General features: G+C 63.5%; 52 protein-coding genes, 1 tRNA gene and 2 pseudogenes (2 of these 55 running past the window's edge). 24 read left to right on the top strand and 31 right to left on the bottom strand.

The window, feature by feature from the left end; genetic code table 11:
* From miaA to PH586_RS23615, 10 genes and pseudogenes are all read left to right on the top strand, one after another.
* Window positions 1-98, top strand: the end of a protein-coding gene (miaA, locus tag PH586_RS01005) for a tRNA (adenosine(37)-N6)-dimethylallyltransferase MiaA (protein WP_271345912.1). 877 nt of this gene lie to the left of the window's left edge; 98 of the gene's 975 nt are visible here — the last part of the coding sequence; its start codon lies beyond the left edge, outside the window; it ends in the stop codon at window positions 96-98.
* 102 nt (window positions 99-200) lie between these two features.
* Window positions 201-470: an RNA chaperone Hfq gene (gene hfq / locus PH586_RS01010; protein WP_238040229.1), complete on the top strand. Its 270-nt coding sequence runs from the start codon at window positions 201-203 to the stop codon at window positions 468-470.
* Between the two features lie 14 nt (window positions 471-484).
* Window positions 485-1,786 carry a ribosome rescue GTPase HflX gene (gene hflX / locus PH586_RS01015; protein ID WP_271345913.1) on the top strand — a complete coding sequence of 434 codons (1,302 nt, stop codon included), beginning with the start codon at window positions 485-487 and terminating at the stop codon, window positions 1,784-1,786.
* A 96-nt stretch (window positions 1,787-1,882) separates the two neighbouring features.
* On the top strand, window positions 1,883-3,037 hold the full coding sequence (gene hflK / locus PH586_RS01020) for an FtsH protease activity modulator HflK (protein ID WP_271345914.1): 1,155 nt from the start codon (window positions 1,883-1,885) through the stop codon (window positions 3,035-3,037).
* A complete protein-coding gene (gene hflC, locus PH586_RS01025; protein ID WP_238040223.1) occupies window positions 3,037-3,906 on the top strand; it encodes a protease modulator HflC in 870 nt (289 codons plus the stop codon). Before hflK ends, hflC begins: the two co-directional genes overlap by 1 nt.
* Before the next feature lie 106 nt (window positions 3,907-4,012).
* The gene (locus tag PH586_RS01030; protein ID WP_271346437.1) at window positions 4,013-4,198 is read left to right on the top strand and encodes a DUF2065 domain-containing protein; all 186 of its coding nucleotides are present in this window, start codon (window positions 4,013-4,015) and stop codon (window positions 4,196-4,198) included.
* Window positions 4,199-4,235: 37 nt separating this feature from the next.
* Complete coding sequence (locus tag PH586_RS01035; protein WP_271345915.1) at window positions 4,236-5,423, top strand: ATP phosphoribosyltransferase regulatory subunit; 1,188 nt, start codon at window positions 4,236-4,238, stop codon at window positions 5,421-5,423.
* Window positions 5,424-5,533: 110 nt separating this feature from the next.
* Window positions 5,534-6,829 (top strand): adenylosuccinate synthase, encoded by a 1,296-nt coding sequence (locus tag PH586_RS01040; RefSeq protein ID WP_271345916.1) that lies wholly within the window; start codon window positions 5,534-5,536, stop codon window positions 6,827-6,829.
* 944 nt (window positions 6,830-7,773) lie between these two features.
* Window positions 7,774-8,034, top strand: a pseudogene (locus PH586_RS23610) (HAMP domain-containing protein); the annotation flags it as partial.
* Window positions 8,008-8,892, top strand: coding sequence for a methyl-accepting chemotaxis protein (locus PH586_RS23615; protein ID WP_408636748.1), 885 nt, complete (start codon window positions 8,008-8,010; stop codon window positions 8,890-8,892). The pseudogene PH586_RS23610 and the gene PH586_RS23615, both read left to right, overlap by 27 nt.
* Window positions 8,893-9,088: 196 nt before the next feature.
* Here PH586_RS23615 and PH586_RS01050 read toward each other — a convergent pair.
* A tRNA-Leu gene (locus PH586_RS01050) sits at window positions 9,089-9,175 on the bottom strand.
* Window positions 9,176-9,389: 214 nt separating this feature from the next.
* Here PH586_RS01050 and rnr point away from each other — a divergent pair.
* From rnr to alr, 8 genes are all read left to right on the top strand, one after another.
* The gene (rnr, locus tag PH586_RS01055; protein WP_271345919.1) at window positions 9,390-11,936 is read left to right on the top strand and encodes a ribonuclease R; all 2,547 of its coding nucleotides are present in this window, start codon (window positions 9,390-9,392) and stop codon (window positions 11,934-11,936) included.
* Entirely contained in the window at window positions 11,933-12,697 is a 765-nt protein-coding gene (gene rlmB, locus PH586_RS01060) for a 23S rRNA (guanosine(2251)-2'-O)-methyltransferase RlmB (protein WP_271345920.1), read from the top strand. Before rnr ends, rlmB begins: the two co-directional genes overlap by 4 nt.
* A 322-nt stretch (window positions 12,698-13,019) precedes the next feature.
* Complete coding sequence (gene rpsF / locus PH586_RS01065; RefSeq protein ID WP_271345921.1) at window positions 13,020-13,451, top strand: 30S ribosomal protein S6; 432 nt, start codon at window positions 13,020-13,022, stop codon at window positions 13,449-13,451.
* A gap of 28 nt (window positions 13,452-13,479) precedes the next feature.
* On the top strand, window positions 13,480-13,710 hold the full coding sequence (rpsR, locus tag PH586_RS01070) for a 30S ribosomal protein S18 (RefSeq protein ID WP_069519637.1): 231 nt from the start codon (window positions 13,480-13,482) through the stop codon (window positions 13,708-13,710).
* Between the two features lie 36 nt (window positions 13,711-13,746).
* Window positions 13,747-14,640 carry a hypothetical protein gene (locus tag PH586_RS01075; RefSeq protein ID WP_271345922.1) on the top strand — a complete coding sequence of 298 codons (894 nt, stop codon included), beginning with the start codon at window positions 13,747-13,749 and terminating at the stop codon, window positions 14,638-14,640.
* Between the two features lie 21 nt (window positions 14,641-14,661).
* Window positions 14,662-15,111, top strand: a complete 450-nt coding sequence (gene rplI / locus PH586_RS01080) for a 50S ribosomal protein L9 (protein ID WP_079204719.1) — start codon at window positions 14,662-14,664, stop codon at window positions 15,109-15,111.
* A gap of 146 nt (window positions 15,112-15,257) precedes the next feature.
* Window positions 15,258-16,652 carry a replicative DNA helicase gene (gene dnaB / locus PH586_RS01085; protein ID WP_271345923.1) on the top strand — a complete coding sequence of 465 codons (1,395 nt, stop codon included), beginning with the start codon at window positions 15,258-15,260 and terminating at the stop codon, window positions 16,650-16,652.
* 103 nt (window positions 16,653-16,755) lie between these two features.
* Window positions 16,756-17,835 (top strand): alanine racemase, encoded by a 1,080-nt coding sequence (gene alr, locus PH586_RS01090; protein WP_271345924.1) that lies wholly within the window; start codon window positions 16,756-16,758, stop codon window positions 17,833-17,835.
* Window positions 17,836-17,858: 23 nt separating this feature from the next.
* Here alr and PH586_RS01095 read toward each other — a convergent pair whose 3' ends face one another.
* Window positions 17,859-19,766, bottom strand: coding sequence for a diguanylate cyclase domain-containing protein (locus PH586_RS01095; RefSeq protein ID WP_333908315.1), 1,908 nt, complete (start codon window positions 19,764-19,766; stop codon window positions 17,859-17,861).
* Between the two features lie 195 nt (window positions 19,767-19,961).
* Here PH586_RS01095 and PH586_RS01100 point away from each other — a divergent pair, with 195 nt between their 5' ends.
* Window positions 19,962-22,295, top strand: a complete 2,334-nt coding sequence (locus tag PH586_RS01100) for a YgiQ family radical SAM protein (protein ID WP_271345925.1) — start codon at window positions 19,962-19,964, stop codon at window positions 22,293-22,295.
* A gap of 243 nt (window positions 22,296-22,538) precedes the next feature.
* Here PH586_RS01100 and PH586_RS01105 read toward each other — a convergent pair whose 3' ends face one another.
* The 4 genes from PH586_RS01105 to PH586_RS01120 form a co-directional block, all read right to left on the bottom strand.
* Window positions 22,539-23,804, bottom strand: coding sequence for an Hsp70 family protein (locus PH586_RS01105; protein ID WP_271345926.1), 1,266 nt, complete (start codon window positions 23,802-23,804; stop codon window positions 22,539-22,541).
* 72 nt (window positions 23,805-23,876) lie between these two features.
* Entirely contained in the window at window positions 23,877-24,329 is a 453-nt protein-coding gene (locus PH586_RS01110) for a YqaA family protein (RefSeq protein ID WP_271345927.1), read from the bottom strand.
* 46 nt (window positions 24,330-24,375) lie between these two features.
* Window positions 24,376-25,098 (bottom strand): VC0807 family protein, encoded by a 723-nt coding sequence (locus tag PH586_RS01115; RefSeq protein WP_271345928.1) that lies wholly within the window; start codon window positions 25,096-25,098, stop codon window positions 24,376-24,378.
* Window positions 25,099-25,259: 161 nt separating this feature from the next.
* Entirely contained in the window at window positions 25,260-25,748 is a 489-nt protein-coding gene (locus tag PH586_RS01120) for a GFA family protein (RefSeq protein ID WP_271345929.1), read from the bottom strand.
* A 127-nt stretch (window positions 25,749-25,875) separates the two neighbouring features.
* Here PH586_RS01120 and PH586_RS01125 point away from each other — a divergent pair, with 127 nt between their 5' ends.
* Together PH586_RS01125 and PH586_RS01130 are read left to right on the top strand one after the other, a co-directional pair.
* Window positions 25,876-26,142 (top strand): DksA/TraR family C4-type zinc finger protein, encoded by a 267-nt coding sequence (locus PH586_RS01125; RefSeq protein WP_271345930.1) that lies wholly within the window; start codon window positions 25,876-25,878, stop codon window positions 26,140-26,142.
* A gap of 155 nt (window positions 26,143-26,297) precedes the next feature.
* The gene (locus PH586_RS01130) at window positions 26,298-27,038 is read left to right on the top strand and encodes a hypothetical protein (RefSeq protein ID WP_271345931.1); all 741 of its coding nucleotides are present in this window, start codon (window positions 26,298-26,300) and stop codon (window positions 27,036-27,038) included.
* Between the two features lie 76 nt (window positions 27,039-27,114).
* Here the strand turns inward: PH586_RS01130 and PH586_RS01135 are convergent, their stop codons facing one another.
* Window positions 27,115-27,846 carry a substrate-binding periplasmic protein gene (locus PH586_RS01135; RefSeq protein WP_271345932.1) on the bottom strand — a complete coding sequence of 244 codons (732 nt, stop codon included), beginning with the start codon at window positions 27,844-27,846 and terminating at the stop codon, window positions 27,115-27,117.
* A gap of 285 nt (window positions 27,847-28,131) precedes the next feature.
* Between PH586_RS01135 and PH586_RS01140 the strand changes: the two genes are divergently transcribed.
* Window positions 28,132-28,971 (top strand): substrate-binding periplasmic protein, encoded by an 840-nt coding sequence (locus tag PH586_RS01140; RefSeq protein WP_271345933.1) that lies wholly within the window; start codon window positions 28,132-28,134, stop codon window positions 28,969-28,971.
* Window position 28,972: 1 nt separating this feature from the next.
* Here PH586_RS01140 and ureC read toward each other — a convergent pair whose 3' ends face one another.
* The 12 genes and pseudogenes from ureC to PH586_RS01200 all read right to left on the bottom strand — a co-directional run bounded on the left by ureC (window position 28,973) and on the right by PH586_RS01200 (window position 40,067).
* Window positions 28,973-30,673, bottom strand: a complete 1,701-nt coding sequence (gene ureC, locus PH586_RS01145) for an urease subunit alpha (protein ID WP_271345934.1) — start codon at window positions 30,671-30,673, stop codon at window positions 28,973-28,975.
* Between the two features lie 126 nt (window positions 30,674-30,799).
* A complete protein-coding gene (locus PH586_RS01150) occupies window positions 30,800-31,108 on the bottom strand; it encodes an urease subunit beta (RefSeq protein ID WP_271345935.1) in 309 nt (102 codons plus the stop codon).
* Between the two features lie 92 nt (window positions 31,109-31,200).
* Window positions 31,201-31,641: pseudogene (locus PH586_RS01155) on the bottom strand (N-acetyltransferase family protein); the annotation flags it as partial.
* Between the two features lie 6 nt (window positions 31,642-31,647).
* Entirely contained in the window at window positions 31,648-32,175 is a 528-nt protein-coding gene (locus tag PH586_RS01160; RefSeq protein ID WP_271345937.1) for a GNAT family N-acetyltransferase, read from the bottom strand.
* A gap of 4 nt (window positions 32,176-32,179) precedes the next feature.
* Window positions 32,180-32,482, bottom strand: coding sequence for an urease subunit gamma (ureA, locus tag PH586_RS01165; RefSeq protein ID WP_271345938.1), 303 nt, complete (start codon window positions 32,480-32,482; stop codon window positions 32,180-32,182).
* Window positions 32,482-33,315, bottom strand: a complete 834-nt coding sequence (locus PH586_RS01170; RefSeq protein WP_271345939.1) for an urease accessory protein UreD — start codon at window positions 33,313-33,315, stop codon at window positions 32,482-32,484. Before PH586_RS01170 ends, ureA begins: the two co-directional genes overlap by 1 nt.
* Window positions 33,316-33,513: 198 nt before the next feature.
* Window positions 33,514-34,212, bottom strand: coding sequence for an urea ABC transporter ATP-binding subunit UrtE (urtE, locus tag PH586_RS01175; RefSeq protein ID WP_271345940.1), 699 nt, complete (start codon window positions 34,210-34,212; stop codon window positions 33,514-33,516).
* Between the two features lie 79 nt (window positions 34,213-34,291).
* Window positions 34,292-35,143 carry an urea ABC transporter ATP-binding protein UrtD gene (gene urtD, locus PH586_RS01180; RefSeq protein ID WP_271345941.1) on the bottom strand — a complete coding sequence of 284 codons (852 nt, stop codon included), beginning with the start codon at window positions 35,141-35,143 and terminating at the stop codon, window positions 34,292-34,294.
* Entirely contained in the window at window positions 35,140-36,219 is a 1,080-nt protein-coding gene (urtC, locus tag PH586_RS01185; RefSeq protein ID WP_271345942.1) for an urea ABC transporter permease subunit UrtC, read from the bottom strand. The genes urtD and urtC overlap by 4 nt, the downstream gene beginning before the upstream one ends.
* Window positions 36,220-36,310: 91 nt before the next feature.
* A complete protein-coding gene (gene urtB / locus PH586_RS01190) occupies window positions 36,311-37,882 on the bottom strand; it encodes an urea ABC transporter permease subunit UrtB (protein WP_271345943.1) in 1,572 nt (523 codons plus the stop codon).
* A 123-nt stretch (window positions 37,883-38,005) separates the two neighbouring features.
* A complete protein-coding gene (urtA, locus tag PH586_RS01195; protein ID WP_271345944.1) occupies window positions 38,006-39,274 on the bottom strand; it encodes an urea ABC transporter substrate-binding protein in 1,269 nt (422 codons plus the stop codon).
* Between the two features lie 196 nt (window positions 39,275-39,470).
* Window positions 39,471-40,067 (bottom strand): MarC family protein, encoded by a 597-nt coding sequence (locus PH586_RS01200; protein WP_271345945.1) that lies wholly within the window; start codon window positions 40,065-40,067, stop codon window positions 39,471-39,473.
* A 218-nt stretch (window positions 40,068-40,285) separates the two neighbouring features.
* Here PH586_RS01200 and PH586_RS01205 point away from each other — a divergent pair, with 218 nt between their 5' ends.
* Entirely contained in the window at window positions 40,286-40,555 is a 270-nt protein-coding gene (locus tag PH586_RS01205; protein ID WP_271345946.1) for a ubiquitin family protein, read from the top strand.
* 69 nt (window positions 40,556-40,624) lie between these two features.
* Window positions 40,625-41,701, top strand: a complete 1,077-nt coding sequence (locus PH586_RS01210; protein WP_271345947.1) for a WD40/YVTN/BNR-like repeat-containing protein — start codon at window positions 40,625-40,627, stop codon at window positions 41,699-41,701.
* Window positions 41,702-41,742: 41 nt separating this feature from the next.
* Here PH586_RS01210 and PH586_RS01215 read toward each other — a convergent pair whose 3' ends face one another.
* The 12 genes from PH586_RS01215 to PH586_RS01270 form a co-directional block, all read right to left on the bottom strand.
* Window positions 41,743-44,493, bottom strand: coding sequence for a hybrid sensor histidine kinase/response regulator (locus PH586_RS01215; protein WP_271345948.1), 2,751 nt, complete (start codon window positions 44,491-44,493; stop codon window positions 41,743-41,745).
* 287 nt (window positions 44,494-44,780) lie between these two features.
* The gene (purD, locus tag PH586_RS01220; RefSeq protein WP_271345949.1) at window positions 44,781-46,070 is read right to left on the bottom strand and encodes a phosphoribosylamine--glycine ligase; all 1,290 of its coding nucleotides are present in this window, start codon (window positions 46,068-46,070) and stop codon (window positions 44,781-44,783) included.
* A 251-nt stretch (window positions 46,071-46,321) separates the two neighbouring features.
* Entirely contained in the window at window positions 46,322-47,929 is a 1,608-nt protein-coding gene (gene purH / locus PH586_RS01225; RefSeq protein ID WP_271345950.1) for a bifunctional phosphoribosylaminoimidazolecarboxamide formyltransferase/IMP cyclohydrolase, read from the bottom strand.
* 92 nt (window positions 47,930-48,021) lie between these two features.
* A complete protein-coding gene (gene fis, locus PH586_RS01230) occupies window positions 48,022-48,342 on the bottom strand; it encodes a DNA-binding transcriptional regulator Fis (protein ID WP_271345951.1) in 321 nt (106 codons plus the stop codon).
* Window positions 48,339-49,337 carry a tRNA dihydrouridine synthase DusB gene (gene dusB / locus PH586_RS01235; RefSeq protein WP_271345952.1) on the bottom strand — a complete coding sequence of 333 codons (999 nt, stop codon included), beginning with the start codon at window positions 49,335-49,337 and terminating at the stop codon, window positions 48,339-48,341. Before dusB ends, fis begins: the two co-directional genes overlap by 4 nt.
* Window positions 49,338-49,582: 245 nt before the next feature.
* Window positions 49,583-50,911 (bottom strand): DUF3426 domain-containing protein, encoded by a 1,329-nt coding sequence (locus tag PH586_RS01240; protein WP_271345953.1) that lies wholly within the window; start codon window positions 50,909-50,911, stop codon window positions 49,583-49,585.
* A gap of 81 nt (window positions 50,912-50,992) precedes the next feature.
* Window positions 50,993-51,871 (bottom strand): 50S ribosomal protein L11 methyltransferase, encoded by an 879-nt coding sequence (gene prmA / locus PH586_RS01245; RefSeq protein ID WP_271345954.1) that lies wholly within the window; start codon window positions 51,869-51,871, stop codon window positions 50,993-50,995.
* Between the two features lie 205 nt (window positions 51,872-52,076).
* Window positions 52,077-53,426, bottom strand: coding sequence for an acetyl-CoA carboxylase biotin carboxylase subunit (gene accC / locus PH586_RS01250; protein ID WP_271345955.1), 1,350 nt, complete (start codon window positions 53,424-53,426; stop codon window positions 52,077-52,079).
* Window positions 53,427-53,443: 17 nt separating this feature from the next.
* Window positions 53,444-53,899 carry an acetyl-CoA carboxylase biotin carboxyl carrier protein gene (gene accB / locus PH586_RS01255; RefSeq protein ID WP_271345956.1) on the bottom strand — a complete coding sequence of 152 codons (456 nt, stop codon included), beginning with the start codon at window positions 53,897-53,899 and terminating at the stop codon, window positions 53,444-53,446.
* A 22-nt stretch (window positions 53,900-53,921) separates the two neighbouring features.
* Window positions 53,922-54,365, bottom strand: coding sequence for a type II 3-dehydroquinate dehydratase (gene aroQ / locus PH586_RS01260; RefSeq protein ID WP_271345957.1), 444 nt, complete (start codon window positions 54,363-54,365; stop codon window positions 53,922-53,924).
* A 121-nt stretch (window positions 54,366-54,486) separates the two neighbouring features.
* Window positions 54,487-56,268: a protein-disulfide reductase DsbD gene (locus PH586_RS01265; protein ID WP_271345958.1), complete on the bottom strand. Its 1,782-nt coding sequence runs from the start codon at window positions 56,266-56,268 to the stop codon at window positions 54,487-54,489.
* A 170-nt stretch (window positions 56,269-56,438) separates the two neighbouring features.
* Window positions 56,439-56,522, bottom strand: partial view of a methyl-accepting chemotaxis protein gene (locus PH586_RS01270; RefSeq protein WP_271345959.1) — the 3' portion only. Its footprint extends 1,881 nt past the window's final position; only the last 84 of its 1,965 coding nucleotides appear in the window; the start codon falls outside the window, past its right edge; its stop codon occupies window positions 56,439-56,441.

Below are 56,522 nucleotides of genomic sequence, written 5' to 3' on the forward strand. Positions count from 1 at the left end.
TGCGCAGTTGGGCCGATTTGCACTGGCTGGACAGTCTGGCTTGTGACAATTTACCGCGCGCCTTGAAATACCTAGCAGCGGCCTCCATATTGACCTGAGATCTTGTCATTGGCCGTCTATCCTTGGGGGTACCACGGCCTGACGTCATTTATTGTCTTACTAAAACTATTAATTATTGATTTTTCAAAGGAGTGCGACACATGTCAAAAGGGCATTCGCTACAAGACCCTTACCTGAATACCCTGCGTAAGGAACGCGTCCCGGTTTCCATCTACCTGGTCAATGGCATCAAGCTGCAAGGTCAGATCGAGTCTTTCGACCAGTTCGTGATTCTGCTGAAAAATACTGTCAGCCAGATGGTCTACAAGCACGCTATCTCCACTGTGGTGCCAAGCCGACCAGTGCGTTTGCCGAGCGTTTCCGAGACTGAGCTGGCTGAAGCTGCTGAAAACGAGCCGGGCAACGCCTGATTTAGGAGGTCGTATTGTTCTTCGAGCGCCATGAAGGGGGTGAGCGGGCTGTCCTGGTTCATCTGGACGGTCAAGACTCCGCGGCGCGCGAAGATCCGCAGGAGTTTCAGGAGCTCGCCATTTCGGCTGGCGCTGACACTGTTGCCTTCCTTAGCGTGCCGAGTAACCGGCTGACGGCGAAATACCTGATCGGCAGTGGCAAGGTCGAGGAGTTACGCAACCAGGTCAAGACCCTCGAGGCGGACCTGGTTATCTTCAATCACGTCCTCACGCCCAGCCAGGAACGCAACCTCGAGCGGATTTTCGAGTGCCGGGTACTCGATCGGACTGGCCTGATTCTCGATATTTTCGCCCAGCGCGCACGTACTCACGAAGGCAAGCTGCAGGTCGAGCTGGCCCAGCTGGATCATCTGAGCACGCGCCTGGTCCGCGGCTGGACTCACCTGGAGCGGCAGAAGGGGGGGATCGGTCTGCGTGGTCCAGGTGAGACTCAGCTGGAAACCGACCGCCGTTTGCTGCGGGTACGCATTCGCCAGATCAAGCAAAAACTGGAGAAGGTGCGCAGTCAGCGCGAGCAGGCGCGGCGCGGGCGCAAGCGCGCGGATATCCCCTCGGTGTCTCTGGTTGGCTACACCAACGCCGGCAAGTCGACCCTGTTCAATGCGCTGACCGAGTCTGATGTGTACGCTGCCGATCAGCTGTTTGCCACCCTGGATCCGACCTTGCGTCGACTGGAGTTGGATGACCTGGGGCCGGTGGTGTTAGCCGATACCGTGGGTTTTATTCGTCATCTTCCGCATAAACTGGTCGAAGCTTTCCGTGCCACCCTCGAGGAGTCGAGCAATTCCGATTTGCTCCTGCATGTGATCGATGCGCATGAGCCTGAGCGTGATCAGCAGATCGAACAGGTGATGGCGGTGCTGGGCGAGATTGGCGCGCACGAGTTGCCGATGCTCGAGGTGTACAACAAGCTGGATCTGCTCGAGGGTGTTGAACCGCAGATTCAGCGTGATGCCGATGGCAAACCGCTACGAGTTTGGTTGTCTGCCCGCGACGGGCGTGGCCTGCCTCTGCTGAAGCAAGCCGTTGCCGAGTTGTTGGGCGATGAACTGTTTATCGCTACCTTGCAGTTGCCGCAGGGCCTGGCGCGCCTGCGTGCACAGTTTTTTGACTTGGGTGCGGTGCTGAGTGAGGCGCATGCCGAAGATGGCAGCAGTTTGCTGGCAGTACGTCTGCCGCGAATTGAGTTGAATCGACTGGTCACCCGGGCAGGTTTGAAACCGCTGGAATTTATCGAGCAACACACTTTGCAATAAAGCCTGCGTCAGTGGTTTTGCCGCTGATGGCCGGCATTCGGTAGCATTGGTCGGCGCGCCGTGGGCGCGTCTTTGCTTTATTAGATGGAGAGCGCTATGGCTTGGAATGAGCCGGGTGGCAACTCGAACAATCAGGATCCTTGGGGCGGCCGCAAAGGCGGTGATCGCAAGGGGCCGCCGGATCTCGACGAAGCCTTCCGCAAGCTGCAGGAAAGCCTCAACGGGCTGTTCGGTGGTGGTAAGAAACGTGGCAGTGATGACGGCGCTGGTAAAGGCGGTGGTTTCGGTCTGCTATTCATTGGTCTGGGTTTGCTCGCGGCCGTTTGGCTGTACAGCGCGATCTACGTGATCGATGAGCAGGAGCAGGCCGTAGTGCTGCGTTTCGGCAAGTACTACGAAACCGTAGGGCCGGGCCTGAATATTTACTTCCCGCCAATTGATCGCAAGTTCCAGGAGAACGTCACCCGCGAGCGTGCTTACAGCAAGCAGGGACAGATGCTCACCGAGGACGAGAACATCATCGAAGTGCCGCTGACCGTGCAGTACAAGATCAGCAATTTGCAGGACTTCGTGCTCAACGTCGATCAGCCGGAAATCAGCTTGCAGCACGCCACAGACAGCGCCGTGCGCCACGTGGTCGGTTCGACCGAGATGGATCAGGTGCTGACCGAAGGCCGTGAGCTGATGGCCAGTGAGGTCAAGGATCGCTTGCAGCGCTTCCTCGATACCTATCGCACCGGCATCAATGTGACCCAGGTCAACTTGCAGAGTGCAGCGGCGCCGCGTGAAGTGCAGGAGGCCTTCGACGATGTGATTCGTGCCCGTGAAGATGAGCAGCGTGAGAAGAATCAGGCGGAAACCTATGCCAATGGCGTGGTGCCGGAAGCGCGCGGTCAGTCCCAGCGTCTGATCGAAGACGCCAATGGTTACCGCGAGGAAGTGGTTTCCCGTGCAACGGGTGAGGCCGATCGCTTTACCGCTCTGGTTGCCGAGTACCGCAAGGCGCCGGAAGTCACGCGTGAGCGTTTGTATCTCGACACCATGCAGGAATTGATGAGCAACACCAGCAAGGTGCTGGTGACTGGCGACAAGGGCCAGAACAATCTGCTTTATCTGCCGCTGGACAAGATGATCGATGGTCGCAGTTCGTCTGCGTCCGGCTCGATCTCGGCTGCGGGTGTCAGTGATGCAAGTTCGCGAGTGAAAATGGACCCGCGTCAGGTTGAGCTGCGCACAAGGGAGAGCCGCTGATGAGCAATAAATCGCTGATCGCCCTGATTGTTGGCGTAGTGCTGGCGTTGGTGGCCTGGAACAGCTTCTATATCGTGGCGCAGACCGAGCGGGCCGTGCTGTTGCAGTTCGGCCGTATCGTTCAGCCGGATGTGCAGCCGGGTTTGCATGTGAAGGTTCCTTACGTCAATCAGGTGCGCAAGTTCGATGCCCGCCTGCTGACCCTGGATTCCTCCAGCTCGCGTTTCCTCACTCTGGAAAAGAAAGCGCTGATGGTCGATGCCTTCGCCAAGTGGCGAGTGCTCGATGCCGAGCGTTACTACACCGCGACTTCGGGTATCAAGCAGATTGCCGACGAGCGCCTGGCGCGTCGTCTGGAGGCTTCGCTGCGTGACCAGTTCGGCAAGCGCACCTTGCACGAGTCGGTTTCCGGCGAGCGTGATGCGCTGATGGCGGACGTTACGGCTTCGCTCAATCGTGCGGCACAGAGCGAGTTGGGCATTGAGGTGGTGGATGTACGGGTCAAGGGAATTGATCTGCCGAAAGAGGTGAATCGCAGCGTATTCGACCGCATGAGCTCCGAGCGTGAGCGTGAGGCTCGCGAGCATCGTGCCAAGGGTAAGGAGTTGGCCGAAGGTATTCGTGCCGATGCCGATCGTCAGCGCCGTGTGCTGCTGGCCGACGCGTACCGCCAGGCTGAAGAGCTGCGCGGTGATGGTGATGCCCAGGCGGCGGCTATCTACGCCAAGGCCTATGGTCAGGATCAGGAGTTCTACTCCTTCTATCGCAGCCTGAGGGCTTATCGCGAGAGCTTCGCGGACAAGCGTGATGTGTTGGTGCTTGATCCGAGCAGCGATTTCTTCCGCTACCTGGAAAAGTCCAAACCTTGACCTCTGCTCCGGCGGGCGCAAGGCGTCCGTCGGGGTGACCGCTGAAGAAAACGTGGTATCATGCGGCAGCCGGGAAAATCCCGGCTTTTTTGCGTCTGTGGGTAACATGTGGCAGGAATTTGGCATTGCGTTTTGTCTGCTGCTGGTGCTGGAAGGCATCCTGCCTTTCCTCTGCCCGCGCCTTTGGCGTGGGGCAGTCGCACAGCTTGCAAGGCTGTCGGATCGACGACTGCGACTGATGGGGCTGGCCAGCATGTTGCTGGGTACGGCTCTCCTTTTTCTGCTTCACTGAAGGCTTGTGCCGCCCGGTTCAAGAGGGGAATGGCGAAATGGCAACGGTAGACCGCTGGTTACTGCCAGATGGCATCGAAGAAGTACTGCCGCCGGAAGCGGCGCGCATTGAAGTCGCGCGCCGTCAGGTGCTGGACCTGTTCCAGCGCTGGGGCTATGAATTCGTGGTGACGCCGCATATCGAATACCTGGAGTCGCTGCTTACCGGCGCCGGCCGGGATCTGGATCTGCGCACCTTCAAGGTGACTGACCCGTTGTCGGGTCGGCAGATGGGCTTTCGTGCCGATATCACGCCGCAAGTGGCGCGCATCGACGCGCATACCCTGCGCCGCGAAGGGCCGAGTCGGCTGTGCTATGCCGGCAGCGTGGTGCATGCTCAGCCGCGCGCGCTGACCACCTCGCGCAGCCCGATCCAGTTGGGGGCCGAGTTGTATGGCGATGCCAGTCCAGCCAGTGACGTGGAAGTTATCAGCCTGCTGGTGGATACCCTGGAGTTGGCGCAGGTGCCCGACATTCACATGGATCTCGGTCACGTCGGTATCTACCGTGGCCTGGCCCGTGCCGCCGGCTTGTCTGGCGAAGTTGAGCAGCAATTGTTCGATGCGCTGCAGCGCAAGGCCATGGATGAGATTGTGCTGCTGACCGAGGCCTTGCCGGCTGCGTTGTGCAAGATGTTACGCGCCCTGGCCGAGCTCTGTGGTGGTCGTGAAGTGCTGGACCTGGCGCAGGCGTGTCTGGTCGAGGCGCCGGACGATGTACATGCCGCGCTGGATGACTTGTTGGCGATTGCCGATGCGCTGAGCCTGCGTTACCCGGAGTTGCCGCTGTACTTCGATCTGAGTGAGTTGCGCGGCTACCGTTATCACACCGGCGTGGTGTTTGCGGCCTTCGTGCCGGGTGTCGGCCAGTCGATTGCCCAGGGCGGTCGCTATGACGATATCGGCGCGGATTTCGGCCGGGCGCGTCCGGCAACCGGGTTCTCCACCGACCTGAAAACCCTGGTCAGTCTTGGGCAGATGCCGCTCGGTGAAGTGCCTGCGGGCATCTGGGCGCCGGATCATCATGATGTGTACCTGTGGCAGGCGGTGCAGCGACTGCGGGGTGATGGCGAACGTGTGGTGCAGGCTCTGCCTGAGCAGGCCTTGGCCGCGGCTCGCGAGGCGGGCTGTGATCGTCAATTATTGCTGTGTGATGGTCGTTGGCAGGTGGCGCCGTTGGCTGTCTAAGCCGGCAGGCACTCTGGCTCCATCCCCCAGCGGGTCGCCCATACGGGTCGGCCTGAATTGTTTCCGTCGGCCGTGGTCGACATCAAGCTTGCGCGAAGAGGACAAGTGTTATGGGTAAGAATGTCGTAGTCCTGGGCACCCAGTGGGGCGATGAGGGCAAGGGCAAGATCGTCGACCTGCTCACCGAACAGGCTGCAGCCGTCGTGCGTTATCAAGGTGGCCACAATGCCGGTCATACCCTGGTGATCGACGGCGAAAAAACCGTCCTGCACCTGATCCCTTCGGGCATCCTGCGCGAGAATGTCCAGTGCCTGATCGGCAATGGCGTAGTGGTTGCCCCTGACGCACTGATGCGGGAAATCATCAAGCTGGAAGGAAAGGGCGTGCCGGTACGCGAGCGCCTGCGTATCAGTCCGTCTTGCCCGCTGATCCTGCCCTATCACGTGGCCCTGGATCAGGCGCGCGAGAAAGCCCGTGGCGATCTCAAGATCGGTACCACCGGTCGCGGCATCGGCCCGGCTTACGAAGACAAGGTGGCGCGTCGCGGATTGCGTATTGGCGATCTGTTCCATCGCGAGCGTTTCGCCGCCAAGCTGGGCGAGTTGCTCGATTACCACAACTTCGTGCTGCAGAACTATTACAAAGAGCCGGCCATCGATTTCCAGAAAACCCTGGATGAGTGCATGGAATACGCCGAGCTGCTCAAGCCGATGATGGCCGATGTGACCGCGGTGCTGCACGAGATGCGCCGCGAGTCCAAGGACATCATGTTCGAGGGTGCCCAGGGTTCGCTGCTGGACATCGACCACGGTACCTACCCCTACGTAACCAGTTCCAATACCACGGCTGGTGGCATTGCAACCGGTTCGGGTTTCGGGCCGATGTACCTGGATTACATCCTCGGCATTACCAAGGCCTACACCACGCGCGTCGGCTCTGGGCCGTTCCCGACCGAATTGTTCGATGAAACCGGTGCTTTTCTCGCCAAGCGCGGTCATGAGTTCGGCTCCACCACCGGTCGTGCCCGTCGATGCGGCTGGTTCGATGCGGTGATCCTGCGTCGCGCCATCGAAATCAACAGCATTTCCGGTTTGTGCCTGACCAAGCTCGATGTGCTCGATGGTCTCGAGACCATTCGCATCTGTGTCGGCTACAAGGATCAGTACGGTGAGGTGCTGGTTGATGCGCCGACCGATGCCGACAGCTATCTGGGTCTGCAGCCGGTGTATGAGGAGCTGCCAGGCTGGAGCGAATCGACCCTGGGCGCCAGAACCCTGGACGAGTTACCGGCCAGTGCGCGTGCTTATATCAAGCGGGTGGAAGAGTTGGTCGGTGCGCCTGTCGACATCATCTCCACGGGGCCGGATCGCAACGAGACCATCGTGCTGCGTCACCCGTTCGCCTGATTGCCGTGAGCGGTACAGCAAGGGGTCGCCATGGGCGGCCCTTTGTCGTTTTATGGCGATGGCTTCAGCTTTGTATTTTGTGGCCGATCACTGGTAATAAGCTGTCCTGATTTGAAAGGAGTGGGATCTTGTCCGCCATGTTCGCATTGCTGCACAGCCGTTTGTTGCGTCCGGTATTCATTGCCCTGGGTGTGGCCATGCTGGTGCAGGTATTCCTGGCCGTATGGCTGACCCGCACCACTGTGGATGACCTGGTTGCCGACCTGGCAACGCGCCTGCAGGCCGATAGCCAGCGCCTGGGTGGCGAGCTGGACGCTGCCGAGCGTGAGGTGGTGCAGAGTTTGGCGGCGCTGTCGGCAAATACTCGTGAGAGTCTTGGTGCGGCGTTGTCCGGGCGGCTTCAGGCTGAGCAGGAGCAGTTGCGCGCAGTGCTCGAGCAGAATCTCAAGCAGTCCGGCAGCGCCATGGCGCAGTTGCTGGCCGGCGTCGCCCCCAAGGCTATCTGGGATGACGATAGGCCGGCGCTGACGGCGTTCACGCGTATCGCTCAGCGCGACCCGGCGGTGCTGTTCGCCGTTTATTACGATGCGCAGGGCCAGCGTCTGACCCGCAATTTCAATCGCAGCGATGCGCGGGTGCGCGCCTTGGTGGCTGCGGGGAAGGGCGATACCAAGCTGGACAAGCTGGTCGACGCGGCCTCGCGTGATCCGCAGGTGTACCTGGTCGAGGCGTCTATCAATCCCATGGGGGCGCAACTCGGCAAGGTCCAGTTGGGGTTGTCCAGGGCTGCTGTGGAGCAGGAGTTGCAGGCGCTGGATCAGCGTTTCTCTGCGCTGGTGGACAGTGCGGGCGAGTTGGTCGATAGCAGTCTGGCCAGCGCCGCCGGCGAAAGCACTCAGGCGCTGCAGCGGCGCCTGGCTGAGGCGCAGCAGGCGGCTGAGGGCATGGCGCAGGGCAGTCTGAGCTCGGTCAGGGCGGCTGCCGAGAGCTTGCGCTGGCGCATCGCGGTCGGGCTCTTGGTGGTCGGTGTGCTGGCGCTGCTGGCGGTGGCGCTGGTCCTTGGTTGGCGGGTGTTGAGTCGCCTGCAATTGCTGATCGCGGCCTTGCAGGACTTGGCGGAGGGTGAAGGGGACCTGACCCGGCGGGTCGAGCTGGACAGTCGTGATGAGGTGGGTGAGATGGCCGCCGCGGTCAATCGGTTTGTCGCCAGGTTGCAACCCATTGTGCGCGAGGCGGGCGAGGTGGCGGTGCTCACCGGGCGGGAAATCGACGGCCTGGCATTGCGCAGTGCCGCGGCTGAGGCTGCCGCCGGGCGCCAGCGCGACGAGGTGGCGGGCAGCCTCAAGGCCTTGGCGCAGATGGCGGGCGAGGCGCAGGCGGAAAGCCAGGCGATGCAGGAGGCGTTGCGCCGGGTGGCGGCGATTCGTCAGTCTACCCAGGATAATGCGGCGATTGCGGCGCGGGTCGGTGGCGCGATGGAGGCCCTGGTGCTGCGAGTTGGTGAGGGGGCGGCGGTGATCGAGCGACTGGCCAGGCAGAGCGAGCAGATCGAAGTGGTGCTGACGGTGATCCATGGTATCGCCGAGCAGACCAATTTGCTGGCCTTGAATGCGGCCATCGAGGCGGCCCGCGCGGGGGAGAGTGGTCGTGGTTTCGCCGTGGTCGCCGATGAGGTGCGTGCGCTGGCGAGCAAGACCCAGCAGTCGACCGGCGATATTCAGGCGCATATCGGCGCCTTGCAAAAAGGTGCGCGTGAGGCGGTTGGCGCCATCGGGCAGGCGGGTCAGCAGGCAGATCAGGGGCTGGCTGCGCTGCTGGAAAGCGCCAAGGTGCAGCAGTCGGTCCAGGCCGCGGTGGAGGAGGTGCATGGCGCCATCAATGCGGCGACTCAGGCGGCGGCGCATCAGGCAGAAGGTGCCGATGCGGTGCGTGGGCGGGTCGAGGTGATTCATGCCGAAGCTCAACATGCGGCCGAGGCGGTGGCTGCCACGGCCGACAGTGGGCGAGTGCTGGATGGTCTGGCCAAGCAGCTGAAAGCCAGTCTGGGGCAGTTCCGCGTTTAGACTTTGCTCCGGTAATGCAAATTTTGCCGGATGGATCTGGCCATCAGGCTTCGGTCGGCAGAGCCTGATGGCTTGGTTTGCGGGGCTGTAGCCTGCGAATTGCCATCAGCCGGTATGGGGTTTGGGCTGCTTGACGGTCGATCGCACTAAATCGCAGGCAAGAAAAAACCGAGCGCTTGGCTCGGTTTTTTTGAATTGGTGCCCAGGAGAAGACTCGAACTTCCACGACCGTAAGGTCACCAGCACCTGAAGCTGGCGTGTCTACCAATTTCACCACCTGGGCTTGATTGCAATGATCGCTCATTTGCTATCAACTACAACTCGGTTAACTTCGTTTCCCGTCGTTGTGGCGCGCATAATACGGTTCGACTTTTTACTTGTAAAGCCCTGTGATCAAATAATTTTATTCTGTGTGCTGTGCTGACCCGGATAGTGGTTTCGCGCTTCAATAGGCACATGGCAAACCGAATTTATATAGAAAAGGTGAATTCTCTCTAATGGCCGACTGGCAATCCCTCGACCCTGAGGCCGCTCGTGAAGCGGAAAAATACGAAAACCCCATCCCGAGTCGCGAGCTGATTCTGCAGCATCTCGCCGAGCGTGGTTCCCCGGCGAACCGTGAGCAGTTGCTTGACGAGTTCGGCCTGACCACCGAAGAGCAGATCGAGGCGTTGCGTCGTCGGCTGCGCGCCATGGAGCGCGACGGCCAGTTGATCTATACGCGTCGTGGCACCTATGCGCCGGTGGACAAGCTGGACCTGATCCTCGGGCGCGTCAGTGGCCACCGCGACGGTTTCGGCTTTCTGATTCCGGACGACGGCAGCGATGACCTGTTCCTCAGTCCGGCGCAGATGCGCCTGGTCTTCGACGGCGACCGTGGCTTGGCCCGGGTGACCGGCCTGGATCGGCGCGGGCGCCGCGAAGGCGGCATCGTCGAAGTGCTGACCCGTGCCCATGAAACCATCGTCGGACGCTATTACGAAGAGAGTGACATCGGTTTCGTGGTCGCCGACAACCCGAAGATCCAGCAGGAGGTGCTGGTCACGCCGGGGCGTAATGCCGGGGCCAAGCAGGGTCAGTTCGTCGAGGTGAAGATCACCCATTGGCCGACCCCACGCTTCCAGCCGCAGGGCGATGTGGTTGAGGTGGTTGGCAACTACATGGCGCCAGGCATGGAAATCGATGTTGCGCTGCGCAGCTATGACATTCCGCATGTCTGGCCCGAGGCCGTGGTCAAGGAAGCGCGCAAGCTCAAGCCTGAAGTCGAAGACAAGGACAAGGAAAAGCGCATCGACCTGCGTCATCTGCCCTTCGTCACCATCGACGGCGAAGATGCCCGCGATTTCGACGATGCGGTCTATTGCGAGAAGAATGGCAGCAACTGGCGGTTGTTCTCCGGTGGCTGGAAGCTGTACGTGGCGATTGCCGACGTCTCCCACTATGTGAAGGTCGATTCGGCGCTGGATGCCGAGGCGCAGGTGCGTGGCAACTCGGTGTATTTCCCCGAGCGGGTGATCCCGATGCTGCCGGAGGAGCTGTCCAACGGCCTCTGTTCGCTGAATCCGCAGGTGGATCGTTTGGCCCTGGTCTGCGAGATGAGCATCTCGAAGACCGGCAAGATGATCGATTACCAGTTCTGCGAGGCGGTGATCCATTCCCATGCGCGCCTGACCTACAACAAGGTCAGTGCCATGCTCGAAGAGCCGAAAGGCAGCGAAGGCAAGGCGTTGCGTGGTGAGTACAAGGAAGTGCTGCCGCACCTCAAACAGCTCTATTCGCTGTATCAGGTGCTGTTGGCGGCGCGCCATGAACGTGGCGCCATCGATTTCGAGACCCAGGAAACGCGGATCGTCTTCGGTGCCGACCGCAAGATCGCCGAGATCCGCCCGACCCAGCGCAACGATGCGCACAAACTGATCGAGGAGTGCATGCTGGCTGCTAACGTGGCCACCGCGGCGTTCATGCAGAAGCATGAGATCCCGGCGCTGTATCGCGTGCACGATGGCCCGCCGCCCGAGCGCGTGGAAAAACTCAAGGCCTTCCTCACCGAGCTGGGCTTGTCCCTGCATCGTGGCAAGTCCAAGGACGGTCCGTCACCCAAGGACTACCAGGCGCTGCTGGAAAGTATTCGCGGTCGCCCGGATTACCACCTGATCCAGACCGTGATGCTGCGCTCGCTCAGTCAGGCGGTGTACAGCGCCGACAATCAGGGACACTTCGGTCTGAATTACGAAGCCTATGCCCACTTCACCTCGCCGATCCGCCGTTACCCGGATCTGCTGATCCACCGGGCGATCCGCAGCGTGATTCGCTCCAAACTCGACACCCCGCACGTCAAGCGCGCGGGCGCGGCGAGCATGCCCAAGGCGCGCATCTATCCTTATGATGAGCCGATCCTGGAGCAGCTCGGTGAGCAGTGTTCGATGTCCGAGCGGCGTGCCGACGAGGCGACCCGCGATGTGGTCAACTGGCTGAAGTGCGAGTTCATGAAAGACCGGGTCGGCGAAACCTTCCCGGGGGTGATCACCGCCGTGACAGGTTTCGGGCTGTTCGTCGAGCTGACCGATATCTACGTCGAAGGTCTGGTGCATGTCACCGCCTTGCCAGGTGATTACTACCATTTCGATCCGGTCCATCATCGTCTGGCCGGCGAGCGCAGTGGGCGTAATTTCCGCCTCGGCGACACGGTCGAGGTCAAGGTCATGCGGGTCGATCTGGACGAGCGCAAGATCGACTTCGAAATGGCCCAGAGCGTGGTGGATGCGCCTGTTGGGCGTCGCCGCGGTGGTTTCGAGTCGGCCGCGGGTAAAACCGAGCGCCGGGACGGCCGTGCTGTCGCTGCTGGCGGTTCCGATGTGGAGAAAAGCCGCGAACTGAAAAAGTCGTTGCTGGCCGAATCCAAGGGCAAGGGGCGTGGTGCCAAAGGCGAGTCCGCCAAGCCGTCCAGTGCGGACGCCAAATCCGCCAAGCACCGCAAGGGGCCGCCGAAAAGCGGAGCGCCGAGCGCCGGTGGCGGACCACGCAAGCGTAAGGCGAAGTCATGAGTCAGCTGGAAAAAGTCTACGGCGTGCATGCCGTGGAGGCGCTGCTGCGTCATCACCCCAAGCGGGTCAAGCAGGTGTGGTTGGCGGAAGGGCGCAATGACCCGCGGGTGCAAGCCCTGCTGGCATTGGCCGCAGAGGCGCGGGTCGCCGTTGGCCAGTGCGAACGGCGCGAGATGGATGTCTGGGTTGAGGGCGTGCATCAGGGCGTGGTTGCCGATGTCAGCCCCAGTCAGGTATGGGGTGAGGCGATGCTCGAGGAGTTGCTCGATCGCGCCATAGGCCCGCCGCTGTTGCTGGTGCTGGATGGGGTGACCGATCCACACAATCTCGGTGCTTGTCTGCGCACTGCCGATGCGGCGGGTGCGCTGGCGGTGATAGTGCCCAAGGACAAGTCCGCCACGCTCAATGCCACTGTGCGCAAAGTGGCCTGTGGCGCTGCCGAGGTGATTCCGCTGGTGGCAGTGACCAACCTGGCGCGCAGCCTGGAAAAGCTCCAGCAGCGTGGTCTGTGGGTGGTTGGTACTGCCGGTGAGGCCGAGCAGGAGTTGTATGAGCACGACATGACGGGGCCGACAGTGCTGGTCATGGGGGCTGAGGGCAAGGGCATGCGCCGCCTGACTCGCGAGCATTGCGATTACCTGGTCAAGCTGCCGATGGCCGGCAGCGTCAGCAGCCTCAACGTCTCGGTGGCGACCGGCGTCTGTCTGTTCGAGGCGTTGCGCCAGCGCAGCAGCAAAGGTAAAGGCAAGAGCAAGCCTTGAATCGTGTAGGTGTCGGCTGGTTGGCGCTTCGCTGTTTCTACGGCTGATCGCCAGCAAACTGGCTCCAGCGGGATCGGCGGCACCAGGCAGGGCATCACGAGCCCTGTCTGGTTCCGCTCAGGCGTAATTCGCGTCAGCGCAGCCTTACTGTTCAAATAATCACCAGTCGACCTTGCTTGTGCCTAGGGGCTTCTCTAGAATGGCGCCCCTTGCCGCGACGGCAGGCGCTATTGCGCCCTGCTGTTTGAGCAAGACTCACAAGTGATATTCACTCCTTGCCTGACCGCGTTTGGCGGCAGGCTACAACCCGTAAGGAGCATTTATGCGTCATTACGAAATCATCTTTCTGGTTCACCCGGACCAGAGCGAGCAAGTCGGCGGCATGGTTGAGCGTTACACCAAGCTGATCGAAGAAGACGGCGGCAAAATCCACCGCCTGGAAGACTGGGGTCGTCGTCAGCTGGCTTACGCCATCAACAACGTCCACAAGGCTCACTACGTGATGCTCAACGTTGAGTGCACTGGTAAAGCCCTGGCTGAGATGGAAGACAACTTCCGTTACAACGATGCCGTGATCCGTAACTTGGTCATCCGTCGCGACGAAGCAGTTGTTGAACAGTCGGAGATGCTCAAGGCCGAAGAAAACCGCAGTGAGCGTCGTGAGCGTCGTGACCGTCCTGAAAGCGCTGAGTCTGACGACTCGAATAGCGACGACAGCGACAACAACAGCGACAGCGACAACGCTGACGAGTAATCCACGGACCTATTGAGGAGCCTATCAAATGGCACGTTTCTTCCGTCGTCGTAAATTCTGCCGTTTCACCGCTGAAGAGGTGAAGGAGATCGATTTCAAAGATCTCAACACCCTGAAAGCCTACATCTCGGAAACCGGCAAGATCGTTCCTAGCCGTATCACCGGTACCAAGGCTCGTTATCAGCGTCAGCTGGCTACCGCTATCAAGCGCGCCCGCTTCCTGGCCCTGCTGCCCTACACCGACAGCCACGGCCGCTGAGATCGGTTGCTCGACAAGAAGTAAGGGATAAAACGCATGCGCGCCTTAGCTGAATTCATTATGCGCGGCCGTATGCAGGCCATCCTCGTGGTGGTTGTTTCGGCGGCATTGCCGCTGCTGTTCTGGTTAAGTGCTGCCGCAGGTTGCCTGGTGCTCCTGCGGCGCGGTCTGAGTGATGCCCTGGGCATCCTCGCTTGGGCCCTGCTGCCGGCGATTGGCTGGTGGTATTTCGGTGAGCCGCGCACCCTGTTGGTGTTGCTCGGTGCACTGGGGCTGGCGTTGTTGTTGCGCGCCAGTCGGTCCTGGGATCGTGTGCTGCTTTGCAGCGTGGCATTGGGCCTGGTGTACGGGTTGGTTTTGGGTGCGGTGTTCCGCGAACCCATCGCGGCGATGGCAGGTGAGCTGCAAAAGCTCCTGCCGCAAATGCTCGATGGGGTTCACCAGCAGATGTCGGTGGACGAGCGAGCGCGCCTGGATAGCCTGATTGCACCGGTGCTGACCGGTTTATTGGCGGCGTTGCTGCAGATTGTCAGCCTGCTGAGCCTGATGCTTGGGCGTTATTGGCAGGCGCTGTTGTACAACCCTGGTGGTTTCGGGCGCGAGTTTCGCGCGCTGCGACTGCCGCTGGCACCGGCGATGTTGCTGCTGGTCGGCATGCTACTGGGTCCCAATCTGGGGCCGCAGATGGCCATGTTGACTCCGCTGTGCAGCGTGCCGCTGGTGTTTGCCGCCGTGGCTCTGTTGCATGGGCTGGTGGTGCAAGGGCGACTGGCCAAGTTCTGGCTGGTCGGGTTGTACATCACGCTGCTGCTGTTCATGCAGCTGACTTATCCGTTACTGGTGGTCTTGGCCATTGTCGACAGCCTGTTTGATTTTCGTGGACGCTTCGAGCGCAAGCACGGCTCGGGTCCCGCGAACGGTGAAGGTTAAAAGTTAAGAGGTTATTACCAAATGGAACTGATCCTGCTGGAAAAAATCGCCAACCTGGGCAACCTGGGCGATAAAGTGAACGTTAAGGCCGGTTACGGCCGTAACTTCCTGCTGCCATTCGGCAAAGCTACCGCTGCAACCGCTGCCAACGTGGCTACGTTTGAAGCGCGTCGCGCCGAATTGGAACAGCTGGCTGCCGATAAGAAAGCATCTGCTGAAACTCGCGCCGCTCAGTTGGCTGAACTGGAAGTCACCATCACCGCTACCGCGGGCGATGAGGGCAAGCTGTTCGGCTCCATCGGTACGCACGACATCGCTGATGCCCTGACCGCCTCTGGCGTGGAAGTGGCCAAGGCTGAAGTGCGTCTGCCGAACGGTACCATTCGCCAGATTGGCGAATACGACGTGGCTGTGCACCTGCACTCCGACGTTGAAGCGACCGTCCGCGTCGTTGTGGTTGCAGCAGTCTAAGAGCCTCGCTCTGAAGCTAGCCGCTCAACGGGCTTGCGCTTAGGTGCAAGGCCGTTAACATCGGGCACGGCATTGCGCAAGCGATGCCGTGCCCTTTGTTTTTCAATTCTCGATTTTTAGTGCAGCCGATTTTTGCCCAGAGCCCTATGAACGACATCAGCATTCCCGAGCAATACGACCTGCAAACCTCCGCCTTGAAAGTGCCGCCGCACTCGATCGAGGCCGAGCAAGCCGTGCTGGGTGGCCTGATGCTCGACAACAACGCCTGGGAGCGGGTGCTCGATGCGGTATCCGATGGCGATTTCTATCGACACGACCACCGCCTGATCTTTCGCGCCATCTACAAGCTGGCCGAGCGTAACCACCCCTTCGACGTGGTCACCGTGTCCGAGCAGTTGGACAAGGAGGGGCAGCTGTCGCAAGTCGGGGGCTTGGCCTATCTGGGCGAACTGGCGAAGAACATTCCGTCGGTGGCCAACATCAAGGCCTATGCGCAGATCATCCGTGAGCGTGCCACCCTGCGTCAGCTGATCGGCATCAGCGGCGAGATCGCCGACAGTGCCTATGCCCCGCAGGGCCGCACCGGCGAGGAAATTCTCGACGAGGCCGAACGACTGATCTTCCAGATCGCCGAGGCGCGGCCGAAGAGCGGCGGCCCGGTAGGGATCAACGACATCCTGGTCAAGGCCATCGACCGCATCGACACCCTGTTCAACTCGGGCGATGCGATCACCGGCCTGTCCACCGGCTTCACCGATCTGGATGCGCAGACCAGCGGCCTGCAGCCCGCGGACCTGGTCATCGTCGCCGGCCGACCGTCCATGGGTAAGACCACCTTCGCCATGAACCTGGTGGAGAACGCCGTGTTGCGCAGCGACAAGGCGATCGTGGTGTACTCGCTGGAGATGCCGTCGGATTCCATCGTCATGCGGATGCTGGCCTCGCTCGGCCGTATCGATCAGACCAAGGTGCGTGCCGGCCGTCTGGATGACGACGATTGGCCGCGCCTGACCTCGGCGGTCAATCTGCTCAATGATCGCAAGCTGTTCATCGACGACACCGCCGGCATCTCGCCATCGGAGATGCGTGCGCGGACCCGGCGCCTGGCCCGTGAGCACGGCGAGATCGGCATGATCATGGTCGACTACCTGCAGTTGATGCAGATTCCAGGCTCCAGCAGCGACAGTCGGGTCAACGAGATCTCCGAGATTTCCCGTTCGCTCAAGGCCCTGGCCAAGGAATTCAATTGCCCAGTGATCGCCCTGTCGCAGCTCAACCGTTCCTTGGAGCAGCGCCCGAACAAGCGCCCGATCAACTCCGACTTGCGCGAGTCCGGGGCGATCGAGCAAGACGCCGACATCATCATGTTCGTCTATCGCGACGAGGTGTATCACCCGGAAACCGAGCTCAAGGGTGTGGCCGAGATCATCATCGGCAAGCAGCGTAACGGCCCGATCGGCACCACGCGCCTGGCCTTTCTCGGCAAGTATTCGCGCTTCGAGAACCTGGCGCCGGGCAGCTATCAGTTCGACGAGGACTGAGCCTGCAGCAGGGTGAGTGCATGTTCTTGCCGAGTAGGATCAATAACAACGGGCGGCCAGTGGTTAAACTGGTCGCCCGTTTTGTTTTCAGGACATTCCGCCCATGCGCCCCCTCGTCGCCACCATCGATCTTGCCGCCATCCGCCACAACTATGCCGTTGCCAAGCGCTGTGCGCCTGGCCGCCAGGCCTTTGCGGTGGTCAAGGCGAACGCCTACGGGCATGGCCTGGGCGAGGTGGTGGCGGCGCTGTCTGAGCAGGCCGATGGTTTTGCCGTGGCCTGCCTGGAGGAGGCGGTCGCGGTGCGGGCGCTGCATGCTGAGGCGCGGATCCTGTTGCTCGAAGGGTGTTTCGAGGCGGCGGAATATCAACTGGCGGCGCAATTGGGCCTGGATCTGGTGCTGCAGGGCGAACAGCAGGTGGCGGATTTTCTCGCGGCCAAGCTGAGTCGGCCGTTGAATATCTGGCTGAAGCTGGACAGCGGCATGCATCGCCTGGGCTTCAGCGAGCTGGGTCTGCGCACCTGGCATGCGCGCCTGCACGAGGCGGCGGCGGTGGCCGAGTTGAACCTGCTCAGCCACTTTGCCTGCGCCGACGAGCGTGGCCATGAAATGACCGAGCAGCAACTCGAGGCGTTCCTCGGCGTGCTCGACCTGGACTTTACCCAGCGCTCGCTGGCCAACTCGGCGGCCATTCTGACCATTCCGGCGGCGCACATGGATTGGTTGCGGCCGGGCATCATGCTCTACGGCGCCACGCCTTTTGCCGAGCTGGGGGCCGCCGAGCTGGGCCTGGAGCCGGCGATGACCCTGACGGCGCAGCTGATCGCCTGCCGCGAAGTGGCGGTGGGCGAAAGCGTCGGCTATGGCGCCGGCTGGCTGGCCCAGCGGCCGTCGCGCATCGGCACGGTGAGTTGCGGCTATGCCGATGGGTATCCCCGTCATGCGCCGAGCGGGACGCCATTGCTGGTGCGCGGGCAGCGTGTGGCGCTGGCGGGGCGGGTGTCGATGGACATGCTGACGGTCGACCTGACCGATCTGCCAGCCGCTCGGGTTGGCGATGAAGTGCAGCTGTGGGGCGCCCAATTGCCGGTGGATGAGGTGGCGCGGGCGGCCGGTACCATTGGCTATGAACTGTTGAGCAAAGTCACCCAGCGCGTACCGCGGCGTTATCGCAACGCCTGAGCGGGTGCTGGCGACCTGGGCCACTACAGGCCGCTGGTGACCTTGATCACATCCAAATGCAGGCGTGTATTGCTGCTCAGTTCGCCGTCGTCGCCACACATGCACGAGCCTGAGCGGCCGCGGGCCTTGGCCTTGTACAGTGCCTCGTCGGCAGCCTTGTAGAGGCTGGCGAAGTGGCTGGCGTGCTGCGGGTAGAGGGCCGCGCCGATGCTGATGGTCACCGTCAGCGGTTCGGCACCATAGAATACCGGCTGCGCCAGTTCGGAAAGCAGGCGCTCGGCAATCTCGCGGGCGTGGCGTTCGGCCTCGTCGCCGCAGATCAGCACGGCGAACTCATCGCCGCCCAGGCGGGCCGCTGTATCGCCGCCGCGCACATGCTCGCGCAGGCGCAGGGCAATCACCTGCAGCATCAGGTCGCCGGCATCGTGGCCGAAGCGGTCGTTGATCGGCTTGAAATGGTCGAGGTCGATCAGCATCAATGCCACGCTTTCGCCGTGGCGCTCGGCGTGGGCCAGGGCGGTTTCGGTGCGTTCGACCAGGTAGCGGCGGTTGGGCAGTTCGGTCAGCGGATCGTGGAAGGCGGCGTGTTGCAGCTCCAGTTCGCGTTGCCGCAGTCGCTGGTTGCTCGCGGCCAGCTCGGCGGTGCGTTGTTCTACTGCACGCTGCAGCTCGTCGGCATTGTCCTGGGCCAGTGCCAGGCGTGCGGTCTTCTCGCGGTCGGCTTGTCTTAGTGCAGCGGCCTTTTCTTGCTTGAGCGTCTGGATGCGGTAGGCCAGGGCAAAGGAAAACAGGATGGTTTCTGCGGCGATCGACAACGGGAACAGGTAGGCGGTGAAGTTGTGCGGCTCGATCAGCCCGGCCGCGCGCATCACCAGCACCACGGTGCTGCCGAGCACGGCGCCGTAGCCGAGCAGGTAGAAGCGCGCCGGGAAGAAACCCTGGCGACAGCGCACGCCAGCACTGAACAGGGCGGTGGGCACGGTGACGAGTGGGGTCAGGGCGATCAGCAGGGCGCCTTCGGCGCGATGGCCGAAGGCGTTGATCGCAATGGCGATGAGATACAGCACGCAGCCGGCATTCAGCAGGCGATGCGGCCAGGTCAGTCCGCGTTTGGTGTAGAGCAGCTCCTGGGTGAAGCGCATGACGAAAATGCCCCAGAGCGAGGGCAGGGTGATGCGATCCAGCCAGAAGGGCACGGCGCTGCCGGGCCACAGGTACTGGAAGCCATGGCCGGTCATGCTGAGGATGAACACCAGCACGCAGGCGGTGGCCAGCACGTACCAGAGGTAAGCCTGGTCGCGCAGGGCAATCAGGATGAACAGGTTGTAGAGCAGCAGCGCCAGGATCATCCCGTAGATCAGGCCGAAGCCGATATTCTCGTTGCTGGCCTGTTGCTCGAGGTCACCGAGTTGCCAGATGGTCAGCGGGAAGGAGTTGCCGGCGGGGTCGAGGCTGCGGAAGTACAGGGTCAGGGGATCTTCACTCAGCTCGGGGAGCTTGAAGACCATGCGTCTATAGGCGTAGTCACGGCCCTCGGCGTAGGGCGCCGCCGTGCCCGTGACGCGTTTGTGCCAGCCGCCCTGGCCATCGGGCAGGTAGAGTTGCAGGTTGTAGATGGTGATGCCGGCGTTTTCCAGCCACCACTGGCTGGGACTGTCCTGGCCGCGTTGCAGGGTCACCTTGACCCACCAGGGGTGGCGGCTCTGGCCTACGGTGGCGCGGCCATTTGCCGACTGAAAGCGGCTTTGCACGGCGGGGTCGGCCATGTCGGCGATGCTCAGTTGCCCACCGACATCTTCCAGCAGTTCGATCCGTTCATTCAACAGCATGCCGCTGCTGGCGCTGTCGAGCAGGATGGTCGCCGCACTGGCCGTGGCGGGCAGGCAGCTCAGGCACAACAGTAGAATGAATGAGGAGACTATCCGCTGCACTGCAAGCACCTCTTGTGCCCGGCACCGCTACCGATGGCAATCGCTCGAGTATAGCCATAAGTCTGCATGTGATCACAAATGCCGTGTGGCCGGCGCAGACCCGGGTACATGGGATTGTCCCAGTATCAGGGTCGGACTTGGTCAAATTTTGTGCTATATTCCGCGACCGTTTACTCCTGACATCTCGGTCATTTCATGCACGCAGCCAAGCCGTTATTCGACTATCCAAAATACTGGGCCGAGTGCTTCGGCCCGGCGCCTTTCCTGCCGATGAGTCGGGAAGAGATGGATCAGCTTGGCTGGGACAGTTGCGACATCATCATCGTCACCGGCGATGCCTATGTCGACCATCCGTCGTTCGGCATGGCGATCATCGGTCGCCTGCTCGAGTCCCAGGGCTTTCGGGTTGGCATCATTGCCCAGCCGGACTGGAGCAGCAAAGACGATTTCATGAAGCTCGGCGAGCCGAATCTGTTCTTCGGCGTCGCGGCCGGCAACATGGATTCGATGATCAACCGTTACACCGCCGACAAGAAAATCCGTTCCGACGATGCCTACACCCCTGGCGGTCTGGCCGGCAAGCGCCCGGATCGGGCCAGCCTGGTCTACAGCCAGCGCTGCAAGGAAGCCTACAAGCACGTGCCGATCGTGCTGGGCGGCATCGAGGCCTCGCTGCGGCGCATCGCCCACTACGATTACTGGCAGGACAAGGTCCGCCACTCGATCCTGATCGACGCCTGTGCCGACATCCTGCTCTACGGCAACGCCGAGCGCGCCATCGTCGAAGTGGCCCAGCGCCTGTCCTACGGCCACAAGATCGAAGACATCACCGATATTCGCGGTACCGCCTTTATCCGCCGCGATACGCCGGACGGCTGGATGGAAATTGACTCCAGCCGTATCGATCGACCGGGCAAGGTCGACAAGATCATCAACCCCTACGTGAATACCCAGGACACCCAGGCCTGCGCCATCGAGCAGGAAAAGGGCCCGCAGGACGATCCGAATGAGGCCAAGGTGGTGCAGTTGCTGCCGCACCCACGGCTGGAGCGCGACAAGACGGTCATTCGCCTGCCTTCATTCGAGAAGGTCCGCGCCGATTCGGTGTTGTATGCCCACGCCAACCGTGTGCTGCACCTGGAAACCAACCCGGGTAACGCCCGCGCCCTGGTGCAGAAGCATGGCGAGGTGGATGTCTGGTTCACCCCGCCGCCCATCCCGATGACCACCGAAGAGATGGATTACGTGTTCGGCATGCCCTATGCGCGCGTGCCGCACCCGGCCTATGGCAAGGAAAAGATTCCGGCCTACGAGATGATCCGCTTCTCGGTCAACATCATGCGTGGCTGCTTCGGCGGCTGTACCTTCTGCTCGATCACCGAGCACGAAGGACGGATCATCCAGAATCGTTCGGAAGAGTCGATCATCCGCGAGATCGAAGAGATCCGCGACAAGGTGCCGGGCTTTACCGGGGTGATCTCCGACCTCGGCGGGCCGACCGCCAACATGTACCGCATCGCCTGCAAGAGTCCGGAAATCGAATCCGCCTGCCGCAAGCCGTCCTGCGTGTTCCCCGGTATCTGCGAGAACCTCAACACCGACCACAGCTCGCTGATTCAGCTGTACCGCTCGGCCCGCGCCTTGCCGGGGGTGAAGAAGATCCTGATCGCCTCGGGCCTGCGTTACGACCTCGCCGTGGAGTCGCCGGAATACGTCAAGGAGCTGGTCACCCACCATGTCGGCGGTTACCTGAAGATTGCCCCGGAGCACACCGAGGAAGGCCCGCTGAACAAGATGATGAAACCGGGCATCGGCAGCTACGACAAGTTCAAGCGCATGTTCGAGAAGTATTCGAAAGAGGCGGGCAAAGAGCAGTACCTGATTCCCTACTTCATCGCCGCCCACCCCGGCACCAGCGACGAGGACATGATGAACCTCGCCCTGTGGCTCAAGAGCAGCGGCTTCCGCGCCGACCAGGTGCAGGCCTTCTACCCCTCGCCGATGGCCACCGCCACCGCCATGTACCACTCGGGCAAGAACCCGCTACGCAAGGTCAGCTACAAGAGTGACGGCGTGCCTATCGTCAAGAGCGAGGCCCAGCGTCGCCTGCACAAGGCCTTCCTGCGTTACCACGACCCGAAAGGCTGGCCGATGCTGCGCGAGGCGCTGGAGCGCATGGGCCGCAGCGACCTGATCGGGCCGGGCAAGAACCAGTTGATCCCGCTGCATCAGCCGGCCACCGACAGCTACCAGAGCGCGCGCCGCAAGAACTCCACCCCAGTCGGCAGCAAGAAGGTCGGCGGGGCCGCTGCGGCTCGCAGCCCGGGTGACAAGACCCGGCCGCTGCTGACTCAGCACACCGGTCTGCCGCCGCGCGACACTGGTGCCGCAGGCGGTAACCCCTGGGACAAGCGCGAGCAGGCCAAGGCCGCTGCCCAGGTGCGCAATCAGCAGGCTGCCAAGGAACGCGCCGATGCCGCCAAGGGCAAGGGCAAGAAGCCGGCGAAGAAGCCAGCCGTCCCGCGCTAACGGGTGTGACGGTTCGTAGGATGGGTTAGCCGCACAGCGGCGTAACCCACCGAGCAGTCTGTCGCGGCTAAAGCCTCTCCCGCGGGATTTACGGTGTATGTGCAAGGGGCTTTAGCTGCGAGCTTTTGCGCTGTTTAGAGTCCTGCCTTAACAGTCGGGTAGGGCGGGTGCAACCCGCCAGGGTAAAGGGTATGCAAGGCGCGGCGGGTTGCACCCGCCCTACGTCTCTGTCCAGCGCTGCGCTCAGCCGTAACGCTTCTGCGCCTCGATGGCCAGGCCGCTGCCGATGCTGCCGAAGGTGTTGCCTTCCACATGGCGGGCGTTGGGCAGCATCGCCGCGACACTCTGGCGCAACGCCGGGATGCCGCTGGAGCCGCCGGTAAAGAACACCGTATCGACCTGCTCGACGCTGACCCCGGCATCGCCGAGCAGTTGCGTCACGCTGGCGCGTACCCGTTCGAGCAGCGGCTCGATGGCGTTTTCAAACAGTTCGCGGGTCAATTCGGCAATCAGGCCAGGTTCTACCCGGCTCAGGTCGATAGGCCGGGCGTCCTCCTCGGTCAGGGCAATCTTGCTGTCTTCCACCTGCATCGCCAGCCAATGGCCGTCGCGCCGCTCGATCAGCTTGAACAGGCGGTCGATGCCGATCGGGTCGAGGATGTCATAGCGCATGCTCTGCAACTGACGCTGCGACTGCGCCGAGTAGACCGCGTTGATGGTGTGCCAGGTGGCCAGGTTGAGGTGGGTGCTGGTGGGCATCGGCGCGGCGCTCTTCATCCGGCTGCCGTAACCGAACAGCGGCATCACGCCCTGCAGGCTGAGTTGCTTGTCGAAGTCGGTGCCGCCGATGTGCACGCCGCCGGTGGCGAGGATGTCGTCATGCCGCTCGGCGACGCTGCGCCGCTCGGGCGCCAGGCGCACCAGGGAGAAGTCCGAGGTGCCGCCGCCGATGTCGACGATCAGCACCAGCTCCTCGCGGGCGATGCCCGACTCGTAGTCAAAGGCCGCGGCGATCGGTTCGTACTGGAAGGACACGTCCTTGAAACCGAGTTTGTGCGCCACCGCCACCAGGGTGTTCTGCGCCTCCTGATCGGCGAGCGGGTCGTCGTCGACGAAAAATACCGGGCGGCCGAGTACCACTTCCTCGAAGGGGCGCTGGGCCACGGCTTCGGCGCGAGTTTTCAGCTCGCCGATAAAGAACCCGAGCAGATCCTTGAACGGCAGGGCGCTGCCCAACACCGTGGTTTCGCTTTTCAGCAGCTTGGAACCGAGCAGGCTCTTCAGCGAGCGCATCAGTCGGCCTTCGTAACCTTCCAGGTATTCCTGCAGGGCCAGGCGGCCATAGACCGGGCGGCGCTCCTCAAGGTTGAAGAACACCACCGAGGGTAGGGTGATCTTGCCGTCTTCCAGTTCGATCAGGGGCTCGGCGTCGGGGCGCAGCCAGCCGACGGTGGAGTTGGAGGTGCCGAAGTCGATGCCGCAGGCGCGGGCGGGAGTGGAGAAAATCATGCGACGCGCTGTTCCTAGAAAAACGGCCGCGCATTCTATGGGATACGCCGCGCAAATGCTGCCGCAATTGGCCTATGCCGCGACGAACGATCCCCAGCCCAGGGTCAGCGCGGCCAGCGCCAGGTAGCGCCCGGTCTTGGCCAGGCCGACGATCAACAGAAAAACCCAGCAGCGCTCGCGCATCACCCCGGCGACCAGGGTCAAGGGATCGCCGATGATCGGCAGCCAGCTGAGCAGCAGCGACCAGCGTCCGTAGCGCGTATACCAGCCCTGCGCCTGCTGCAGGCGCTGCTCGTTGACCGGGAACCAGCGGCGCTGGCGGAAGTGCTCGAGGTAGCGCCCGAGCTGCCAGTTGACCAGCGAGCCGAGGACATTGCCGACGCTGGCCACTGCCACCAGCAGCCACAACAGGTAGGCATCGCTGAGCAGCAGGCTGACCAGCACCGCCTCGGAGCCCAATGGCAGCAAGGTCGCGGCGCCGAAGGCCGAGAGAAACAGGCCCAGGTAGGCGGAGAGGGTCAGCATCGTGGGCGCGCCTGGCGGCTAAGCGCCGCCGTAGCGGCAGGCGGACTTAGGATTCCTGCTCGACACCGGCCATGATCTCTTCCAGCTTCAAGCCGGTCAGGCCATGGATGGTGCGCCAGAGGTAATAGAAGATCGCCATCATCATGATCATCGAGGGGATGGCGATCATCGGGTAGCTGAGCAGATTCATGCGGCCCAATTCGGCATTGAAGGCCTCGCTGCCGGACGGGCTGATGACGATCCACTTGGCCAGCACATAGTTCATCGCCGAAGAAAAGAAGAAGGTGCCACTCAACCAGTAGGTGGCGGTCAGCAGGCGTGTTTCGAAATGCTGGGTATGACCGCCCTGTTCCAGGCGCTCATGGATCTTGTCGACATTGAGCACGCTTTTATTGAACAGCATGGTGCGGATCAGCGGGTAGCGGGTGCGGGTCGACACCAGAACGACAATGCCGATCAAACCAGGAACCGCGGCCTCCTTGATCGCCAGCCACTGGTTGTCCAGCTTGAGCAGGCCGATGCCGCCGGTCAGCAATACGCTGACCAGGCCGAGCAGGGCGATGAAGTTGAATTTACGGTACTTGACCAGCTCGAAGGTGCCCCAGCCGAGGGGGAACGCCAGTGCCAGGATCAGCGCGCCATCGGCACCGAGCCTGGCTTCGCCGCTGAGCTTCATGAGGATCAGCGAGGGAATCAGAATGCTGACCAGCAAATCCACAAGCGGGCGGGGTTTGTGTGTAACGGTGGAGCTGTGAGTGGTATCGGTCATGTCGATCAAGGCGCAGGGATGAAGGGTGATGATCGCCTGCCTGAGCCGCGACCGCCAGCCCAACCGACGGTTGGAGCATGACAAAGTTGTGCGCTGGCGAGCTGCGAACCGAGGACTGCCTCGCTTGGTATCCGGGATCGATGGCGGGCTCGGGGCGAATTTCAGCGGGGCGCCGATTTGAGCCGGGCCATTCGCTCAAGGCTCGCCGCGGGCCAGAAGGCCGAGCTGCGGTAGTACCCGGGCACCGCTGGAATGTCCTCGGGCAGCACCAGCCAGGGCAGTTTCGAGGCGGTGTGGATGTGAATATCCGGCGGGCAGCGCCACGCTTTGTCCAGGCTGCCCACGCGGACGAAACACAGGCTATCGCCGGCCGCCCCATAGTGGCTCCACAGGGCGACGTGGCAGCGCGGACAGCGGGCGATGCGCTGGCCCTTGCCGCTGGCGGACGGCGTATCGACCATCATTACGTCACCACTCAGCAGTTCCACCCGGCTACTTTCGATCAGGGCATTGAGGGCGAAGGCGCTGCCGCTTTCGCGCTGGCACCAGTTGCAGTGGCAGGCATGCACGAACAGCGGCGTTGCCGTCATGCGGTAGCGCACATGACGGCAACTGCAGCCGCCCTCATGGATGTGCTTGGGGTCGCTCATGAGCTGGTTTTCCCTGGCATCACTGACTTCAGTAAAGCAGAGCGACCAGCGGTGCCAGTCGGCGCTTGCAAATAATGCGTGGGTGGCGCATATGCGCACTTGAAGACTAATCGAAGAGGGTCAAACCATGGCAGGCGGATGGGCCAGCGACGGCGCCGTGCAGGAACAGATCGACAGCAGCATCGAGGATGCTATCGCCCAAGCTCGCAGCCAGCTGCCGCGAGGACAAAGCCTGAGTCATTGCGAGGAGTGTGATGCTGCCATCCCCGAGGCGCGGCAACTGGCCATCCCCGGTGTGCGCCTATGCGTCGCCTGTCAGGGTGCCCGTGATCAGGCGCAGAAGATCGGCGGTGGCTACAACCGGCGGGGGAGCAAGGACAGTCAGTTGCGCTGATGCGCAGAGGCGCGGGCGACGGAGGCCCTGACGCAGCTGGGTGGCGGCGCGCCGTCGACAGCAGTGGACTAGTCTTCAAGCATGGGGCTGCGCGGGCGCATGTCCCTGGGCGGGGGGGATTGTGCAAGTCTTTCCTGAGCAGAGGGGCAGACGCCATGAAGCTTCAGTCAATGTTACTCGGTGCCCTGGCACTGTCGTTACTCCAGCCGGCGGCTCTCGCCAAGGACAAGCGCGAATATACCGACGGCTTTCCACTCGGCGAATGTGATTTCGCCAGCGTCGGCGAGAATCAATACTTCCCGTTGCAGCCTGGCCGAGAGGCTCATTTCAATAACCTCCAGTGCGTTGCCGAAGGCGAGTGCGCCGAGGTCGAAGAGTTGGTCATCCGCGTGCTCAATGACACGCGCGATGTAACCCTCACCATCAATGGCGAGGCAACCACGGTGACCACCCGGATCGTCGAGGAAGTCGAGACGGTAGACGGGCAACTGGCGGAGATCTCCCGCAATTTCTTTGCCGAATGCGGCGCGACCCAGGACGTCTACTACTTTGGCGAAGAAGTGGATATCTACCAGGCTGGTGTGGTCGTCAGCCATGAGGGTGAATGGCTGGCCGGTACTGGCGCTGCATTGCCTGGCATCATCATGTCCGGCGGCGCCTTTCTGTTGGGCGCGCGTTATTTTCAGGAAGTCGCGCCCGGGGTGGCCATGGATCGCGCCGAGCACATTGCCGCTGACCTTTCATCAGAGGTGGCAGGCGGAGCGATGGAGGGCTGGGTTGAGGTTGAAGAGAGCACCGAGCTGGATAAGAAATCGCGCTCGAGCAAGATCTATTGCCCAGGCGCGGGGCTGGTTGTCGATGATGACCTTGAACTGACATTTGTGCTGGAACCCTGAGCGCGTGGCAACAGCGGGGCGGATGCGCTGTCCGTGGTGGTGGTCAACCAGCGTGTTCGCCTCAACTCCGGGGCAATCATTGCCCGGGTAGCGTCGCAATGGCGTGGTTGAGCCGATCCATCTCCTCTGGCGGCACATCCTTGCCGCAGACAATGTAGCGTTCCAGGCCTGGCGGCATATCGCCGAATTGATATTCGGCGATCTGACTCAGCGCCTGATCCTGGCTGCGCAGGTAGTGCCAGTCAGCCTGGTCCGCCAGCATGTAGTCGATGCGATTGGCCGCCAGCATGGCGATCATGCTGGCGGGCGACACCGTGACGCGTTCAACCCGGTTGGCGCTGTGGGCGATCTGCCGGTCCAGGATGGGACCGTAGGACACCCCGTCGACCACCCCGAGGGAGATGTTCGGATCGGCCATCAGGGCAGCGAAGCTGGCGTGGGCCTGGATCGAGGCGAGCGCCTGGGGGCTGACCAGAAGCAGCTGAGGCGGGTCGACATGAAACGCCAGGCTGAACTGGGCAATTTGCTCGCGCTCCGGCAAGCGATACCAGCCGATCGAGCAGTAGCGGGCCTTGCCCCGCCGCAAGTCTCGCCAGATGCGCTTGGATGGGCGCTCGACAAATACTGCGGGTACCTCGGCCAGGGCAAATAGGCGTTTGGCGCGTAGCAGCAGGAATCCTCGCGCCCTACCGTTTTCCAGGTAGTGGTAGGGCGGCTTGTCACGCCAGGCCACGGTAATGGGCTCGGCCGCCGAGGCAGGCAAGAGCGGCAAGCAGCACGCCGCGCCGATCAGCAGCAGCGCTCTCATGTGCGGTGCTCATTGCAGGTCATGCTCATACGCTCTCCGGCGTGATTCGCTCAGTTCCTGAACGCCTTGCTTGACGGGTACTGCACGCAGTATCGCCGCGGCTCTGGTGCCGGGCAATCCTGGCGGCGGTGGGTTGCTGGCGTTTTGGCTTGCCTGGTGGTATCTGCCGAGTGGCGCGCACACAACGCCAGGCGCCCGCGCATTCGAAGTAATGCTGAAGGATGGCCGGTGGCTCATCTATAATTCGTCGCAATGGGTGTCATCCGTGATTCAAGAGGCCGGTCGATGACTGCACAACAAAGTGATCCGCTGGCGAAGGGCGCCCGGACCTGGGGCATGGCGCTATCAGCAGGGCCTCGAATCCTGGTGCGCAGCTTATTGCTCTGCAGCCTGTGGCTGTGTGGCGTATCCACTGGCCAGGCCACCGAGTTGCTGTTGTATACCGAGGAAAATCCGCCGCTGAACTTCAGCCGGGGAGAGCAACCCACGGGTTTTGCTACGGAGATCATCGAGCAACTGGCGGCGCGTACCGGAGATACGGTGCGCATTGAGCTGGGCCCCTGGACCCGTGGCTACAGCAAGGCGATGAACGAGCGCAATGTCGGCGTCTTCAGCACGGCGCGCATCGCCGAGCGGGAAACGCACTTTCAGTGGGTCGGGCCGCTGACCCAGACCCTCAACCGCTTCTACACCCGCAAGGGCTCCGGCTTGCAAGTTGCCAGCCTGGAGGCGGCGCAAGCCAGGCGCCTGGTCCTGCCGCGCCAGTGGTACAGCTACGAGTACCTGGCGACCCAGGGTTTTCGCAATATCTACACGGTGACTTCTGCCGAGAAGATGATGCAGATGTTCAGCAAGGGCCGCGCCGATACGCTGGCAGTCAGCGACATTGCCCTGCCGGGCCTGCTGGCCATGGTCGGCATGACCCCCGATCAGGTCGAGCCGCAGTTCGTCTTCCTCCAGCATGAGTCGTACCTGGCTTTTTCCCCCGCCACGGACCAGGCAGTGGTGGCGCGCTGGCAACTCGCGCTGGATGAGCTCAAGCGCGACGGCAGTTTTACCAGCACCTTTCAGCGCTGGTTTCCCCATCAGGACGTGCCGCCGCGTTTGATCGAGGCCAGCCGCTAGCTCAGAACAGGAAATAGCGCTGCGCCATGGGTAGCACCTCGGCCGGTTCGCACCAGAGCAGTTGGCCGTCAGCTTTCACCTGGTAGTTCTGCGGGTCGACCTCGATGTTCGGCAAATAGTCGTTGTGGATCAGGTCAGTCTTCTGCACTTCGCGGCAGCCCTTGACCACGGCGATCTGCTTCTTCAGTCCCAGCTGCTCCGGCACTCCGGCGTCCAGCGCCGCCTGGCTGATGAAGGTCAGGCTGCTGGCGTGCAGGCTGCCGCCGAAGCTGGCGAACATCGGTCGGTAGTGCACCGGCTGCGGCGTCGGGATCGAGGCGTTGGCGTCGCCCATCAGGCTGGCGGCAATCGCTCCGCCTTTCAGAATCAGACTGGGTTTGACCCCGAAGAACGCCGGGCGCCAGAGCACCAGATCGGCCCACTTACCCACCTCGATCGAGCCCACTTCATGGCTGATGCCATGGGTGATGGCCGGGTTGATGGTGTACTTGGCGATGTAGCGCTTGGCGCGGAAGTTGTCGTTGCCTTCACCGTCTTGTGGCAGTGGGCCGCGCTGTTTCTTCATCTTGTCGGCGGTCTGCCAGGTGCGCAGGATCACTTCGCCGACGCGGCCCATGGCCTGGCTGTCGGAGCTGATCATGGAAAACGCCCCGAGGTCGTGGAGGATGTCCTCGGCGGCGATGGTCTCGCGGCGGATGCGGCTTTCGGCAAAGGCCACGTCCTCGGCGATGCTCGGGTCGAGGTGGTGGCAGACCATCAGCATGTCCAGGTGCTCGTCGATGGTATTGCGGGTGAATGGTCGGGTCGGGTTGGTCGAACTGGGCAGCACGTTAGGCAGGCCGCAGGCCTTGATGATGTCCGGCGCGTGACCACCGCCGGCGCCCTCGGTGTGGTAGGTGTGGATGGTGCGGCCCTTGAATGCGGCCAGGGTGGTCTCGACGAAGCCGGACTCGTTGAGGGTGTCGGTGTGGATCGCCACCTGCACGTCGTACTGGTCTGCCACGGAGAGGCAGTTGTCGATGGCGGCCGGGGTGGTGCCCCAGTCTTCATGTAATTTCAAACCGATGGCGCCGGCCTTGACCTGCTCAATCAGCGGCTCGGGCAGCGAGGCGTTGCCCTTGCCGGTGAAACCCAGGTTCATCGGGAAGGCGTCGGCGGCCTGGAGCATGCGCATCATATGCCAGGGGCCGGGGGTGCAGGTGGTGGCATTGGTGCCGGTGGCCGGCCCGGTGCCGCCGCCGATCATGGTGGTCACCCCGCTCATCAGCGCCTCCTCGATCTGCTGCGGGCAGATGAAGTGGATGTGGCTGTCGATGCCACCGGCGGTGAGGATCATGCCTTCGCCGGCGATTACCTCGGTGGCGGCACCGATGGCGATGTTCACGTCGGGCTGGATGTCCGGATTGCCGGCCTTGCCGATCGCGGCGATGCGCCTGTCCTTGAGGCCGACATCGGCCTTGACGATGCCCCAGTGGTCGATGATCAGCGCGTTGGTGATGACGGTGTCGACCACATCTTTAGCGCAGAGCTGGCCCTGGCCCATGCCGTCACGGATCACCTTACCACCGCCGAATTTCACCTCCTCGCCGTAGTGGGTGAAGTCCTTCTCGACTTGGATCCACAGCTCGGTGTCGGCCAGGCGCACCTTGTCGCCGACGGTGGGGCCGAACATGTCGGCGTAGGCTTGGCGGGAAATCTTCATCAAAAAAGTCCTGAGACAGTGCGTTTGCTTAAGTGCTGTGGGAGGGGCCGGGCGGTACTCCGTTTTAGCCGCTAATAGAGCAACATCCTCGCGGCTAGAGCCCCTCCCACAGGCCCTGAAATGCGCTCAATCCAGCTCGCCCATCACCCGGCCGGCAAAGCCGAAGACACGGCGATGACCCGCCAGCTCGACCAGTTCCACCTCGCGGCTCTGCCCCGGCTCGAAGCGCACTGCGGTGCCGGCGGCGATGTTCAGGCGCATGCCGCGTGTACTCGGCCGATCAAAACTGAGCGCATCGTTGCTCTCGAAGAAGTGATAGTGCGAGCCGACCTGGATCGGCCGGTCGCCGCTGTTGGCCACGCTCAGGGTCAGGGTGCGGCGGCCGGGGTTGAGTTCGATCTCGCCAGCCTGGATCTGGTACTCACCGGGAGTCATGTGCTCGCTCCGTGCAGGGTCTTGAAGTAGAGGGCGGTCGAGTGATAGTCACCGTTGGGGCCGCAGGTGTAGTCCGGGATCTCGCCCACCCGGGTGTAGCCGAGCGCACGGTAGAAGGCTTCCGCCGGGGCGCCGACCTGGGCGTCGAGGGTCAGCAGGCCGCGCTGGTGTAGCCGCGCTCCCTGCTCCAGGGCCGTCATCAACTGCTGGCCGAGACCATGGCGTTGCGCCTGTCGCCGCACCAGCATCTTCTGCACCTGGGCCCGGTGGCCAGCGTCGGGCTGCTGGCACAGCTCGAGCTGCACGCTGGCCTGCACCTGCTCGTCCCTGACTACCACCCAGAGCAACAGGCTGCCCTGCTGGATATCGCTGAGTACCTGGTCGAAATAGTCGCGCGCCTGCGCGGCATCCAGGTCGGCCCTGAACCCTAACGACCAGCCCTGGCCGACGGCTTCGAGTAACAGCTCGATCAGGCCGGGGCGGTAATGGGCGAAGCTTTCAGCGGTGACGCGACGCAGCTGGGCAGTATTCATCCTGGGTCACTCCGTATCGGCAGTCGGCGGCTCCGCGCCGGGGTTGAGGGTCAATTGCATCAGGGTCAGGTTGAGCCAGCGGCCGAACTTGCAGCCGACCTGGGGCATCTGCCCGCAGGTGACGAAGCCCTGGCGCTGGTGCAGGCGGATCGAGGCGGCATTGCCGCTCTCGATGGCGGCGACCATCACGTGCTTGGCGCAGGTCCGGGCGCGCTCGATCAGCGCACGCAGCAGCGCCGGGCCGAGGCCCAGGCCGCGCTGGTCGGCGCGCACATAGACCGAGTGCTCGACGCTGTGGCGGAAGCCGTCGAACGGCCGCCAGTCGCCGAACGCGGCGTAGCCGAGTACCGCGCCGGTGGCATCGCGCGCCACCAGGACCGGGTAGCCCTGCTGCTGGCGCGCGGCGAACCAGGCCTGGCGGTTGGCCAGGTCGACCGGGCTGTCGTTCCAGATCGCCGTGCTGGTGAGTACGGCGTCGTTGTAGATGGCCAGGATGCCGGGCAGGTCGGCGGTGGTGGCGTCGTCAATGTGCATGGCGTCACGCGATCGGTTGGTGGACGGTCACCAGCTTGGTGCCGTCGGGGAAGGTGGCTTCGACCTGGATCTCCGGGATCATCTCCGCCACGCCCTCCATCACCTGGTCACGGCTGAGCAGGGTGGTGCCCAGGTGCATCAACTCGGCCACGGTGCGGCCGTCGCGGGCGCCTTCGAGCAGGGCGGCAGAGATGTAGGCCATGGCTTCCGGGTAGTTGAGCGTAACGCCACGGGCCAGGCGCCGTTCGGCCACCAGGCCGGCGGTGAAGATCAGCAGCTTGTCTTTCTCTCTCGGGGTCAGGTCCATCAGGTGCTCCAGATTCGTGGGGGCACGGCCGGGCGGCCGAGCAGGGCGGGCCGCAGCAGGCGCCAGAGATCGATCAGCCAGGCGCGGGCCTGCAGGGCCTCGGCGGCCAGGCAGCGGGCCACCAGCAGGCCGGGTAATTGGCTGAGGTCGCCCCGCACGGCAGTGGCCAGGTTGCGGCAGCATTCGAGCAACGCGGCGTCGATTTCGCCACTGATCAGCAGGGTGGCGAATACCGGCTGACCAGCCAGGCCGATCGGCGAGTCGAGCAGGCCGTCGTCGCCTTCGATGCGCTGGCGCTCGTGCCAGAGCAGCTGGCCGTCGCGGCGGATATTCAGCTGCGATTGGAAGTGACCGGCGTCGAAGCGTTCGCCGCTGGCCGGGCGGCCGAGGGCGACCAGGTCCCAGTAGAGCAGCTTGGCATCGCCAAGCAGTTCGATATCGGTCTGCAGTTCGGCCTGGGCGCCGGCGTAGACGATGCTTTCCTGGGGCAGCCATTCCAGGGTGGCAGCGGCTTCGACGCGCAGCTTGAGGGTCTGGTAGGCCGGGCCGGCGGCGCGGTACCACTTGGCCGCGCCGGGACTGGTCAGCTGCGCCCAGGCGCCCGCGCCGACCGTCGCGCTGATATCCAGGCGGTCGCCGCCGGCGATGCCACCGGGCGGATGGACGATGATGTGCTGGCAGACCTGCTGGCCTTCGGCATACAGATGCTTCTGCACCCGCAGCGGTCCCTGATGGCGGCGCAGCACCGGGCGCGTGCTGTCACCGCAGCGGGCATAGCCGAGTTCGAGCTCGGCGTGCCAGCTGGGGGCGAACAGGGCGGCGGGTGCATTCATGGTCGGTCCGGAATCAGCAACATGTTGGGGACAGAGCAATTGCCGTGCCTCCTGCGCCAGGACAGTGCGGATCGGCCGGCCCTCTGGCCGTTTCCCCATGATCAGCCCGACCAGCGCAGCGGGCGTCGTGCTCCGTCTTGGTGCGTGGTGGCGTGCCTCAGGCCCGGGTTGCCTGTCAGTGGTGCAGGCCGGCCGGCCTCAGATCGCCACCAGGCCGCGCACGCCGTCGGCCGCCATGGCCTCGCCACGGCCTTGCTGGACGATCTCGCCACGGCTCATCACCAGGTACTGGTCGGCCAGTTCGGCGGCAAAATCATAGAACTGCTCGACCAGCAGGATGGCCATGTCGCCGCGCTCGGCGAGCGTCTTGATCACCACGCCGATCTCCTTGATCACCGACGGCTGGATGCCTTCGGTGGGCTCGTCGAGGATCAGCAGGCGCGGCTGGCTGGCCAGGGCGCGGCCGATCGCCAGCTGTTGCTGCTGGCCGCCGGAGAGGTCGCCGCCGCGGCGTTGCTGCATCTCCTGCAGCACCGGGAACAGCTCGTAGATAAATGCCGGGACGCTCTTGGCTTGCTTGGCGCCGAAACGGGAAAGTCCCATCAGCAGGTTTTCCTCCACCGTCAGGCGGCCGAAGATTTCCCGGCCCTGGGGTACGTAGGCAATGCCGGCCTGCACGCGCTGGTGCGGCTTGAACGTGGTGATCGTCTGGTTCTCCCAATGCACCCTGCCTTCCTTGCTGGGCAGCAGGCCCATCAGGCATTTCAGCAGGGTGGTCTTGCCCACGCCGTTGCGCCCGAGCAGGCAGGTGACTTCACCGACCCTGGCCTCGAACGACAGGCCGCGGAGGATATGGCTGCCGCCGTAGTACTGATGCAGTTGTTCAACTTGCAGCATAGTGGTGTCCTTCATTCATCTTGTGGGAGGGGCCGGGCGGCTACTCGGTTCGCCGCCCGGCCCCTCCCACGGGTATGCACTAACGGCCCAGATACACCTCGATCACCCGCTCGTCGGCCTGCACCTGCGCCAACGAGCCTGCGGCCAGCACGCTGCCCTGGTGCAGCACGGTGACGTGGTCGGCGATCGAGCCGACGAAGCCCATGTCGTGCTCGACCACCATCAGCGAGTGCTTGCGTGCCAGTGACTTGAACAGCTCGGCGGTGAACTCGGTCTCGGCGTCGGTCATGCCCGCCACCGGCTCATCGAGCAGCAACAGTTGCGGGTCCTGCACCAGCAGCATGCCGATCTCCAGAAACTGTTTCTGGCCGTGGGACAACAGGCCGGCCGGGCGCTGGCGTGAGCCGTCCAGCTTGATGGTGGCGAGTACCTCGTCGATCCGGTCGCGCTGTTCGCCGCTGAGCCTGGCGCGCAGGCTGGCCCATACCGTCTTGCTGGTCTTCTGCGCCAGTTCGAGGTTTTCGAACACGCTGAGCGCCTCGAACACCGTGGGCTTCTGGAACTTGCGACCGATGCCGGCCTGGGCAATCTCGACTTCGCTCATCCGGGTCAGGTCGAGGGTTTCGCCGAAGTAGGCGACGCCGTTGTCCGGGCGGGTCTTGCCGGTGATCACGTCCATCAGGGTGGTCTTGCCGGCGCCGTTGGGGCCGATGATGCAGCGCAACTCGCCGACACCGATATACAGGCACAGGTTGCTCAGGGCCTTGAAGCCATCGAAGCTGACGTTGATGTCTTCCAGGGTGAGGATGGTGCCGTGGCGAATGTTCAGGCCCTGGCTGGCGGCCGTGCTGGCGCCAATGGCGTCGCGGCCGCTGCCGGCGGGGTCGAAGGCGGGTTCGAGCATGAGTTCGGGGTTGGCTGTGCTGCTCATTGTTCACCTCGCTTGCGCAGCAGGCCGATCACGCCCTTGGGCAGGTACAGGGTGACGCCGATAAACAGCGCGCCGAGGGCGAACAGCCAGTATTCGGGGAAGGCCACGGTGAACCAGCTCTTCATGCCGTTGACCAGGCCGGCGCCGAGCAGCGGACCGATCAGCGTGCCGCGCCCGCCGAGGGCGACCCAGACGGCGGCCTCGATGGAGTTGGTCGGCGACATTTCGCTGGGGTTGATGATGCCCACCTGCGGCACATAGAGCGCGCCGGCCAGGCCGCAGAGCACCGCACTGAGCACCCAGATGAACAGCTTGTAGCCGCGCGGGTCGTAGCCACAGAACATCAGGCGGTTCTCGGCATCGCGCACGGCGGTCAGCACCCGGCCGAACTTGCTGCGCGCCAGTTTGAAGCCCAGGTAGAGGCTGCCGACCAGCAGCGCCAGGGTGGCGATGAACAGCGCCGCACGAGTGCCCTGCGCAGTGATGTCGAAGCCGAGGATACGGGTGAAACCGGTAAAGCCGTTGTTGCCGCCAAAGCCGGTCTCGTTGCGAAAGAACAGCAGCATGCCGGCGAAGGTCAGAGCCTGGGTCATGATCGAGAAGTACACGCCCTTGATCCGCGAGCGGAAGGCGAAGAAGCCGAACACCAGGGCCAGCAAGCCGGGGGCCAGGACCACCAGACACAGCGCCCAGAGGAAGTTCGAGGTGCCGTACCAGTACCAGGGCAGCTCGGTCCAGGCCAGGAAGCTCATGAACGCCGGCAGGCCATCGCCTGCGGCTTCGCGCGACAGGTACATGCCCATGGCGTAACCGCCGAGGGCGAAGAACAGGCCGTGGCCGAGCGACAGCAGGCCGGCATAGCCCCAGACCAGATCGAGCGCCAGCGCGACTATGCAGTAGCAGAGGATCTTGCCGACCAGGGTCAGGGTATAGGCCGAAACGTGCAGGACGTTATCCGCCGGCAGCAGGTGCAGCAGCGGCAGGGCGATCAGCACGGCGAGCACCAAGGCGCCGACGCCGAGGGTGACTTTCGGGCCGGCTTTCTGCGCAACGGTGATGGCGAGTGGCTGATTCATGCGCGGCCGTCCTGGTGCGGGTCGATGGCGGAGGTGCCGGTTGTGGCGGGTGTCACCCGGCCTATGGTCGAGGGATAACGGTCGGCAAGCTTCAATCGATCACCCTTCCTTTCAGTGCGAACAGTCCCTGCGGGCGCTTCTGGATAAACAGAATGATCAGCCCGAGGATGAGGATCTTGCCCAGCACGGCACCGATCTGCGGTTCGAGAATCTTGTTGGCGATGCCCAGGCCGAAGGCCGCCATCACGCTGCCGGCCAGCTGACCGACGCCGCCGAGGACCACCACCAGGAAGGAGTCGATGATGTAGCTCTGGCCCAGGTCCGGGCCGACGTTGCCGATCTGACTCAGGGCCACGCCGCCGAGCCCGGCGATGCCCGAGCCGAGGCCGAAGGCGAGCATGTCCACCCGTCCGGTCGGCACGCCGCAGCAGGCCGCCATGGCGCGGTTCTGCGTCACCGCACGGACGTTGAGGCCCAGGCGGGTCTTGTTCAGCAGCAGCCAGGTCAGCACCACCACGCACAGGGCGAAGCCGATGATGACGATGCGGTTGTACGGCAGCACCAGGTTCGGTAGCACCTGGACGCCGCCGGACAGCCAGTAGGGGTTGGCCACTTCGACGTTCTGCGCGCCGAACAGCAGCCGTACCAGCTGGATCAGGATCAGGCTGATGCCCCAGGTTGCCAGCAGGGTTTCCAGTGGCCGGCCGTAGAGGTGGCGAATCACCGTGCGCTCCAGGGCCATGCCGATGGCGGCAGTGACGAAGAAGGCCACCGGCAGCGCCACCAATGGGTAAAGGGCGATGGCTTCCGGGGCGAAACGCTGGAACAGCAGCTGCACCATGTAGGTGGCGTAGGCGCCGAGCATCAGCATCTCGCCGTGGGCCATGTTGATCACCCCGAGCAGGCCGAAGGTGATGGCCAGGCCGAGGGCGGCGAGCAGCAGGATCGAGCCGAGCGACAGGCCGCTGAAGGCCTGGCCGAGCAACTCGCCGATCAGCAGCTTGCGCTTGACCTGGGCCAGGCCGGTCTGCGCGGCGGTGCGCACCCCGGCATCGTCCTCCACTGCCGGATCGAGCAGGGTTTCCAGGCGGGTCCGCGCCAGCGGATCACCGGTTTCCCCGAGGAGGCGCACGGCCGCCAGACGGATCGCCGGGTCGCGGTCGACCAGTTGCAGGTTGGCCAGGGCCAGGGTCAGGGCCGTGCGCACCTGAGCGTCGGTTTCGCTGGCGACGCGGGCATCGAGTAGGCCGAGTTGCGCCGGTTTGGCGCGCTTCTGCAGTTCCCGGGCGGCGGCCAGGCGTAGCGCCGGCTCTTCGGCGAGCAGTTGATGGCTGGCCATGGCGGTGCCAATCAAGCCGCGCAGGCGGTTGTTCAGGCGCAGTTTGCGCGGCGCTTCGGCGGGGGCAAACTCACCCTCGGCGGACTGATAAAGGCCATTCACTTCGATAAACGGATTTTTCCCGCTGTCGGCGGCCAGGCGGCCTTGTTGCAGGGCTTCGAGCAGCGGCAGGCGCGCGGCGTCGGGGGCGGCTGACCAGCTTTCCAGCAGTTTTGCCTGCTTGGACGGGCTGGCCGCGACGAAGTCGCTGGCATCGCCGGCATGGCCGGTGAGCGGCAGCAACAAGGTCAGCAATAGGAACAAACGGTACAAGGCAGTGGGCATATCAAGAACCCTTGGGACCACAGCGCAAGCCCCCTCGCCGCAGCGGCCAAGGGGACGCTCAGCGCAGTCTGGATGCAATCCGCGAATCGCTTCTGGCGAATTGCATCTGGACTACGGCATCGCTCAGTTCGACTTCACCGCGTAATCCGGCTTCTTGTCGTTGCCCTCGATGTACGGGCTCCAGGGCTGGGCGCGCAGCGGCCCTTCGGTCTGCCAGACCACCTCGAACTGGCCGTCTTCCTGGACCTCGCCGATCATCACTGGCTTGTGCAGGTGGTGGTTGGTCGCGTCCATGGTCAGGGTGTAGCCGCTCGGCGCGGCGAAGGTCTGCCCGGCCATGGCGTCACGCACCTTGTCGACGTCGGTGCTGCCGGCCTTCTCGACCGCCTGGGCCCACATGTTGATGCCGACGTAGGTGGCTTCCATCGGGTCGTTGGTCACCGCCTTGTCCGCGCCCGGCAGATTCTTGGCCTTGGCGTAGGCCTTCCACTTGGCGACGAACGCGCTGTTGACCGGGTTTTCCACCGACTGGAAGTAGTTCCAGGCAGCCAGTTGGCCGACCAGTGGTTTGGTGTCGATGCCGCGCAGTTCTTCCTCGCCGACCGAGAAGGCCACCACCGGGATGTCGGTGGCTTCGATGCCCTGGTTGGCCAGTTCCTTGTAGAAGGGCACGTTGGAGTCGCCGTTGACGGTGGAGATCACCGCGGTCTTGCCGCCGGCGGAGAACTTCTTGATGTTGGCGACGATGGTCTGGTAATCGCTATGGCCGAACGGGGTGTAGACCTCTTGGATGTCCTTGTCGGCCACGCCCTTGCTGTGCAGGAAGGCGCGCAGGATCTTGTTGGTGGTGCGCGGGTAGACGTAGTCGGTGCCAAGCAGGAAGTAGCGCTTGGCGGCGCCGCCGTCTTCGCTCATCAGGTACTCGACCGCGGGGATGGCCTGCTGATTGGGCGCCGCACCGGTGTAGAAGACGTTCGGCGACAGCTCTTCACCTTCGTACTGCACCGGGTAGAACAGCAGGCCGTTGAGCTCTTCGTAGACCGGCAATACCGATTTGCGCGACACCGAGGTCCAGCAGCCGAAGGTCACGTCGACCTTGTCCTGGCTCAGCAGTTGCCGAGCCCGTTCGGCGAACAGCGGCCAGTTGGAGGCGGGGTCGACCACCACGGGTTCGAGTTGCTTGCCGAGCACGCCGCCCTTGGCGTTGATCTCGTCGATGGTCATCAGCGCCATGTCTTTCAACGAGGTCTCGGAAATAGCCATGGTGCCGGACAACGAGTGGAGGATGCCGACCTTGATGGTTTCGGCCGCCTGCACGGTGAACGGGAACAAGCCGCTGAGCAGCAGGGCGCTGGCAGCGAGGGTGGATTTCAGCAGAGGACGACGCTTCATTGTTATGGCTCCATGCGCAGCGAATGGGTGGGACCAAGAGGGTCGCCAGTCTAATGGCAGCATCCGTGCCAACGCTCGCAAAGCCTTGTCGCATAAGGGTTGGAGAAATTATCAGGGTTTTTTATATGGATCAGAATGCGCAGCTTTGGTGCGTGCGCAGGGCGTGGAACGGGCTGCCAGGCCACTGCGCACCGATTCAGAGCGCCAGGTAGTTCTTCACCCCGGTGAAGATGATTTGCGCGGCCAGGGCGCAGACGAACAGGCCCATCAGCCGACTGACGATCTGCAGGCCCTGATCGCCGAGCAGGCGTTCGAACTGGTTGGATAGGTACAGCACCACGCCGACCGTCAGGCTGGCCAGGGCGATGCCGACTACTGCCAGGGCTTTGTCGCCCCAGGCAGGCTGGCTGGCGCCCATCAACAGCAGGGCACCGATGGTGCCGGGACCGACGGTCAGGGGGATGGTCAGCGGCACGATGGTCACGTCCTGCTGCACGTTGTCGCTTTGCACCGCCGACTTGCCCTGCGCCATGCCCAGCGCCGAGATAAACAACACGCTGCCGGCGCCGATGCGGAAGGCGTCGATGGTGATGCCGAACAGGGTGAAGATGTGCCTGCCGAACAGGTACAGCAGCAGGCTGGAAATCAGTACACCGAGCGCGACCTTCCAGGCCAGGCGCTTGCGCTCCTTGACCGTGTAGCCACGACTCAGGCCGATAAAGCAGGACAACACGAAGAATGGGCTGTAGAGCACCAGCAACTTCAGATACAGACTGAACAACTCGGACGCCATGGGGTGGGCTCGTCTCTTGGGTAAAGGGGGGCGTGGCCGGCACCGCCGGCGCCGCCTGCATGATCCGGGATTGTCGTCCCGATCACCAGTGCCCGCTGCGGCTATTGCGCGCACGCGCCAGGCCGCCGTTCGGCAGCGCAGGCGCGGCCGGGTAACGGTGTCGGCTATAAGTGTTGGATGAACCACTGTGGGCAACGGCTGCATGCCGGGAGCGGCGGATGGCACGTATCAGCTTCACCCCCAACCTGCAGCGTCACCTCGATGTAGCGCCGTGCGCGGTGATGGGCGACACAGTCGCTGGCGTGCTGGCCGAGGTGTTCGCGGTCAACCCGCGGTTGCGCAGTTACCTGCTGGACGACCAGGGCCAGCTGCGGCGGCATGTGGCGATCTTCGTCGATGCCGAGCGGATTGACGACCGCCGGCACCTGAGCGACAGGGTCGGCGCCGACAGCGAGGTCTATGTGGTGCAGGCGCTTACTGGCGGCTAGCCGTGCGGATTCAACCCAGGATCGGCAACGCCGGTGCTTTTTTCAGCGGCCTGCTGGAGGGCGGTCAAGATGGCGGATGTACTGTATGTGGCTTCGCGCAAGGGCCTGCTGACCTTCGCCCGTGCTGGCGGGGGCTGGCGCCTGGCGCGCACGGACTTTCTCGGTGAGCCGGTCAGCATGGTGCTGGTCGATCAGCGCGACGGTCATCTGTATGCGGCCCTGAATCTGGGGCATTTCGGCCCGAAACTATGGCGCTCGACGGATACCGGGCAGCATTGGCAGGAGGTCGCCGCACCGGCCTTTGCCGCCCGCGAGGCGGGCGAAGGGCCGTCGGTGACGATGATCTGGTCACTTGAACCTGGCGGCAGCGATCGCCCCGGCAGCCTGTGGGCCGGCACCCTGCCGGGTGCCCTGTTCCACTCGGCGGATCACGGCGACTCCTGGCAGTTGAACGAATCGCTGTGGCAGCGTCCGGAGCGGGCCAAGTGGTTCGGCGGTGGTTACGATCAGCCGGGTATCCACTCCATCTGCGTCGACCCGCGTGACAGTGCGCGGTTGCGCATCGCCGTGTCCTGTGGCGGGGTCTGGTGCAGCGACGACGAGGGCGTCAACTGGGTTTGTCGCACCCAGGGCATGCGCGCCGCCTATATGCCGGCGGAACTGGCGCAGACCCCGGAGATCCAGGATCCGCACCGCATGCTGGCGTGTCCGGCCGCGCCCGAGACCCTGTGGGTGCAGCACCATAACGGCATCTTCCGGTCCCGTGACGATGCCGTGCACTGGCAGGAGCTGCAAGACGTCGAACCCTCGAGCTTCGGCTTCGCGCTGGCGGTGCACCCCCGCGACCCGGAAACGGCCTGGTTCGTGCCGGCGGTGAAGGATGATTGCCGCATTCCGCTGGGCCAGCGTCTGCTGGTGACCCGCACCCGCGATGGCGGGCGCAGTTTTGCCAGCTTGAGTCGCGGCTTGCCGCAAACCGACTGCTTCGATCTGGTCTATCGCCATGCCCTGGTGGTGGACGAGAGCGGGCAGTGCCTGGCGATGGGCTCGACCACCGGTCATCTGTGGCTATCGGACGATCAAGGCGACAGCTGGCAGGTGCTGGCCGGTAACCTGCCGCCGATCCATGCCCTGCGTTTTGCCTGAAACGCCGCAGCCTGCAGCTGCGGGGGCCGCTGCCGGGTGGCTCAGGGCCGGGCTTCGTGTGGCTGGCGGGTCTCTCGCTGGGCGATCCAGTACTCGAGCAGTTCGCGCAATTGCGAGAGTTCCACCGGCTTGGCCATGTGGCCGTCCATGCCGGCCGCGCGTGCCCTTTCCTTGTGTTCGTTGAGGATGTGCGCGGTCAAGGCCACCACCGGTGTGCGCGGGCGCTGCTCGGCGGTTTCCCAGGCGCGCAGTTGTTCGGTGGCGGAGAAGCCATCGAGTACCGGCATCTCGCAGTCCATCAGCACCAGGTCATAGTGCTGCGCCTTCATCGCGCTGAGGGCTTCTGCGCCGTTGCTGGCGGTGTCCGGTTGCAGGTTGAGCTTGCCGAGCATGCCACGGATCACCTTGGTCGAGATGCTGTTGTCTTCGGCGACCAGGATGCGGAAATCGCTCGGCACATTCAGCGGGGCGCTGACCCGGGTTGGGCTGAACACCGGCGAACTGTCGTCGCCGCGCTGGGACAGTTCATCGGCCAGGGTGGTCTTCAGGGTATAGCCGGCCACCGGCTTGGCGAGGATGCGTTTGATCCCGGCGTTGCGCGCGATGATCTTGCTCGGCGCATTGCTGATGCCGGTGAGCATGATCAGCAGGATGTCGTGGTTGAGGCTGGGGTCCTCCTTGATCTTGGCCGCCAGCTGCATGCCGGTCATGCCGGGCATGTCCTGGTCGAGTAGCACCACGTCGAAGTATTCGCGCATGTGCGCCTTGGTGCGCAGCAGGGCCAGGGCTTCCTTGCCCGAGGGCACTGCACTGACCTGCAGGCCCCAGCCATTGCATTGCTGCACCAGGACCTTGCGACAGGTGTCGTTGTCATCCACCACCAGCAGGCGTGCGCCTTGCAGCGGGCCATCGAGGTCGGCCGTGGGTTGTTCGAGACGCTGGCTGTCCAGGGGCAGGGTCAGCCACAGGGTCGAACCCTGGGCACCGCCGCTCTGGATACCAAACTCACCGTGCATCAGGCGCACCAGCTGGCGGGCGATGATCAGGCCGAGGCGGCCGCCGAGTTTGGTCGCCGCGAGGAAATCCTTGCTGTGCAATTCGGTGTTGAGCAAGGCATCGCGCTCGCTGGCCTGCAGCGGGCGGCCGCTGTCCTGTACGGCGATGCGCAGGCGCGGTTGCTCGCCTGCGGTGTCGAGGGCCACGACCAGGAGAACTTCGCCTTCGTCGGTCTGCTTGAAGGCATTGTCGAGCAGGCTCAGCAAGGTCTGGCGCAACCGCGTCGGATCGCCGCTGATCACCCGTGGCACCTGTGGTTGCATGAAATTGATCAGTTCGACCTTCTGTTGCTCGGCCTTGGCGCGGAAGATGTCGAGGCAGTCCTCGATCAACGCATTGAGGTCGAACTGCACGTCGTCCAGCTCGATCTGCCCGGACTCGAGCTTGGATATGTCGAGGATCTCGTTGATCAGCGCCAGCAGTTCGTTGCCCGAGCTGTGGATGGTCTGCACGTAATCACGCTGCTTGGCCGACAGGGGGGTGCCGAGCAGTAACTCGGTCATGCCCAGTACGCCGTTCATCGGTGTGCGGATTTCGTGACTGATCTTGGCGAGGAAGTCGGCCTTGGCCTTGAGTTCGGCCGAGCTGGCAGCCAGTGCGGTGCGTTCGCTGAGGTTGGTGCGCTGAATTTGTCGTTGCCGCTCGGCGAGCGAGAGGCTGAGGAAGATGCCGCCGAGAGTGGCGATGCCGAAGACGGCGATCACCAGCCAGCCGGGGTTGAGCTGGTCGAGGCCGAACAGTACCGGGATGCAGGCGCCGAAGCCGAGGGCGAATACCAGCATGCCGACGACGATGAAGCGCGCGGGCTGGTAACCGCCGTACCAGAGCCTGCTGGCTACCAGCAAGACGCTCAAGGTGCTGAGTATGACCAGCAGGTAGATCAGCGTGCTGGACCAGAGCAGGCCGGTGCTGGCGATCACCAGTGCGACAGCGAGGATCAGCCCGGCATTACCCAGCAGCAGGTGTTTGAACCTGCCCGGCTGAGCCGGTGTTTGCCGCACGAAATCGAGACAGAAGGTCTGCAGGAAGAAGGCTGCCAGCAGCGCCGACAAGTCGGCAACCAGCGACTGGTTGTAGCTCTGGCTGGGCACCCAGACGGCGAAGAGGCCGAGGTTGGCCGCCGCACAGACCGCCAGGCTGAGGTGCAGGGCGCTCAGCCACAGGCAGCAGGCGGCGCGGCTGTAGAAAAACCGGATGAGGTTGTACAGGGTAAGCAGCAGCAGCCCGCCGAGCAGGCCGCCAAAGACATAGGCGGGTTTTTCCTGGGCCACCAGTCCTGCGTCGTCGATGGTCTTGAACCAGGCCATCAGCGGATGGTTCGAGGTCATGCGCACATAGGCTTCGCGCGGCTGGCCATCGTTCGGCAGCGCCATCAGGTAGGCCCGTGAGTCGAGCGGTCGCGAACGCATCGGCCTGGATTCGCCGGTCTGGACCTCGCGTTCGAGCCTGCCATCGCGCAACAGGTAATAGTCGAGGTACTGCACGCGCGGGGCGAAGATCCACAGCCAGTTCGGCTGCTGGTTGCGCGGCAGTACGACATGCAGCCAAACGGCCTGCTCGCTGGGGGGAAAGGTAAAGGCCTGTTGGCTGAGGGGCTGGAACTGCTGGTGGCGTGCCCGCACATCCTCCAGGGTCAGCGCGGCACTCGGGTCGAGCAGATACGACCAGTTATCGGGCTGATAGCCAACTGCGTCTGGTTGGTTCTCGGCCATGGCTGTCGGCAACAGACAGGCCATGAGCAAACCGACGAGTAGTCCTGTGGCAATCCTGAGCCCGCGCACGCTGCATTCCCTTTGAATGATAGGTAGCCAGATTATAACCAAGCCGTTGTTTAGCGGAATATGGCCAGGAAGGCCAGTGCAGACGCGGTGAAAGCGACCACTGGCACGGCGGCGCCACCTGCGTTGTGGCGCTTTCGATGCCTGGTGTTGATGCTCTTGGCGGTGGCGACACGACCCTCATGGCAGTGGGTCGTGCGATGTTCCTGCTGACTGGCCGCCGAGGCTGAGCGGGTGACCGTCGTTTATGCCTCGCCGCGTTCGCGGGCAATCGCGCGGTAACCGATGTCCCGGCGGTAGAAACAGCCATTCCAGCGAATCTTCTGTGCCAGGCGATAGGCCTGCTGCTGGGCATCGGCCACGCTGGCGCCAATGGCCGTGGCGCAGAGTACCCGGCCGCCGGCGGTGACCACCTGACCGTCTTTCAGTGCGGTACCGGCATGGAACACCTTGCCTTCCAGCGCGGCCGCATCGGCCAGACCTTCGATGACGTCACCCTTGGCGTAATCGCCCGGGTAGCCACCGGCAGCCAGGACCACGCCGACCGTCGGGCGCGGATCCCAGCGCGCTTCGACCTTGTCCAGCGCCTGCGCCAGGGCGGCCTCGATCAGCAGCACCAATGAGGACTCCAGGCGCACCATGATCGGCTGGGTCTCCGGGTCGCCGAAGCGGCAGTTGAACTCGATGACCTTCGGCTTGCCGGCCTTGTCGATCATCAGCCCGGCGTAGAGGAAACCGGTATAGACGTTGCCTTCGCTGGCCATGCCGTTGACGGTGGGGTAGATCACCTCGTCCATCACCCGCTGGTGCACCTCGGCAGTGACCACCGGGGCCGGCGAGTAGGCGCCCATGCCGCCGGTATTCGGCCCGCTGTCGCCGTCGCCGACGCGCTTGTGATCCTGGCTGGTGGCCATCGGCAAGACATTCCTGCCGTCGACCATGACGATGAAGCTGGCTTCCTCGCCGTCGAGGAACTCCTCGATCACTACCCGTGAACCGGCCTCGCCGAAGGCATTGCCGGCGAGCATGTCGCGTACCGCGTCTTCGGCTTCGCCCAGGGTCATGGCGACGATCACGCCTTTGCCGGCGGCCAGGCCGTCGGCCTTGATCACGATAGGTGCGCCGACCTTTTGCAGGTAGGCCAGGGCCGGCTCGACTTCGGTGAAATTCTGGTAATCGGCGGTGGGGATCTGATGGCGGGCGAGGAAGTCCTTGGTGAAGGCTTTCGAGCCTTCCAGTTGGGCCGCGCCGGCCGTCGGGCCGAAGATGTCCAGTTTGCGTGTGCGGAACAGATCCACCACACCCGCCACCAGCGGCGCTTCCGGGCCGACGATGGTCAGTTGCACATTTTTCTCGGCGAAATCGGCCAGCTGCTGCAGATCCAGCACGTCGATGGCGACGTTCTCGCACTTGGCTTCAGTAGCGGTGCCGGCGTTACCCGGGGCGACGAAGACTTTGGCGACGCGCGGGTCTTGCGCGACTTTCCAGGCCAGCGCGTGCTCGCGCCCGCCGCTGCCGATGATCAGTACGTTCATGGTGATCTCCTGACCGTAGCCCGGATGAAATCCGTGGCTCTTGAGTGGGGTGTTCCCGGATTGCATCCGGGCTACGGGTGGTGGATAAGCGAAGCGTTATCCACCCTACGAAAACTGGCGACCCCTATCGAGGTCGCGATGAAGCCGGTAGATGCAAGGCGCCCAGGGTATCGCCAAGCGGAGTTGCCTAGTGGCAATGAGCATTGGCGGAACCCTGGGCAACGCCGCAGATGCCGGTTTCAGTGCGGCCGTCAGTGGCGGAAATGGCGCATCGAGGTGAACACCATGGCGATGCCCGCTTCGTCGGCGGCGGCGATCACTTCCGCATCGCGCATCGAGCCACCCGGCTGGATCACCGCGGTGATGCCATTGGCGGCGGCGTTATCCAGGCCGTCGCGGAACGGGAAGAAGGCATCGCTGGCCATGACCGAGCCGGCGACCTGCAGGCCGGCATGCTCGGCCTTGATCGCGGCGATCCGGGCGGAGTTGACGCGGCTCATCTGGCCGGCGCCGACGCCGATGGTCTGGCGGTTCTTGGCGTAGACGATGGCATTGGACTTGACGAACTTGGCCACTTTCCAGGCGAAGATCAGGTCGTGGACTTCCTGCTCGCTGGGGGCGCGCTGGGTGACGATCTTCAGGTCGGAGGCAGCGATCATGCCGATGTCGCGGCTCTGAACCAGCAGGCCGCCGTTGACCCGCTTGAAGTCCCAGCCCGCGCTGCGCTCGGCCGGCCATTCGCCGCACTCGAGCAGGCGCACGTTGGCCTTGGCGGCCACCACGTCGCGGGCCGCCTGGGAAATCTTCGGGGCGATGATCACTTCGACGAACTGGCGCTCGACGATGGCCTGGGCAGTGGCTGCATCCAGTTCGCGGTTGAAGGCGATGATGCCGCCGAAGGCCGATTCGGTGTCGGTGGCGTAGGCCAGTTCGTAAGCCTGACGGATGCCGCCTTGCTCGTCCAGGGCCACGGCCACGCCGCAGGGGTTGGCATGCTTGACGATGACGCAGGCCGGCTTGACGAAGCTCTTCACGCATTCGAGGGCGGCATCGGTGTCGGCGACGTTGTTGAACGACAGTTCCTTGCCCTGCAGCTGCACCGCGGTGGAGATGCTCGCTTCGCCTTTCTGCGCTTCCACGTAGAAGGCCGCGCTCTGGTGCGGGTTCTCGCCGTAGCGCATTTCCTGGGCCTTGACGAACTGGCTGTTGAAGGTGCGCGGGAAGGTGCCGCGGGCTTCAGTGCTCAGGGTCTCGGCGCGCTGGTCGATGGTGCCCAGGTAGTTGGCGATCATGCCGTCATAGGCGGCGGTATGCTCGAAGGCCTTGAGCGCCAGGTCGAAGCGCTGCGCATAGCTCAGGCCGCCGGCTTTCAGCGACTCGAGGATGCCGGCGTAGTCGCCAGCCGAGACCACGATGGCCACGTCCTTGTGGTTCTTCGCGGCGCTGCGGACCATGGTCGGGCCGCCGATGTCGATGTTCTCGATGGCGTCGGCCAGGTCACAACCGGGCTTGGCCACGGTGGCGGCGAACGGGTAGAGGTTGACCGCGACCAGGTCGATCGGCTTGATCCCGTGCTGCTCCATGACCGCGCCGTCGAGGGCGCGACGGCCGAGGATGCCGCCGTGGATCTTCGGGTGCAGGGTCTTCACCCGGCCGTCCATCATCTCCGGGAAACCGGTGTAGTCAGCGACTTCCACAGCGGCCACGCCGTTGTCCTTGAGCAGCTTGTAAGTGCCGCCAGTGGAGAGGATTTCCACATTGAGAGCCACGAGCTCACGGGCGAATTCAAGGATGCCGGTCTTGTCGGAAACGCTGATCAGCGCGCGGCGGACGGGGAGGCGGGTGGTCTGGTCGGTCATTGATCGGGTCCGGTGGCGTAATAAAATTGGTATGGAGCTGTGAGCCGCAGGCGGCAAGCTTCAAGAAAAAGCCGTGTGCCCGGTCTGCAGCTTCAGAGCAGGTCGTACTGCTTGAGCTTTTTGCGCAAGGTGCCGCGATTCAGGCCGAGCAGTTCGGAGGCCTTGGTCTGGTTGCCTTTGACGTAATTCATCACGGTTTCCAACAGTGGCGCTTCCACTTCGGTGAGCACCAGGTTGTAGACGTCGGTGACGTCCGCGCCCTCAAGGTGGGCAAAATAGTTGTGCAGGGCTTTCTCGACACTACCGCGCAGGGTTTGCCCTTCTTCGCTCGGCGTATTGAGGTGCTGTTTCAAGCTTGTACTGTCGCTCACGGGAGCCATTCCAGTTCCTAACGTCTCGTTCAACATCGTCATGCGGCCACCCCATCTCCATCATTATGCCGTTCGCCGAAGAACTGGCGAACGTTGGTGTACTGCGCGTCCGTACATTCCAGACGATTGAATCGGGCACGAAACTCCCTGGCGCCCGGCAGGGTTGCCAGGTACCAGCCGACATGCTTGCGGGCGATGCGCACCCCCATCACCTCGCCATAGAACAGGTGCAACTCGGCCATGTGCTCTAGCAGAATGCGTTCCACCTCGAACAGGCTCGGTGGCGCCAGCTTCTGGCCGGTGCGCAGGTAGTGCTCGACCTCGCGGAAAATCCACGGTCGGCCCTGAGCGGCGCGGCCAATCAACAGGCCGTCGGCACCCGTGGCGGTCAACACCGCCTTGGCCTTTTCCGGCGAATCGATGTCGCCATTGGCCAGCACCGGGATCGACACCGCCTGCTTGATCGCGGCGATGCTGTCGTATTCGGCCTCGCCGGTGTAGAGGTCGGCGCGGGTGCGGCCATGCACCGCCAATGCCACTATCCCGGCCTGCTCGGCAATCTTCGCCACGATGATGCCGTTCTTGTTCTGTCGGTCCCAGCCAGTGCGGATTTTCAGGGTCACCGGCACATCCACCGCAGCGACCACCGCCTGAAGAATCTCGCGTACCAGGCCCTCGTCCTTGAGCAGGGCGGAGCCGGCAGCCTTGTTGCAGACCTTCTTGGCCGGACAGCCCATGTTGATGTCGATGATCTGCGCGCCCAGTTCGACGTTGCGCTGAGCCGCCTCGGCAAGCAGCTGCGGGTCACCGCCGGCGATCTGCACCGAGCGTGGCTCGACATCGTCCTGATGGATCAGGCGCAGGCTCGACTTGCGGGTATTCCACAGGCGCACATCGCTGGTGACCATTTCCGATACCACCATGCCCGCGCCCATACGGTGGCAGAGCTGGCGAAACGGCCGGTCAGTGACTCCGGCCATGGGCGCGAGAATCAGCGAGTTGGGCAATGTATAGGGGCCGATGCATAACGCCGACATGGGGCTTCCCTGCTCAAGAGACGTACTGTTGAGACCAATAGGAGACTGCGAAAAAGGGTGGGAATCATACCCGCTCTGGATGACCGGATAAAGGCTGTTTTGAACAAATTCTGAACAGTTGCTGGCTTATAGCCATTGGATGGAATCGCGCCCGGGAAAGCCCGGCGAGTGCGCGGGATCAGCTGGGAACCACAGGGGGCTGGTGTTGCCTGGATGCTGGGGCGTGATGCTTGATGCCCCATTCTTTATTCCGGCGAGTGGAAGCTCAGGCTGTAGTTAACCGCCTGGGCGCCTGGGTCGAGAATATCCAGGGACACATGAATCGGTGTCTGCGGCGGCATTTCCAGCTGCCCGGCCAGTTCGCCGGCGAGGTATTCGCTGGGTTTGAAGCGACGACTGGCCAGTAAGCGACCATTGAGGTCGGCAAAACGCATTTCCAGCAAGGGAAAAGGCTGGGCGAAGGGCGCGCGGTTGTAGAGGATCGCATCGACAACCAGGGCGCCGCTGAACTCGGGGTGGCTGCGCACCACCAGGTTGCTGCTTTTGATCTGGTCGATATCGACCTTGGACGGCAAGGTACAACCGAAAACGGGACAGAACTGCTCGAACCAGGGGCGGTATTGATCCTGGCGTGCCAGTTCGTCGAAGTTGTAGTGGATGTGCTGGCCGATCAGGGCGGTCGCGGCCAGCAGGTTCAGCAGGCCCCAGCCGAACCAGCGCCCCCAAGGCTTGCGCGGCGGTTGCCAGTCATCCAGTTGCAGCGGTTCGTCGAGCAGTTCGAACAGGTGTTCGTCGCGCAGGCCGGGCTCGCTACGGGCCGATATTCTCTCGGACGGGTGCGGCGCGGCGGAGTCAGTCGGAGGCTGGTCCAGGGAGTCGAGGACGTCCGCGTCGATACGGGGTTCGTGGCGCGGGGGGCGCCGGCTTGGATCCTCCGGGGCGGGTTCCGGGCTGTCCGCGTCCAGGGCGCTGAGCGTGAGCGGGGATGGGGCGTATGCGGCGTCATCTGCCACTAGCGGCGTGCCTGACGACGCGGCCGTCGGCGGATCGTCCGCCGAGTCTTCGTGTGGGATGGCAGAGAAGCGCGGTGGCGCCTGCAGCGAGTCTTCGTGCAGGAGGGCCTCGGCCCAGGCTTCGTCATGGTTGCCGGTGTCCGCCGGGGGGCGGAAGGGCTCGGTATGCGCGGGTGCCTGGTTCAGCGCGAGGAACTGCTGCGCCAGCAACTGTTCCTGCTCTTCCAGCTTGGCCAGTTCTTCATCGAGATCGAGGCTGTCCAGATCCAGGTCATCGTGAATCCACAGGGTATCGCTGTCGCCCTTGTGCTGGGTAGCGGTCTGCTCGGGCATGGGCTGGGGCGCTGGCGCGGCGGCCGGGCGGGTCGCCGCAGGCACCGGGGGGGCTGTCTGCAGCGAGGCTCCGGGTAGCTGTCCCTGCTCGAGCAGTTGCTGCGCGGCATTGAATACGTGCAGGCAGGCTCCGCAGCGCACGGCGCCACGGGCTGCACCAAGCTGCACGAGGCTGACGCGAAAGCTGGTGTGGCAGTGGGGGCACTGGGTGACGAAACTTTCGGTCATGCGACGATCCGGCGGCCTGCGATTAGGTGAAGTAACGCGATTAGTCTAACGCAGGAGCCAGAACAAGCGGCAGTGCCTGGGCTAGCGACGAGTGCCGCTGATACGTACCCAACCCTCCTTCTCCGCGATTGGATCTAGCGCGAAGGCGTCAGCGTAGGCTGCGCGCACTTCTTCGGCTTGCTCGGCGAGAATCCCCGACAGGGCCAGGCGGCCGCCGGGCTTGGCCAGGCTGGTAATCTGCGCCGCCAGAGCCACCAGGGGGCCGGCGAGGATATTGGCCACCACCACGTCGGCCTGTTGCTGCGGCAGATCGGCGGGCAGGTAGAGCGGGAAGCGGGCCGGGTCAATGCCGTTGCGCCCGGCATTGTCGCGCGAAGCCTCCAGGGCTTGCGGGTCGATGTCGGTGCCAACTGCCTGGGGGGCGCCCAGCAGCAGGGCGGCGATGGCCAGGATGCCCGAGCCGCAGCCGAAATCCAGCACGTCGCAGTGGCTCAGATCCTGGCTGTCGAGCCATTCCAGGCACAGCGCGGTGGTTGGATGGGTGCCGGTGCCGAAGGCCAGACCCGGATCGAGCAGCAGGTTGACTGCGTCCGGTTCGGGCGCAGCGTGCCAGCTGGGCACTATCCACAGCCGCTGGCCGAAGCGCATGGGGTGGAAGTTGTCCATCCAGCTGCGTTCCCAATCCTGGTCGGCGATCACCTCGGCGTGATGTTCCGGTAGCTCGGCGCCAGTCAGCAGTTGCAGGTGGGCAAACACCGCATCGGCCAGGGTGTCGGCTTCGAACAGGGCGAGCAGGTGGGTGTGCGACCACAGTGGGGTGGTGCCCAGGTCCGGCTCGAAAATCGGCTGATCTTCGGCGTCCATGAAGGTTACCGATACGGCGCCGACTTCGAGCAGGGCGTCTTCGTAGGTTTCTGCCTGATCCGGGGTGATGGCGAGACGGACTTGTAACCAGGGCATGGGGAACCTCGTGAGCACTGTGGCGTGATGGTGCAATTGGCCGCGCAGCTTACTTGAAGCGGTGGCCCGGCTGCCACCGCCGCGCCGCGCAGATACGACAAGGGCCGCCCAATGGCAGCCCTTGTCGAGACTTCAAACATGAACCTGGGCGCTAGAGCGAGGCTGTTGATTACCCAGCATCGCAGTCGCGCTGCAGGTCATGGGGTCAGTGCTTGTCCATCCCCAGTTTCTTTTCCAGGTAATGGATATTCACGCCACCCTTGCAGAAGCCCTTGTCGCGCACCAGGTCGCGGTGCAGCGGCACGTTGGTCTTGATGCCGTCGACGACGATTTCGTCCAGCGCGTTGCGCATGCGGGCCAGGGCCTCGTCGCGGGTCGCGCCGTAAGTGATCAGCTTGCCGATCAGCGAGTCGTAGTGCGGTGGCACGGTGTAGCCGCTGTACAGGTGCGAGTCGACCCGCACGCCGTTGCCGCCAGGCGCATGGAAGTGCTTGACCTTGCCCGGGCAGGGCATGAAGTTGTCCGGGTCTTCGGCGTTGATCCGGCACTCCAGGGCGTGGCCGCGGATCACCACGTCTTCCTGGGTGAACGACAGCTTGTTGCCAGCGGCGATGCTGAGCATCTCCTTGACGATGTCGATGCCGGTGACCATTTCGCTGACCGGGTGCTCGACCTGGACGCGGGTGTTCATCTCGATGAAGTAGAAGTTGCCGTCTTCATAGAGGAACTCGAAGGTACCCGCACCACGGTAGCCGATCTCGATGCAGGCATCGACGCAGCGCTTGAACACTTCGGCGCGGGACTGCTCGTTGATGAACGGGGCCGGCGCTTCTTCCAGCACCTTCTGGTGGCGGCGCTGCAGCGAGCAGTCGCGGTCACCCAGGTGGATGGCGTTGCCTTGGCCGTCGGAGAGCACCTGGACTTCCACGTGACGTGGGTTGCCGAGGAATTTTTCCAGATAGACCATCGGGTTGCCGAACACCGAGCCGGCTTCGCTGCGCGTCAGCTTGGCCGATTTGATCAGGTCTTCTTCCTTGTGCACCACGCGCATGCCGCGACCACCGCCGCCGCCAGCGGCCTTGATGATCACCGGATAACCGACTTCGCGGGCAATCGCCAGGGCGGTTTCCTCGTCTTCCGGCAGCGGGCCGTCGGAGCCGGGTACCACCGGCACGCCGGCGCGTTTCATGGCGTCCTTGGCCGAGACCTTGTCGCCCATCAGGCGAATGGTCGCAGCTGTTGGGCCGATGAAGGCAAAGCCGGAGTTTTCCACCTGTTCGGCGAAGTCGGCGTTTTCCGCGAGGAAGCCGTAGCCCGGGTGGATGGCGGTGGCGCCGGTGACTTCAGCGGCGCTGATGATCGCTGGAATATTCAGGTAGGACAGGGCGCCGGAGGCCGGGCCGATACACACCGATTCGTCGGCCAGGGCCAAATGCATCAGTTCGCGGTCAGCAGTGGAGTGCACCGCGACGGTCTTGATGCCCAGCTCTTTACAGGCGCGCAAGACGCGCAGGGCGATCTCGCCGCGGTTGGCGATCAGGACTTTTTCCAACATCGGAGGCTCTCCGCGGTTCAAACGATGGTGAACAGGGGCTGATCGTATTCCACCGGCTGGCCGTTCTCGCCCAGGATGGATTCGATGGTGCCACTGCTCTCGGCCTCGATGTGGTTCATCATCTTCATCGCTTCGACGATGCAGAGGATGTCGCCTTTCTTCACGCTCGTACCCACTTCAACGAAGTTGCCCGAGGTCGGCGAGGCGGCCCGGAAGAAGGTGCCGACCATTGGCGAGCGCACCACGGTGCCGTTCAGTTTGGCGGCAGCCGGTGCGGCGGCTTCGGCGGCGGCAACGGGAGCGGCAGGCGCTGCCGGTGCAGGCTGCGGGGCATACATGGGTTGCTGGGCGTAGGTCGGTTGCTTGCCGTGACGGCTGATGCGCACGGATTCTTCGCCTTCGCGAATTTCCAACTCGTCGATGCCGGATTCTTCCAGCAGTTCGATCAGTTTCTTGACTTTACGTATATCCATAGTGGCTCAACTCCCAGTGAGGTCAGGGCTGTTCAAGTTGTTCGAGTGCGGCCTCCAGGGCCAGTCGGTAACCGCTGGCGCCAAGACCGCAGATCACCCCTACGGCAACATCGGAAAAGTAGGAGTGATGGCGGAAAGCTTCGCGTTTGTGCACGTTGGACAGGTGTACTTCGATGAATGGGATGCTCACCGCCAGCAATGCGTCACGTAATGCGACGCTGGTATGAGTGAAAGCGGCGGGATTGATCAGGATAAAGTCGACACCTTCGCCTTTTGCGGCGTGAATGCGCTCGATCAGCTCGTACTCGGCATTGCTTTGCAGGTAGAGCAGATGATGGCCAGCCTCGCGGGCGCGCCGCTCCAGATCGAGGTTGATCTGATCCAGGGTGGTGGCGCCATAGACACCCGGTTCGCGGGTGCCAAGCAGATTCAGGTTGGGGCCGTGCAGCACCAGTAAGGTGGCCATGATCCGGTGATCCTTGTTGTTTGCACTGGCGGACTATGCCGGAGACGGCGCAGGGCTGTCCAGTTCCCGGCAATAGTCGACACGATGGCGGTAGTTTGCGTCATTCATATGACCATGAGCGCTAGAATCGTTCGCTGGCCCGGTTGAGGCGAGTGGCGAAGTCGGCCGCGTCGATTTCACCGACCACCCGCAAATCCTGCCATTCGTCGCCTTTGGCATCGAACAACAGGATTGCCGGGGGGCCAAACAGTTGGTAACGATCGAGCAGGGCGCGTTGGGCCGGGTTGCTCTCGGTGATGTCGAAGCGCACCAGGCGGTAGGCGCCGAGCTGGCTGGCGACTGCTGTGGCATTCAGCACTTCGCGCTCGATCACCTTGCAGCTGATGCACCAGTCGGCGTACCAGTCGAGCAGCAGAGGCTTGCCGGCGCGCTGCGCGGCGGCGAAGGCCGCATCCAGCTCGGCCGGGTTGCTGATGGTCTGCCAGCTGTCCGATTCCACGTGCTCACCTACGCTGCCGGCCAGCGGCATGCGTCCGAGCGGGCGCAAGGGGTCGTTCTGACCTTGCAGGGCACCGGTCCAGGCGGCCAGGGCATAGACCAGCAGCATCAGGCCGGCCAGCTGGCTGAGTTTCTGCTTGTGGGTTTTCGGACCGAGTTCCAGGGCGCCGAGAAACAGCGCTACGCCACCGGCGAGCAGGCCCCACAAGGCCAGCGTCAGCTGGGCCGGCAGTACCCGTTCGAGCAACCATACGGCGACCGCCAGTAGCAGTACGCCGAAGGCATTGCGCACGCCAATCATCCAGGTGCCCGACTTCGGCAGCAGGGCGCCACCACCGGTGGCGAACAGCACCAGTGGCGCACCCATGCCCAGGCCCAGGGCGAACAGTTTCAAGCCACCGCCCAACGCGTCGCCGCTGGCGCTGATGTAGAGCAGGGCGCCAGCCAGGGGGGCCGAGACGCAGGGCGATACCAGCAGGCTGGAGAGTACGCCGAGCAAGGCGGCGTTGGTGTAAGAACCGCCACGGGTCTTGCCGGCCAGGCGGTCCAGCGGTTCGCTGAAACGGCGCGGCAGGCGCAGTTCGTAGACGCCGAACATGGCCAGGGCGAACAAGGCGAAGAAGGCGGCGAAGGGCACCAGAATCCACGCCGATTGCAGGCGCGCCTGCAGGTTGAGGCCGGCACCGAATACCCCCATCAGGGCGCCGAGCACGGCGAAGCAGAGGGCCATCGGCAGCACATAGGCCAGCGACAGGCTGAAGCTGCGCAGTCCGCCCACCTGGCCACGCAGCACCACGCCGGAGAGGATCGGCAGCATCGGCAAGACGCACGGGGTAAAGGTCAGGCCCAGTCCCGCAAGGAAGAACAGCGCCAGGTCGCTCCAGCGCCAGCTGTTGTTTGCAGCGTTCGGGGTGGGCGGTGTGATGCTGGGGGTGGCCAGGCCGCCGGCGATCTGCAGCTGTTCGGTTTCCGGTGGGTAACACAAGCCCTTGTCGGCGCAGCCCTGGTAGCTGACGCTGAGGTTGAGCGGGCGGTTGTCCGGATTATCCAGTGGCAACTCGACATCCAGCACGCCGTAGTACACCTCGACATCGCCGAAGTAGTCGTCGACCTTGGCCTTGCCAGCCGGCAATTGCGCAGCGCCCAGGGCGATGTCGGTCGGCTCGCTGCTGAATTGGAACCGGTGTCGGTAGAGGTAGTAGCCCTCGGCGGCGACGAAGCGCAGTTTGATCGACTCGGTCGAGCTGTCGATCAGGCTGAGCTTGAATGCCTCGCGCACCGGGAGGAAATCCTCGCTGTTGTTCAGCGGCGCACCCAGTGGTGCCGGGGCGGGACGGCTGTCGAACAGGCCGGCGCCAGCGGGCAGGGCGACCAGCAGCAGGATCAGGTAGAGCAAGCGGCGCATGGCGGTCTCGCAGGTTGGACGTGAGCGCATCATAACCAAGCTGGCGACCTAGCGGCAGGTCCAGGCTGTAAGCGGTCTTGTCGGACGCCTCAATGACCGCTAATCACGCCTGTCTGACGCGCCTGCGACAGATGGCCGCGGCCAGTCTGTCCGGCGCCTTGCCGGCTCGGTTACAGGCGAAACGCCTGCACCGCCGTGTGCAGTTGGCCACCCACCTGCAGCAGCCGATCGCCTTGCTGGCGGCCTTCGCCGAT

This window comes from Pseudomonas aestuarii (assembly GCF_027988105.1).
GTDB lineage: Bacteria > Pseudomonadota > Gammaproteobacteria > Pseudomonadales > Pseudomonadaceae > Aquipseudomonas > Aquipseudomonas aestuarii.

Coding starts and splice junctions, on each gene's coding strand:
- hfq (WP_238040229.1), top strand. CDS start 201: ATGTCAAAAGGGCATTCGCTACAAGACCCTTACCTGAATACCCTGCGT.
- hflK (WP_271345914.1), top strand. CDS start 1,883: ATGGCTTGGAATGAGCCGGGTGGCAACTCGAACAATCAGGATCCTTGG.
- hflC (WP_238040223.1), top strand. CDS start 3,037: ATGAGCAATAAATCGCTGATCGCCCTGATTGTTGGCGTAGTGCTGGCG.
- PH586_RS01030 (WP_271346437.1), top strand. CDS start 4,013: ATGTGGCAGGAATTTGGCATTGCGTTTTGTCTGCTGCTGGTGCTGGAA.
- PH586_RS01035 (WP_271345915.1), top strand. CDS start 4,236: ATGGCAACGGTAGACCGCTGGTTACTGCCAGATGGCATCGAAGAAGTA.
- PH586_RS01040 (WP_271345916.1), top strand. CDS start 5,534: ATGGGTAAGAATGTCGTAGTCCTGGGCACCCAGTGGGGCGATGAGGGC.
- PH586_RS23615 (WP_408636748.1), top strand. CDS start 8,008: ATGGCCGCCGCGGTCAATCGGTTTGTCGCCAGGTTGCAACCCATTGTG.
- rnr (WP_271345919.1), top strand. CDS start 9,390: ATGGCCGACTGGCAATCCCTCGACCCTGAGGCCGCTCGTGAAGCGGAA.
- rlmB (WP_271345920.1), top strand. CDS start 11,933: ATGAGTCAGCTGGAAAAAGTCTACGGCGTGCATGCCGTGGAGGCGCTG.
- rpsF (WP_271345921.1), top strand. CDS start 13,020: ATGCGTCATTACGAAATCATCTTTCTGGTTCACCCGGACCAGAGCGAG.
- rpsR (WP_069519637.1), top strand. CDS start 13,480: ATGGCACGTTTCTTCCGTCGTCGTAAATTCTGCCGTTTCACCGCTGAA.
- PH586_RS01075 (WP_271345922.1), top strand. CDS start 13,747: ATGCGCGCCTTAGCTGAATTCATTATGCGCGGCCGTATGCAGGCCATC.
- rplI (WP_079204719.1), top strand. CDS start 14,662: ATGGAACTGATCCTGCTGGAAAAAATCGCCAACCTGGGCAACCTGGGC.
- dnaB (WP_271345923.1), top strand. CDS start 15,258: ATGAACGACATCAGCATTCCCGAGCAATACGACCTGCAAACCTCCGCC.
- alr (WP_271345924.1), top strand. CDS start 16,756: ATGCGCCCCCTCGTCGCCACCATCGATCTTGCCGCCATCCGCCACAAC.
- PH586_RS01100 (WP_271345925.1), top strand. CDS start 19,962: ATGCACGCAGCCAAGCCGTTATTCGACTATCCAAAATACTGGGCCGAG.
- PH586_RS01105 (WP_271345926.1), bottom strand. CDS start 23,804: ATGATTTTCTCCACTCCCGCCCGCGCCTGCGGCATCGACTTCGGCACC.
- PH586_RS01110 (WP_271345927.1), bottom strand. CDS start 24,329: ATGCTGACCCTCTCCGCCTACCTGGGCCTGTTTCTCTCGGCCTTCGGC.
- PH586_RS01115 (WP_271345928.1), bottom strand. CDS start 25,098: ATGACCGATACCACTCACAGCTCCACCGTTACACACAAACCCCGCCCG.
- PH586_RS01120 (WP_271345929.1), bottom strand. CDS start 25,748: ATGAGCGACCCCAAGCACATCCATGAGGGCGGCTGCAGTTGCCGTCAT.
- PH586_RS01125 (WP_271345930.1), top strand. CDS start 25,876: ATGGCAGGCGGATGGGCCAGCGACGGCGCCGTGCAGGAACAGATCGAC.
- PH586_RS01130 (WP_271345931.1), top strand. CDS start 26,298: ATGAAGCTTCAGTCAATGTTACTCGGTGCCCTGGCACTGTCGTTACTC.
- PH586_RS01135 (WP_271345932.1), bottom strand. CDS start 27,846: ATGAGAGCGCTGCTGCTGATCGGCGCGGCGTGCTGCTTGCCGCTCTTG.
- PH586_RS01140 (WP_271345933.1), top strand. CDS start 28,132: ATGACTGCACAACAAAGTGATCCGCTGGCGAAGGGCGCCCGGACCTGG.
- ureC (WP_271345934.1), bottom strand. CDS start 30,673: ATGAAGATTTCCCGCCAAGCCTACGCCGACATGTTCGGCCCCACCGTC.
- PH586_RS01150 (WP_271345935.1), bottom strand. CDS start 31,108: ATGACTCCCGGTGAGTACCAGATCCAGGCTGGCGAGATCGAACTCAAC.
- PH586_RS01160 (WP_271345937.1), bottom strand. CDS start 32,175: ATGCACATTGACGACGCCACCACCGCCGACCTGCCCGGCATCCTGGCC.
- ureA (WP_271345938.1), bottom strand. CDS start 32,482: ATGGACCTGACCCCGAGAGAGAAAGACAAGCTGCTGATCTTCACCGCC.
- PH586_RS01170 (WP_271345939.1), bottom strand. CDS start 33,315: ATGAATGCACCCGCCGCCCTGTTCGCCCCCAGCTGGCACGCCGAGCTC.
- urtE (WP_271345940.1), bottom strand. CDS start 34,212: ATGCTGCAAGTTGAACAACTGCATCAGTACTACGGCGGCAGCCATATC.
- urtD (WP_271345941.1), bottom strand. CDS start 35,143: ATGAGCAGCACAGCCAACCCCGAACTCATGCTCGAACCCGCCTTCGAC.
- urtC (WP_271345942.1), bottom strand. CDS start 36,219: ATGAATCAGCCACTCGCCATCACCGTTGCGCAGAAAGCCGGCCCGAAA.
- urtB (WP_271345943.1), bottom strand. CDS start 37,882: ATGCCCACTGCCTTGTACCGTTTGTTCCTATTGCTGACCTTGTTGCTG.
- urtA (WP_271345944.1), bottom strand. CDS start 39,274: ATGAAGCGTCGTCCTCTGCTGAAATCCACCCTCGCTGCCAGCGCCCTG.
- PH586_RS01200 (WP_271345945.1), bottom strand. CDS start 40,067: ATGGCGTCCGAGTTGTTCAGTCTGTATCTGAAGTTGCTGGTGCTCTAC.
- PH586_RS01205 (WP_271345946.1), top strand. CDS start 40,286: ATGGCACGTATCAGCTTCACCCCCAACCTGCAGCGTCACCTCGATGTA.
- PH586_RS01210 (WP_271345947.1), top strand. CDS start 40,625: ATGGCGGATGTACTGTATGTGGCTTCGCGCAAGGGCCTGCTGACCTTC.
- PH586_RS01215 (WP_271345948.1), bottom strand. CDS start 44,493: ATGGCCTGTCTGTTGCCGACAGCCATGGCCGAGAACCAACCAGACGCA.
- purD (WP_271345949.1), bottom strand. CDS start 46,070: ATGAACGTACTGATCATCGGCAGCGGCGGGCGCGAGCACGCGCTGGCC.
- purH (WP_271345950.1), bottom strand. CDS start 47,929: ATGACCGACCAGACCACCCGCCTCCCCGTCCGCCGCGCGCTGATCAGC.
- fis (WP_271345951.1), bottom strand. CDS start 48,342: ATGACGATGTTGAACGAGACGTTAGGAACTGGAATGGCTCCCGTGAGC.
- dusB (WP_271345952.1), bottom strand. CDS start 49,337: ATGTCGGCGTTATGCATCGGCCCCTATACATTGCCCAACTCGCTGATT.
- PH586_RS01240 (WP_271345953.1), bottom strand. CDS start 50,911: ATGACCGAAAGTTTCGTCACCCAGTGCCCCCACTGCCACACCAGCTTT.
- prmA (WP_271345954.1), bottom strand. CDS start 51,871: ATGCCCTGGTTACAAGTCCGTCTCGCCATCACCCCGGATCAGGCAGAA.
- accC (WP_271345955.1), bottom strand. CDS start 53,426: ATGTTGGAAAAAGTCCTGATCGCCAACCGCGGCGAGATCGCCCTGCGC.
- accB (WP_271345956.1), bottom strand. CDS start 53,899: ATGGATATACGTAAAGTCAAGAAACTGATCGAACTGCTGGAAGAATCC.
- aroQ (WP_271345957.1), bottom strand. CDS start 54,365: ATGGCCACCTTACTGGTGCTGCACGGCCCCAACCTGAATCTGCTTGGC.
- PH586_RS01265 (WP_271345958.1), bottom strand. CDS start 56,268: ATGCGCCGCTTGCTCTACCTGATCCTGCTGCTGGTCGCCCTGCCCGCT.